Here is a 57,671-nt window from a genome sequence, read left to right as displayed (position 1 = left end):
GAATAATCAGGACGCCTTAACCTTATGGTAAAAAGAAATTCTATTTTAAAAATAATAACTCGCGGAATTTAGGTAGAGGCCAAACGCTGTCGTCAACAATTTGCTCTAATTTATCTACGTGGTAACGAATAGTATCGAAATAAACCTTAACATTTTCGTCGTAGCTAATTGCTTTATCGCGACTATCTTCAATGGTGTTAGTTTTCTTACGTTCTTCTAACATTGCATCGATATTTGTTTTAACGATGCCGATATGTTTAGATAGCGTTTCGATGATAGCCATTGGTGTAGCAATAGCTTCTTTACTTAGGCCAAGGTCTTTAAGGCCTTTTGCGTTTTCTATCAAAATATTTTGATAAGCAATTGCGGCAGGTAAAATCTGACTATTTGTTACATCGCCCATTACACGAGCTTCGATCTGTAATTTTCTAAAGAAGCTTTCTAATAGAATCTCGTGGCGAGCGTGTAATTCTCTTTTGCTGAAGATGTTGGTTTTGGTAAACAACTCAGTAGATTTTTCGCTAACGTAAGCATCAAGTGCTTTAGGCGTAGTTTTGATGTTCGATAAACCACGTGTTGCAGCTTCGTCCGCCCATTCTTGGCTATAACCGTTTCCTTCGAAACGAATAGCTTTAGATTCTTTAATGTATTTTTTGATAACCGTTAATAATGCCACATCTTTTTTGTCGCCTTTTTTAATCAATTTATCAACGTCTACTTTAAACTTGGTTAACTGATCTGCCACGATAGCGTTTAGCACTGTCATTGGTGCAGAAGAGTTAGCTGTAGAACCAACTGCTCTTAGCTCGAATTTGTTACCTGTAAATGCGAATGGCGATGTACGGTTACGATCTGTATTGTCTAAAATAATTTGCGGGATTTTAGGGATGCCTAACCACAAACCATTATCTTCTTTAATTTTTTTGCTGATACGAGAATGTTCTATTTCCTCTAAAATTTCATCTAACTGCTTACCTAAGAAAATTGAGATGATGGCAGGAGGAGCTTCGTTAGCACCTAAACGGTGATCGTTGCTTACAGAAGTAATACTAGCTCTTAACAAATCTGCATGTTCGTGTACAGCTTTAATCGTGTTTACAAAAAACGCTAAGAACATTAGGTTGTTTTTAGGTGTTTTGCCCGGAGCTAATAGGTTTTTACCTGTATCTGTAATTAAGCTCCAGTTGTTATGTTTACCAGAACCGTTAATACCAGCGTATGGTTTTTCGTGTAATAATACTTTAAAGTTATGACGGCGAGCAACTTTTTCCATCAAATCCATCAACAATTGATTGTGATCGATAGCTAAGTTGATTTCTTCGTAAATAGGAGCACACTCAAATTGAGATGGTGCAACCTCGTTATGGCGAGTTTTTAAAGGAATGCCTAATTTTAAAGCTTCGTTTTCGAAATCTACCATGTAAGCAAATACACGTTCAGGAATAGAACCGAAATAATGATCTTCTAACTGTTGGCCTTTAGCAGACATGTGTCCGAATAACGTACGGCCAGTCATTACTAAATCTGGGCGAGCGTTAAATAAAGCAAGATCTACTAAGAAATACTCTTGTTCGATACCTAACGAAGCAGTTACTTTGTTAATGCTTTTATCAAAATATTGACAAACATCTACTGCAGCTTTATCCATCGCAGCTAATGCTTTTAACAACGGTGCTTTATAATCTAAAGATTCGCCAGTATAAGAAATAAATACAGTAGGAATACAAAGTGTTTTACCTGCTTTGCTCTCCATAATAAATGCTGGAGAAGAAGGATCCCAAGCAGTGTAACCACGAGCTTCGAAAGTGTTACGAATACCACCATTAGGGAAGCTAGATGCATCTGGTTCTTGCTGAACTAATGCACTTCCGGCAAATTTCTCAATTGCTCCATCGCCGCTAGGCTCAAAAAACGAATCGTGTTTTTCTGCGGTAGAACCCGTTAATGGTTGAAACCAGTGCGTGTAATGAGTTGCACCCTTTCCCATTGCCCAAGTTTTCATGGCTGTAGCAATCTGGTTGGCATCTTCTTGGTTAATTAAAGAGCCTTGGTCAATTGTAGAAATTAATTTTTCATATACTTCTTTAGATAAGAAATCTTTCATCTTTTTCTTATCGAAAACGTTTGAACCGAAAAATTCAGAAATTTTATTAGAAGGTGATTTTACTTCAGGAGAAATTCTGTTTTGTGCTTCCTTTAGTGCAATAGTTCGTAGACTTTTCATTGATTTGATTAAATTTTCTGTAAAAGTATGGTATTTTATTATTTTTTGACTGAAATGATTAAAAAATGTTGATAAAATATTAATAATTGGAAAATTATTGACCTTATTTATTAATTGTTGCTTTGAATTGATGGTAAAAATTAAAATCTATCGAAATTGTAGTTAAAAATCTATGCGTATTTAATGGTTTCTGTATACGCTAAACTAGTCCGAATATTTTTTCTAAAGGCTTATGGAAATGAAATATAACTAACATCATAGTTAAAAATAAACTTAAAGCTATGTTAAACAATTCATCAAATTTATACGGAAGCGGGTGGCTCGCTCTTGTATTTAGCAACAGAAACCAAAATTATGGTGCTTACGTGTTAAGGATGCAGTCTGCAGGTATTTTGTTAAAATCTTTCCTTATTGCAGCCCCATTATTTATCATGGCTTTTGTTGGTCCTTCAATTTATGCGTATTTTAAACCGAAGCCTTCCGTGCAAACAGATGTAGTAATGCAGGTTCAGGATATTGAACCGATTCATGAGATGAAAAAAGAAGAGCCTAAAAAAGAGGAGATTAAAAAAGAACTTCCAAAAGCAGAACCAATTTTGGAAAAAGCTAAAACTGTAAATTTAAGTGCTAACATAAAGGTGGTTGATAAAGAATTTATTCCCGATCCGCCAACTACAGCAGATTTACAGGATGCGATTGTCGGTAGTACAACTAGTGAAGGTAAAGAGGGTTTAGGTAACGCAAAGCCGATTGACGAGAACTTAGGCAATGGCGGTGGGACAGGAAACGGTAAAGGCGAAGATAATACAGTTTATACTACAGCTGGCGTAGAAAAATTTCCTGAATTTCCTGGCGGGATGGCAGCTTGGTCAAAATTCATTCAGAAAAACCTACGCTATCCGTACGTTGCGCAAGAAAATGGCATACAAGGAAAGGTCTATGTAAGTTTTGTGGTGGAGAAAGATGGTTCGATAACTGATGTAACAGTAACCAGAGGTATTGGAGGCGGTTGCGATGAAGAAGCAATGCGAGTGATCAAAAAATCGCCTAGATGGTCTGCGGGAGAGCAAAATAACAATAAAGTTAGGGTTAGGTATAATATGCCAATTAACTATACCATTACACAATAAATTTTAATGAGTTTTATATAAGGGCTGTTTTTAAATATCAGATTGCTTCTGAGATTTACGATACAGCCCTTTTTACGTTGACTTATCTTTTGCCATCCATCTTTCATACCACATCTGAAATTGTAGCATCATCCACAATTTTTGAGCATTGGTCGGGTTGCTGTTTTGGTAAAATTTCTTTTTTATGTCTAGAGCTGCCTCAACATTAAATAATTGGTGTTCTCTCAGTTTTTCTTCAGACACATATTTTGTAACGAGTGGCTTAAATGAGGTTTTTAACCAAGACGCTAATGGTATCACAAATCCCTTTTTTGGTTTTTTTATAAACTCTGCCGGTACATATTTATGCGTAATTTGCTTTAGCAAGTATTTTTGTTCTCCATCTTTGATGAACCACTTTGCATCTAAAGTTGCCAAATAGGTGATTAGATCGGTACTTAGAATAGTATCTCTGCTTTCAATGGCAAAGTTCATAAAAGATTTGTCGCTTTTTACCAGTAAGTTATCTGGCAAATAGTTATGCAAATCATGTAGTAACAAATCTTTAATACCATTGGCCTTTGGTTTTCTGGCAGAAATGGCTTTGTCTTCAAAGCGGAGTAGGTTGTCGATTTCTTCGTTGCTAAAACAGGCGTTAATTTCAATGTATTTATTCAGCAAGCCATCTGTTTCTAAAACAGTACGAACTTTTTTATCGGTGGTTTTCCAGTAGTATAGTTTTAGCTTTTCCCAAAGAGTTGGTGACTTTTTTGATGACAGTTCTTCTAAATTAATAGCTCTGGCATAAGTCCTATGGCCACCAAATAGTTCGTCGCCACCTTCGGCACCTAATAAAATTTTAATGTCTTTGTTTAGGTTTTTACCAAGAAAAGATAAGGCGATTGCGCTACTATCGCCAACTGGCTCATCGAAAACGTTGGGTAAATCTTTTAATATATCCGCAGCCTGGTCTTGATCTATGTAAAAATCTTGGTGATTGGTTTTTAAATGTTCTGCAACTTTTTTGGCTTGTGTTGCTTCGTTAAATTTTTCGTCATTAAACCCAACCGTAAATGTTTTAATTCTTTTAGTTTGATTTTTTTGAAGGATGGCTGCAACCATGGAACTATCATAACCACCACTAAGCAAAACGGCTGTGGGTACGTCTGCCACGTTTCTCTTTAAAATTGATTCCGTAAGTAAATCTTCAATTTTTTTAAGTATTTGATCTTCGCTATCTGTATTTGTAACTTTTGGGCTGGTGTTTAGCCAAGTTAGTGGACTATCATAGCTATTTCCACTGTGTAAATCAATGGTAGTAAGTACGCCCTTTTTAAATTTGTAAATGTTTTGAAAAATCGTTTCGTCATCAGTAAAATACCCAAACCTGAAAAAGTTTCTGACTGCTACTTTATTAATCTCTTTTTTGATGTTTGAATAGCAGAGAAGTGCTTTTATTTCTGAACCAAACGCGTAAAAGCCTTTGCTTTTATAAAAATAAAGAGGTTTGCTGCCTAATTCGTCTCTTGCAACTAATAACTGGTTTAGTTTTCTATCTAATAATGCAAAAGCAAAAGATCCATCAAACATTTGAAAAGCTTTGTTTCCCCACTTTTTATAACTCTCAATTATTACTTCGGTATCTGAGAGTGTAGAGAATATTATGCCGTACTTAATTAAGGATTCTCTAAGCTCAAGATAGTTGTAAATAGTGCCATTAAAAGTAATGCAATAATTATTACAGATGCTGTTGAAAGGTTGGTTCGCTTTTTCGCTCAGATCTATTGTCGCTAAACGAACATTGGAAAGTGCCAAAGTGTAATGATCTTTTTTTTCAACTACGCTTTTACTTCCATCTGTACCTCTGTGAAGCAAGCTTTCTGATGCTAACTTAAGATCGTTGTCGTTAATGCTATGAGTATGGTCTAAAAAACCGGTGATACCGCTCATATTAGCTCAAGAAGAGTTTAGATATGTTAAACAATTTGATATTCGGTTAAATTTTAAACCTTAGGTTAATTTAAGGAGTATAAAAGTACAAATATTTAACGTATTACAATTTTTGCGACAAAAATTATTGGGCTTTAAAACTATAGGTTTTAAGAAATTGGCAAATAAAAAAGCCGTCTATTTTTAAGACGGCTTTTTTATTATGCTTTAGTTTTGCTATCAACCCAGTTTTTGGCATTAGTAAAAGCTTCCATCCAAGGGCTAACTTCATCTTTACGTCCCTTTGGATAATTTGCCCAATGCCATTGAAACAATGAACGCTCAATGTGCGGCATCATAACTAAATGTCTACCAGAATCATCACACATCATAGCTGTATTAAAATCAGAACCGTTAGGACTAGCCGGATAAGTTTCGTAAGCGTATTTTGCTACAATCTGATATTTGTCTTCTGTATAAGGTAATTGGAATCTTCCTTCGCCATGCGAAACCCAAACACCTAGAGTGCTACCAGCTAAGCTAGAAAGCATAATTGAATTGTTTTCTTGCAATGTTAACGAAGTGAAAATACTTTCGTGTTTACCACTTTTGTTATGAAGCATTTTTGGTTTTTCGCTATGCTGAGGATTGATTAAACCTAACTCTACAAACAATTGGCAACCGTTACAGATGCCAACAGAAAGTGTGTCATCGCGTTTAAAGAAGTTTTCTAAGGCAATACGAGCTTTCTCGTTATACATAAATGCGCCTGCCCAACCTTTTGCCGAACCTAAAACGTCAGAATTAGAAAATCCGCCCACCGCTGCAATAAAACTAATATCCTCTAAAGTTTCTCTGCCAGAAATTAAATCTGTCATGTGTACATCTTTAACATCAAAACCTGCTAAATACATTGCATTTGCAACCTCACGCTCAGAGTTACTTCCTTTCTCGCGAATAATAGCCGCCTTAGGTCGAGGTTTAGTTTCGTCAATTACTGGTTTTTTGCCCGTAAATTGAGTTGGGAATGTATAGTTTAAAACTTGGTTTTTATAATTATCATAGCGTTCTTTCGCTAAGCCATTTCCGGTTTGTTTGCTATCTAATAAGTAAGATGTTTTGAACCAAACATCACGTAGGTTGTCAACATCAAAACTTAACTTCTCATCGGCATTTTTAATTTCAAGCGTAGCTGAATTTACCACTTCGCCAATTTTATGGAATTCGATGTTTTGGCTTGCTAAGAATGTTTCAACACTTGCGTCGGCTTGGAAAACCAATGCGATGTTTTCTGCAAAAAGCAACTTGATGCTGTCGGCTTCGCCAAGTGCAGTTAAATCTAATTTTGCACCCAAATTACGGTCTGCAAAACACATTTCTAATAATGTTGTAATTAAGCCACCGCTACCAATGTCATGTCCGGCAACAATTTTTTCTTCCTTAATTAACTGTTGAATTGCATTAAAAGCAATGCTGAATTTTGCACTGTCTTTAACATCTGGTGTTTCGTTGCCAATTCTGTTTAAGATTTGGGCAAATGAAGAACCGCCAAGTTTATAGCTGTCATTAGATAGGTTGATATAATAAATTGACCCACCATCTTTTTGTAAAACTGGTTCAACAACTTTGGTAATATCATCGCAATTGCCACCTGCGGAAATAATCACCGTTCCCGGAGCAATCACATCACCATCTTTATATTTCTGTTTCATTGATAAGGAATCCTTACCTGTCGGGATGTTAATTCCCAAGTCGATTGCAAAGTCAGAACATGCTTTAACAGCTTCGTACAACCTAGCATCTTCGCCTTCGTTTTTACAAGCCCACATCCAGTTTGCAGATAGCGAAACAGATTTTAAGCCGTCTTTTAATGGAGCCCAAACAATGTTCGATAACGATTCGGCAATGGCAACACGGCTACCTGCAGCAGGATCTATTAATGCAGTTAAAGGAGCATGGCCTACAGATGTAGCAATACCTTCTTTTCCTTTAAAATCTAAGGCCATTACGCCACAGTTGTTTAATGGTAGCTGCAAAGGTCCAGCGCATTGTTGTTTAGCTACACGCCCACCAACACATCTATCAACTTTGTTGGTTAACCAATCTTTACTCGCAACGGCTTCTAATTGTAAAACTTGCTCTAAATAGGTATTAAGTTTTGTATTATCGTAAGTAACCGCTTCATATTTACGCGTTACTGTTTGGTCTTCCATAACAACCTTTGGCGAGCTGCCAAAGATGTCGCTTAATGCAACATCCATAGGTTTTTGCCCTGTCGTTGCAGATTCGAAAGTAAATCTGTGGTCGCCTGTTACCTTACCAACGGTGTACATTGGCGAGCGCTCGCGATCGGCAATTTTTTGTAAGGTTTCGATATGCTCATTTCCGATAACCAATCCCATTCTTTCCTGCGATTCGTTGCCGATAATTTCTTTGGCTGATAGGGTAGGGTCGCCAACTGGCAGTTTATCCAAATCAATTTTACCACCAGTTTCCTCAACCAGTTCAGATAAACAGTTTAAGTGTCCGCCTGCACCATGATCGTGGATAGAAATAATGCTGTTATGATCGCTTTCTACCATTCCACGCACTGCGTTGGCCGCTCTTTTTTGCATTTCCGGATTTGAACGTTGAATAGCGTTTAATTCAATTCCTGTTCCATGTTCGCCAGTGTCTGCAGAAGAAACTGCAGCGCCACCCATTCCAATTCTATAATTTTCGCCTCCAAGAATTACAATATTATCGCCTTCTTGTGGTTTTTTCTTTTGTGCCTGACTAGCTTTTCCATAACCTACACCGCCAGCAAGCATTATAACTTTGTCGAAACCTAATTTTCTAGGTGCAACCGCTAAATTATCGCTTTGCTCATCGTGCTCAAAAGTTAAAACCGAACCCGTAATTAATGGCTGGCCAAATTTGTTACCGAAATCTGTAGCACCGTTTGATGCTTTGATTAGAATATCCATTGGGGTCTGGTAAAGCCACTTACGCTCTTCAATACCCTTTTCCCAAGGTCTATTTTCTTCTAAACGAGAAAGCGCCGTCATGTAAACCGCTGTTCCGGCCAAAGGCAAAGAGCCTTGTCCACCAGCTAGCCTGTCTCTAATCTCGCCACCAGAACCCGTTGCAGCGCCGTTAAATGGTTCTACCGTAGTCGGGAAATTATGTGTTTCTGCTTTAATAGAAATTACAGATTCAAAATCGCTGGTAGCGTAATAGTCAGGAATATCGGCACGTTTTGGTGCAAATTGTTGTACAGTTGGGCCTTTTATAAACGCAACATTATCCTTGTAGGCAGAAACAATATCGTTAGGGTTCTGCTCAGAAGTTTTACGTATTAACTTAAATAACGATGTTTCCTTTTCTTCGCCATCAATTACAAACTTGCCATTAAATATCTTGTGTCGGCAATGCTCAGAGTTTACTTGCGAAAAGCCAAAAACTTCAGAATCTGTTAATGGTCTGCCTATTTTCTCCGCTAATTCTGTAAGGTATGCTACTTCTTCGTCGCTAAGCGATAAACCTTCTTGTTTGTTATAGCCGGCAATATCGGTAATTTCTAAAATTGGTTCAGGTTTAATGTTTATGGTAAAAACATCCTGACCAACATTTTCAAATTTTTGCGAAAGCATAGGGTCGTAGCCAGAAAAATCTTCCGCTACTTTTTTAAATTCTTCAATTCTAATAATGCCCGAAATACTCATGTTCTGTGTAATTTCTACGGCATTGGTGCTCCATGGAGTAATCATTGCAGCTCTTGGCCCCACAAAAAAACCAGTTAATTGTTGGTCGTTTTGTAGCGTTGCGCCACCAAATAACCACTCTAATTTTGTAATGTCTGCTGTAGATAAAGATTGTTCTGTTTGTAAAACAAAAACTGCTTCGGAAGGATTGGAGAAGAAATAAATCATGCTTTTATTTTGAAAGCGCAAATTTAGGTTTTTTTAATTTAATGAGGGAAGGAATGCAGGATTGAATTAGAGAATTTTGAACCACAAATTAACAATTGCGTATTTAATAGCTAATATTTACCATAGTACGCATCGTAGTCATTCTGTCGGCCTTGCTCTTTATATAAATTCAGTAATTTATTGTAAGAATTTATAGCGCCAGATTTGTGATCGTTAACCGCCGACTTCCATTGTTTCTCCGCATTTGCATAGTCTTTTTTGTCGTAATACGCTTGCCCTAATGGGTCTTTAATATAAACGCTTGATGAATCTAACCTCAAATATTTAATAGCATTATCGTATTGTTGCAATTTTAGGTAGGCAGAACCTAAAGCGTACAAGGTTTCTTTGTTTCCTTTGTCGGCGAGAGGTTTGGCGTATTTAATTACGTCATCGTATTTTTCGTCTCGCAAACTTAGGTTAGAAAGATATTGCGCAGCAAATACGTCGCCTTTTTCGAAAGATTTGATGTAAACCGCTTTCGCTTTTTCGGGTTGATGTTCGTTGGCGTACAGCAATGCTAACTTATTTGTTGCAGTTGTATCGCCTTCTGCAATAGCTAATTCATAATGTTTTATAGCTTCGGGCACATTGTCTTCTTTATAAAATTTATCGGCCTTGTCGGTATTGTTCGTTTTGCAGCTTTGTAAGGAAATCACTAAAAAGAAGAGAAGTAATAGCGATGTTTGTTTTAACTTTTTCATGATCATGTTTTTAGGTATTTGTTATTTAAAGATAGAAGATTTGTAGTAAATATTTAATTTGAAGCGCAAATTGGTTCAATTATTAACGTTAGTCCCGCTTTACACTATAGCCCTCGTTCCTCGGGGCTGTCGTTTCAATCGGGGCTATAAAAACAAAGACTGTAAAATTTTTAAAGCTTTGTATGCGTAATGCCAAAAGAGCCAAGCCTTAGTAACCTAAACCCCATTCCCCGGTCAATCTCATTAAGCGTTATTTATAACGTTGGCGGGGACGCCAACATAAGAATATTCCAGGGTTGGCGTCCCCGCCAACGCTTAACTTAATAACATTGTGCCTGTCCGGCAGGTAGGCGATTTTCAATCGGGGCTATAAAACCAAAGGCTGTATAGTCTCTAAGCACACTTAAGGCTACTCGTGTCTGCGGAGATTGATTTTCAAACTCTTTTTGATTTAAAAAAACCGGTATTATTAGCGGTACTTTTATATTTATTTCATCTTTGCAATTATATAATACATACAATAACATGTTCAATCGCATCCATCACATTGCAATTATCTGTAGCAATTACCAAGTTTCAAAAGACTTTTATGTAAATAAATTAGGCTTAAAGGTGTTGGCTGAGGTTTTTAGAGCAGAGAGAAATTCGTATAAGTTAGATTTAGCTGTAAACGAACTATATCAGATCGAGCTGTTTTCATTTCCAAATCCGCCAGCTCGTCCATCGAGGCCAGAAGCTTTAGGATTAAGACATTTAGCTTTTGAGGTTGATGATATTGTCTCAGTAGTTAATGATTTATCCTTAAAAGGAATACAAACGGAGCAAGTAAGGGTGGATGAATTTACAGGTAAGAAATTTACCTTTTTTACCGACCCAGATGGTTTGCCATTAGAATTGTATCAAAAATGAGCTCAATTTTCAAATTCAAACAATTCCACGTAGACCAAGCTGGTTGCGCCATGAAAATTAATACCGACGGCGTTTTACTAGCTGCTTTGGTGGAGAGTGAAAGCCCGAAAAGGATTTTGGATATTGGAACAGGTACAGGTGTTTTGGCTTTGATGATGGCCCAACGTTTCCCCTTGTCAAAAGTAGAAGCAGTTGAAATTGATGAGTCAGCTTCTGCTACTGCTGAAAGAAATTTTCGGTTTTCGGTTTTCAATGATAGATTATCTATTAACAATGTAGCAATTGAGCAATTTAGCACAGATAATAAATTCGATCTGGTTATTTCGAATCCGCCATTTTTTGTAAACGATTTAAAAAATACAGAAGAGAAAAAAGGTATTGCTAGGCATGCCAGCGAACGGTTTTTTAAAGATTTAATCGTTAAGGTGGCTTCTCTTTTAACTACTAATGGAAGTTTTTGGTTTGTACTGCCGGTAAAGCAGGCTGATGTACTGGTTGAAAATGCTAAACAATTGGATCTGTATCCAGAAAAAATAATAGATCTGCATTCTGATTCTGAGAAACCAGCATTCAGGAAAATTGTTGCGCTATCAAAGAGCAATCGACCAACTGAAACAACACATTTTTATATCTACGAAAGTGAAAAAATATATACTCAAGCCTATAAAACACTTTTAAAAGATTTCTTTTTAGGCTATTAATTTAAGCTAGCTATAATTTGTAATTTAGGCGATATTCTTAAACCAAATTACATGAAGTTTCCCATTCTGGTTACCGCCTTACTTACAGCAATTACTTTTTCCGCTAAAGCTCAAACCAAAACAAGCTCTGTAGAGCAGATTCCTGGAATTGATTCCCTGCTTAATCGTGTGCTAAAAGACCAAAATATTGCAGGTTTTGCCGTAGCTGTTGTAAAAGGCGATCAGGTTATTTATAGCAAGGGTTTTGGCTATCGCGATATAGAAAATAAAAAACCGGTTACACCAAATACACTTTTTGCCATTGGCTCCAGTACCAAAGCTTTTACTTCGGGTATTTTAGGCTTGCTAGAAAAAGATGGGAAGTTAAAACTGGATGATAAGGCAACCAGCCTTTTGCCTCAGTTGCAATTTTATAATAACGAAATGAATAACCAGGTTACCGTAAGAGATTTAATGGCGCACAGAACGGGGCTTTCCAGGTATGATTATTCTTGGTTGTTGTTCAATACAGCAAACAGAGATAGTATAATTAGTCGCGTTAAGTATATGCAGCCAACTTCTGGAGTACGTGAAAAATGGTTTTATAATAATTTTATGTTCTTAGCACAAGGTATGATAGCCGAAAAACTGACTGGTAAAACTTGGGAGCAGAACGTTAAAGAGAAGTTTTTTGAGCCTTTGGAAATGACTCGCTCAAATACCAGCATGGCTAGTTTTAAAGCAGATAATGATGCTTCTTTGCCTTATATGACGATAAAGGATAGTGTTATTAAAAAGATAGACTACTATGATATAAATGGCATGGGCCCAGCCGGAAGTATAAATAGTAGTGTAAACGATATGGCTAATTGGTTAAAGGTTTGGATTAGCGGAGGGAAATTTAAAGGAAAAGAAATTTTGCCACAAAGTTATATTAAAGAGGCTGCCAGCTCTCAAATGGTAATGAACGCTTCTCTGCCAGGTAAGCACGCTGATGTTTTTCTGGCTAATTATGGCTTAGGTTGGATGATTGGATCTTACAGAGGGCATTATGCAGTTGAGCATGGGGGTAATATTAATGGTTTTTCTGCCAATGTCACGTTTTATCCTACTGATGGGTTGGGTATAGTTGTACTAACTAATCAAAACGTATCGGCTGTGCCAGACATTGTAACCCAATCAATTGCCGATAGAATGTTTAAGCTGAAACCGATTGACTGGAATGGCGACGCGAAAAAAGCTGCCGATGCGGTACGTGAAAGTAATAAAGCTGAAAAGGCTAACGAAAAAAAGAGTTTAATTTTAAATACGACTCCATCTCATTCGCTAAATGCTTATGTAGGTTCTTTCGAAAATCCAGCCTATGGATTGCTGAAAATTGTTAATGAAAAAAATCAGCTTTACGCGAATGTAGCAGAAAATAAACTATTGCTAAAACACTTGCATTACGATGTTTTTGAACCTAAATCTGTAGATAAAAAAGGTGTTGTTGATACTGCCGAAAGCAAAACGCTGTTTAATTTTGCAAGTAATAATGCTGGGAAAATTAGCGGGGTTACTTTGCAGTTAGATCCGGATAAGGATCCTGTTTCATTTTCTTTTAAGCCAGAGAACCTAAGCGCTAAAGAATTACAAAATTTGGTGGGCGATTATTTGTTAGGACAAACTCCTGTTAAAGTTTATTTAAGAGGCGATGTATTGTATGTCGCTGTTCCTGGTCAGCCAGATTACGAAACTGTTTTTGTAGAAGGTTCTTCTTTTAACTTAAAAGCGCTAAAAGGTTACAGCGTTAAATTCGAAGTGGTGGTCGGGAAAAAAGCTACATCTGTTTTGTTTTTGCAACCTAATGGGAATTTTAAGGCGACTAGAAAAAATTAGCGGAAGTTTTTCTTGTTAAACATCGTTTTTTTAGTGTTTTGTTTGTTTACTGTTTGTAGATGCCTGTTTCTTGTATTGTTTGTTGTAAAATAAACGGGATTGAAGCGGCAGCCTCTTTATTTATGCTGAGCTTGCGAAAGGATAAATGAAGCGCTATAGCGTAAAGCCCGACTGACTTTAAAAACAACTTCTTAATTGCTTTTCTAATAATAATTTAATGAAAAAAATAGGTCTGATTTCTGATACGCACGGTTATTTAGATGATGCGGTTTTTAAGTATTTCGAGGAGTGCGATGAAATTTGGCATGCGGGAGATTTTGGTGCTGATGTAGCATCGCCTTTGGCGGCATTTAAACCCTTAAAAGGGGTTTATGGCAATATAGATGGTAAAACCATTAGGGCGGAGTTTCCGGAGCATTTAAGGTTTATGTGCGAGGAGGTGGATGTATGGATGACGCATATAGGTGGTTATCCGAATAAATATGCTACGCAGGTGAAGCCAGAAATTTACACTAAGCCTCCAAAATTATTTATATGTGGGCATTCGCATATTTTAAAGGTAATGTACGATGATAAAATTAATTGTTTGCATATAAACCCCGGTGCGGCGGGAAAACAAGGTTGGCACCAAAAAAGAACTTTAATTAGATTTAGTATTTCTGAAGAAAAAATACATACCTTAGAAGCCATAGAATTAGGTAGTAGATAACGTAAAAAGTACACTAAGTAAAAATGGCAGGCATTAAAACATTAGGTCAGTTTATTATAGAAAAACAGGCTGATTTCTCTTACGCCAAAGGCGAACTATCAAGGTTGTTAAGAGACATAGGTATTGCATCTAAAATTGTAAACCGCGAAGTAAATAAGGCAGGTTTGGTAGATATTTTAGGTGATGCCGGCACTACAAACATACAAGGCGAGGGACAAAAGAAATTAGATGTTTATGCTAACGAGCAGTTTATATCTGCCTTAACCAGTGGTGGCGAGTGTTGTATAGTTGCTACAGAAGAGGAAGATGAGTTTGTGCCGATTGATTCTCCGGTTTCAAAAAATGCTAAATATATTGTCTGTATAGATCCGTTAGATGGTTCATCAAACATAGATTGCAATGTGGCAGTGGGTACAATTTTTTCTATTTACAGACGAAAGTCTGTGGAGGGAGACGCTACATTGGCAGATGTTTTACAACGTGGTACCGATCAGGTTGCTGCGGGATATGTTATTTACGGTTCTTCTACTATGCTGGTTTACACCACGGGTAAGGGGGTTAACGGTTTTACGTTAGACCCATCTATCGGTGAGTTTTGCCTATCGCACCCGAACATGAAAATACCTGAGAATGGAACGATTTATTCTATTAACGAAGGGAATTATGTGCATTTTCCGGATGGCGTAAAACAGTATATAAAGTATGCCCAGGTAGAGGATTTGGCCACAAGTAGGCCTTACACTTCAAGATATATCGGTTCTATGGTGGCAGATATTCATCGGAATTTAATAAAAGGTGGTATCTATATTTATCCAACAACTGCTGCTTCGCCAAATGGCAAATTAAGGTTGTTGTACGAATGCAATCCGATGGCTTTTATTATTGAACAGGCCGGTGGAAAAGCGTCTGACGGATTTAAGCGGATTTTAGAAATAGAACCTACAGAATTACATCAACGTACCGCTATTTTTATAGGCTCGGCTGCTATGGTAGCTAATGCAGAGCGTTTTATGGTTGAACACTCGCAACCACAGGGTTTACCAAATATCGCGGAAGAAAAGTTGGAGCAATTGGGTGTAATAGGGGGGATTGATTAGTTTTCGGTTTACAGTTACTAGTCGAGAGTTCAAAGTCGAGAGTGTGGGGTTAAAAGTTAGGATGGTATAATTTAAAAGGTAGAGGAACGAGAAACGAACAGCGCCTGACGAACAACGAGAAACAATTAATTGCCGATCTGAATTGGATTATAGAATTGCTATTGTACCTTTGCAAAAAAAAATAATTTAATGAAGATGGCAGAAGAATATACCGCATTGGCTTATATTGTTAAAACTTTAACCAAAGCTATAGCTGATTCGAAAGTTGAGCAAGTATCGGCTAGTGAGTATGTTGTAAGAGATGGAAATGATGCGATATTTCTAAAACAAGATACAAGTAATAGCGAAGGAAACGATGTTATTTCGATAAAAGATGATAGGAAAATTATCTTTAGTGAGGATTTATTAGAAACCTTGCAGGATATTGAGGATAGCGTAAAAGGGAATGATGCACTTAAGGCTTCTTTAGCAGCTACAACCATTATAATTAACGGGTTAGATATTGAAACCGATTTTGTTTTTCAGGCGGTTAAAGATTTTCTTGATCAAGTTAGTAATAGCTACGAGTTTGTACAAACCGTTGAAACGGAAGTTACTAAAATTGGGGCCGGATTTAAGTTTGGTAAACACATTTTTAGGTTAAATATTACCAATGATGCAGAAAAGATTACACTTGAGCCTAGGTTTGTGGCAACTTTTGATGCAGGCATTAAAAAAACCGTTTCTGATGATATAATTAAAGTGCAACTTGCCGTAAACAAAATGTTTAAAGGCGCCTAAGCAGCTTACCTAAATATAAAAGCCCTACATTTTAATACGTTAAAAATGTAGGGCTTTTTAATTATAATGTTTTCTATAGCAAGTTGCTTTGCTTCTTTTCTTCTTCAAAAAAAACGTCGATAGCTAAAGCGCTTTTGTTTTGCGAAGCTGCTACAGCGAGGCGGTCGCAACGTTCGTTTTCTGGATGGTTATTATGTCCTTTTATCCAAATAAATTTAATTTGATGCAGTTTGTGCAAGTTTAGGTATTGAATCCAAAGATCTTTGTTTTTTTTATCTTTAAAGCCTTTTTTTACCCAGCCAAAAACCCAACCTTTTTCAATAGAATCTACCACATATTTTGAATCTGAATAAATAGTGATTTGCTGCCCGGGTTTTTTGATAGCTTTTAGACCTTCAATTACAGCTAGTAGTTCCATACGATTGTTGGTGGTTAACCTAAAGCCTCCACTCAATTCTTTGTAATGCGCCCCTGCACGTAAAATTGTACCGTAGCCGCCCGGACCGGGATTGCCACTTGCGGCGCCATCTGTATAAATCTCTATCATAAACCCTGCAAAGCTAAGTTTTTGCCCTTACATTGTTAAGTTTAAGTTTTTTTAATGATAAATGTAAAATTCAAATTATTGATATTTACCCTGTTAAGAAAATATTAAAAAACTTTGCAGAAAATATTTGCAAAAAGTATTTAAAGTCGTACTTTTGTGACACTAAAAAATACGGTGGCTGTAGCTCAGTTGGTTAGAGTATTGGTTTGTGGTGCCGAGGGTCGTGGGTTCGAGCCCCATCAGCCACCCGTTAGCCCTTTAAGTTATCTTAAAGGGCTTTTTCTTTTTTAATCATTTTTAAAATCGTTGAATAAAGACGATAAACGCCGATTTTCGGTTCGAGCACCATATGGGTACCGTGACGGGGCAAAAAAAATGTTATAGAATAGTATTAAGTTAATATTCTAACAATCAATTGCTTATATTTTTTTCTAAATGCTGTTTTGGTTCGATGTCCTTAATTTGTGGGGAAAATCGTATCTAAAATGGTCAGTTTATTTTGTTTAAAAAAGGTAAATTGCACTATTAAAATTCAGTTATGCATGATATTGACGATCTCATTGAATTTCACAACGAATGTGAGTTCCTAGACTTCAAACAAGAAGAATATAATGAGTTAAACAAACCACATTTGATCAAAGATGTACTAGCCTTTGCGAATGCGGCTATTATTGGCAACCGTTATATCATCATTGGTGTTAAGAAGAATGATGGCGTCACCGAACTTTTTAATATCGAAAGCAAGTTAGATTCTGCCAATATCCAACAGTATGTTCATACTAATATCACCCCTGAGCTTTCTGTTGATTACGCACCTTACCAATATAAAGGATTTAACTTAATGGTTATTACCATTCAGTCCCCGGAATCGCAACCCTACATGGTCGAAAAAGATGTATCTTATAAAAAGGGTGCAGTCTGTTTAAAAGCTAATGAATGCTGGGTTCGCAAGGGCAGTTACCAGATAGCGGCAACGAGAAAGGATTTTGACAGGATGTATGCACTTAGTGCCAGTAAGGAAAGCTTGAAAGGAAAACTCGAAATAACATTTGCTGGTACAAACTCAGATGTAATCACGCTAAAATCTTTGAAAGATCTGAAACTTCCATCAAGAGAGAATGCAAAAGAATTGGAAATGATAATTGCAAAAAAAGAGGATATGCAGAAAAACAACCCCTTTGGCTATAAATTATCGATAAGAAATCCAATGTTTCCCTGGGACGGGACTTCCTATGAGGAAAGGGATTTGGAAACTTTGCGCAAAAATCTCAAAAACGTAGCCAAGACTTATCAGGACGAAGATTATTACACTGTTTTCGAAAAACATTCCTTTAAGCTGAATCTTGAAATATTCAATTCGGGCAATACCTATTTGGAGGATGCAATGGTTGAACTTATCATCCCAAATCTTGATATAGTTTTGGTGGCGGATAGAATACATTATGTCCACAAAACAAATTCAAATCCACTTCAGCCATCAAGTCCGAGAACAATAGGCTTTGATGAACTAAACTATCCCTTGGTGAAAGAAAATAAGGAAAATTATATTGTGACCGAGACTATCGGTAACATTAAGCACAACATCAAACAAGAGGGATTTAAGGTTCCGATTAGATTGGCAATTGGCAAAATCGAACAGGACACAGAGCTTACGTTGCTATGCAAAATTTTCGGTAAAAATCTTGTTTCGCCAATCGAGAAAGAACTTATTATTTCAATTAAAACCTAGCGTATGACTAAAGAGGATGAAATAAGTCGGGTACATGGAAACGGAAGTCATGTAGTTATATTAGGTGCCGGAGCAAGTATCGCATCTACAATAAAGGATCCCGAAAAAAATGGTAAAGTGCTTCCAGGTATGAATAATATAATTCAGATCTTGGAAATGGATGATATCGTCGCTGCTTTACCAAAAGAACTCACTGATCTTTCAGCAGATTTTGAGAAATTTTACAGCAAATTAGTGCTTAGACCAGAATTTGTCAGGGAGCAGAAATTAATTGAAAGAAAGATATACAAATATTTCAGTGAGCTAGAACTTCCTGAAAAGCCAACCATATATGATTACCTAATACTTTCCTTGCGGCCAAAAGATGTTATCGCTACCTTCAACTGGGATCCTTTTCTTTACCAGGCATATGTGCGTTGTGGTAAGTTTACCCAAACCCCAGGCATATTATTCTTACATGGAACGGTTGCCTTAGGTTACGATAAAATCGATAAAAGGACTGGGCCAGCTGGCTATTACTCTAAAGCAACTATGGGACGATTTGAACCGACGGAATTATTATATCCTGTTGAACAGAAGGATTATAATTCAGATGAGTTTATCAGCGGCCAATGGGAAATGATAGCTGAAGAAATGAGGATAGCGCAACGTGTTACCATCTTTGGTTATCGAGCACCAGAATCTGACGTGGAAGCTATCTCTCTACTCCAAAAAGGATGGGGGACACCTGAACAGAGGGCAATGGAACAGTTTGAGTTGATTGATGTCCGGGCAGAAGACGAAGTGAAAAAGTCTTGGAATGGTTTTATCCATAGTCATCACTATAGTTACTCCACCGATTTTTTTGACTGTTCAATAGCTCGGCATCCAAGAAGGTCTGTAGAAAGTTATCGTCATTGGTCATCTCCATTTACCCCAGATGATGTCTTTCAAGATGGAAATTTAGTGCCTAATAATTTTGAAACCTTTGAGCAGATGTGGGAATGGTATAAACCTCTTGTGGCTGCAGAGGAAAAATTTGTAAAAAAAGTGATGGCTGAGAAGAATAAGTGACAAAACTCAATGTATATTGTTAACTTGATTAATTACCAATTAATGGTAAAAAAACAAAATAACTTCGCTATATTTGCGAACTAATATAAAATTATGCTAATCGAATTTAAATTCAGTAATCTGTTTTCTTTCAAAGATGAGGTGAATTTCTTGATGACTCCTGTCAAATCTTTTAAGGAGCTCGTGAAAAGTAATATCATTAAAACTAGTAAAGATTTAGATTTGCTAAAAGTTGCAGCTATTTATGGAGCTAATGGAAGCGGCAAAAGCAACTTTATCAAAGCCTTTGGTTATTTCAATAACTATGTTTATAATTCATTTCGTGATTCGATGAATAAAGATAACGAATTGAAAGCAAGAAATAATCATTTTAGGCTTAGTACGACCACCGAAGACGCTAATACTATGTTTGAAGTCTCGTTTATTAATGGTAAATATATTTATCGTTATGGATATGAATTATTAGGCCGAAAAATAAAAAAGGAGTGGTTATTTAGAAAGCTTGATAGGGAAATTCAACTTTTTGAACGAACTGACCAGGAATTTGAAATTAATCAAGAGTCCTTCGAAGAAGGTAAAAAATACTACAAAGAAGTTAATGAAAACGTTCTTTTTATCAGTCATTTAGCTCAATACAATCAGCCTGTGACCAAAGAAGTGTTGTCGTTCTTCGATCATGTTGCAGTTATTGATGGGATTGAACAAAACCATTATTCGGAGGTTACGACGGAACTTCTCAGGGATAATAAAAACTTTAAAGAATGGGCTGCTACAGTATTAAAATATTTAGAAATTGCTAACATTGAAGCAGGTGAAAAAGACGGCGAAATTATAACTTATCATAGAAAATATGATGAAAATAATTTCGTTGTTGATGCTGTCCCTTTTAGGAAATATATGGAGTCTGATGGCACAAGAAAGCTAATTCATATCTTGGGTCCTATTTATTATACTCTTCGTTCTGGCGGAGTACTTTTTATAGACGAATTCGACTGCAAATTACATCCGAATCTTACTAAGAAATTGCTAAGCCTATTTCAAAAATATAATAAACGAAATGCGCAATTAGTATTCTCTGCACAAGATACAACGTTATTAGATAAGAAAATCCTTAGGCGTGACCAAATTTGGTTTGTAAACAAAGATCAATTTGGTGGCTCATCAATTTATTCGCTTTCTGAATTCGGCGCAAAAACTGTCCGCAATACGTCTGACTTTGCAAAAAAATACTTAGACAATACATTTGGCGGTGCGGATACGTTAAAAATAACTGACAAGTTAACCGATTTATTGTATGGGGAATAAGGAAGTAAAAAAACAAGCAAACTATCTTCGTGAACAAGGTAGTCGACAAGCTCATAAACCAAAGAAAAGGAAACTAACATTCTCATTAAAAGATTTAATTGATATGTCGGAAGGTCAAAGCTCAAATGAATGGCAAGCATTAGGCTTGTTAGCACAAATGTTTGAAATGATGAGGCACCTTTGTCAATATACCTGTGAGGAAGCAATTCGTGATGGCAGTATAAAACAGTATGGAAAATTTCCTGCTAATTCGAAATTTTCAGAACCTAAACATATAAGTGGTGTTAACTGGGGAGTTATGCATATCACCAAAAAAAGTAAGGAGGTTGTTGCAGGATATTTTGAAGACGATATCTTTCACATAGTATTTTTAGATAAAGACCACCTTTTCTATCCAACTGCTGAAAGATAAAAATTGAAGTGAGATGAATTAACATTTTGAGAAAAATCAATATAATATTTTGTTTTTGCCGTTATTTTAATCCTCCAGATTTTTTGAAAAACCGCCTATTTCAATCAATTCGTCCACAAAATGGTTCGAATTACGCACCGGCACCGACCCATCGTTTTAAAGCAGTTCTGAAAAGAACTGCTTTTTTTGTGCCCTGTAAAAAATCTATCATTTTTACACCGTTATTTAGTCCGTACTTAGGCAACCCAAATTTTGCTCCTAAAAGCTGATTCCATTCTAGCAGTTAAATTATTCCTGGCATACGCTCAGTTAGAATTTTCCGCTGTGCTCAATTTGTTACTCGCTACTGTAGATTTTTGAAAACTTGTGCTGTTTTTGTTTACAATTGTATAAACCTATTCTATGACGAAACATCTTTAGCAGTTGCACACGCGACACGCGTGCGACAGCTAGGGATGACAGCCGGCCTGAAAGTAGCCAGTCTGTTTGCAAGGTCTCTGATATCTTTCAGGTTTTTTGAGTCTTTCTCATCAAAAGCTGTCGAACTTGCATCCGAGGTTTCGCCCATATGGAAAGTTGCCACATCGAGTACCGGAACTGCATCCTCAAATTTGTCTTGATAGATTTTTTTCTTGCTGTAACTGATTTTATCTGAACACGATACCAAGGTCAAAAGTAGAAAAATCGCAGTAATAGGAAAATCATTTTTCGTTGATGGAAATGTCCGTATTTTTTTGATCGTTGGTAGCTAGCTATTTTGACTTAATCTCGGCATCCAAAGATTTAAACCGTAAATAGATTGGAAGAAATCCTATAAAAACCGTAATGGAAGGGATAAATAACGCTATGCTATTTTTTTTGTAGTAAAAATAAAAAGCGGCCGCAATTATAAGAGGCCAAAGGATGCCGACGCCAATGAGTAGGCCTTTAAAAAAATCTCTCTGTTTGGTCAGTGTTTTTAGGTTTTGCGGGTCGGAAGGGTTATTGGTTATCATGTTTTTCGTTATTGGGTCTATTGGTTTGGAGATCACTATATATTATGTGCCATCGATGCTGGCAAGGCAAATCTATGAAATTTTATTTATATCACAAATATGTGATATATGTAAATAGACGTTTTTATAAACGGTAATCAGATTAGTATTACGTTATTTGTTTACTATGGGAAGGGGAGGTTTCGATCGATCAATCGCCAAAGCTTTATGTTTCTGTAAAGGAATTTTTGATGGTGGCGCAAAAAAATCGCAAATTGCATCAAAGTTGAATCACATGGCAAGGAAAGTTACAGACGGGCCGGTTAGAAATAAGGAACGTACGAAGTCGAACCTTGTCGCTGCGCTGGGGAAAATCCTAAAAAAAGATGGTTTTTCCGGTCTCAGTATCAGTAGGGTGGCTGAAGTTGCAAAGGTAGATAGGAGGCTGATTTATGACTATTTCGGTAGCCTGGAAGGACTGGTAAAGAAATACCTTGATACCAAGGACTATTGGAAGATCAGGTCGGATGAAATTGATGGAATAGTAGAGGCCAGTAAGGGGGATGCAGGAAAGAGGCTTGCCTACAGTGTGTTGGAGAACCAGTTTAACAGCCTTATCAGCAATGAAGAGATGCGCCGCATCATTACTTGGGGGCTGAGCGAGAAATTGCCGATTTTGAAAGAGCTTGACCTTAAACGGGAGGACATTGGCAACCAGGTGCTCCGTAAGGTATTTGATAGCCACTTTGAGGGAAGCGACAAAAACTTCAGGGCAATGTACGCTTTATTGATGGGAGGGGTATACTACCTTACCCTTCATGCAAAAATGCAGGAAAACCCTTTTTGTGGGATCGACCTGCAACAGCCTTCGGGACAGGAAGAAATCAAAAAAGCACTAAGACAATTTATTGACCTTGCCTATATCTAGTATTTGGTTTACTTGATGCTCCTTTAACATTATCCTATTTTTTCATTGGAATATCTTATCCCGTTCGGTTTAAAAAAGTGCTGGCCGATGTCGATCTGCGCCACAAGTTTTTCAAATTTTCCTCGCTTGATATTAAGGTAAAATAACATTTAAATTCTGTAGCAAATCAGTATTTCTATAAAATTACAACAATTGCTCCATCCACAATAAGTGTAGCGCCAATCAAAGTTCGGATTTCAATAGGTTCTTTTATGATCAGGAAAGCGAAATCTAGCGCAATGGCTACACTCAATTTATCTACCGAGAAACCTTGGCTACGTATCCATTTTCAAGTACCTAAAATAGAAAATCCATGAAAGAACAATTGCTATCCCGGATAGGATAAGGAATAGCGGGCTAACCTGTATTTCGCTTGTGAGATATTGAATTCTCAAAAATCCCAAGAACTTTATTTTGTATTTTCCGTAACGGTCATATCCTGAAGGATTCCATTCAGATAGACAGTGGAAGTCCCAAATTGCTGATAACTGCTACCTAACATGCGCAACATATTAGGTTTTCCATCTCTTTCCGTTAACACAGCAAATTCCATTTGAAACTTTCCCGCAACGTCGATAGCTCGTTGGATTTCCGCCATGAAACTTTGCCTATGGCCATCTTCCAAGTGCAAGCTTAGCAATTCTAGCGAACATTCCGCATCACAATCCATTCCCATTAAAGCTTTGAACTCCGCAGAACAGATCAGATCGCCTGTTTTAGTGTTTAGCGAGAACGTTCCGATGCCTGAGGCTCCAAGTGCCATATCAAGAAGTTTTGCGTTGATGTCAAGATCGTTCTGATGCCTTTTAAGTTCGGTCACGTCATAGAAGGTAATTATGGCCCCGTGTATATCCGGGCTCTCATTTTTTAGGTAAGGTCCGGTTATCACCTGATAAATCCTGCCCGTATTTCCTTCAATTTCTTTAATAACAATTTTACCATCCTTTAGCACCTTTTCGATATCCTTTATGATGGTTTCAAATTTCACATTGGTGGTGATATTGCTAAGCGGGCGTCCTATGTCAGAGCTCCTGATGTTTATATGGCTAACCGCACCCGGTGAGAACTTCTTGAGCAGGATGTCTCGATCGACGAAAAGTTGACCGTTTACATTGCTGGAAAAATAATTGTTAAGATCATCGTTGAGGTCACTTAACTCAGCAATGGTCTGCTTATGGGCGGCGTTAACTGTTTCAAGTTCTTCGTTGATAGAATGCAGTTCCTCGTTAGCACTTTGGAGCTCTTCATTGGCCGACAACAGTTCTTCATTATAAGACTGCATGGCTTCTTTGGTGGAGAAAAGACTTTCGTTGAGTTCCTCTATCTGTGTTTTAGAGCTCATCAGCTTTCGCTCTATATTGGCAATATAGTTTCTGGTTTGCGCTTCCATCACAAAGGTAACCCCTTTTTCCGGTATCGATCCAACTTGGTTTTTTTTGAAAAATACAATGATAGACAAAGCTCCGGTTTTTTTGTCGTCGAAAGGAGAGAGGATCATATCTGCCAGCACCGGTTCTCCGGTTTGAGGGGAAAGGTAGGCGATTCCGTCTAGCTTTTCCCGTTTATAGGATTCCAAAACCCTTTCAAAACTTGCACTAAAAGCCAAGCTTATTCCTTCGGGAAGAAGCTCGCGGATATCAAACTTAAAGCGCTCCTGCTTCAGATATGGCCCAAGGTCTCCGAAGGCATGCACCACCTTTCCATCCTTGTCTATTACCACTCCTGAAAATCCCGTTTCGGATAATATAACCTCTGCAAGCTCTACTGCTGCACCTGATTTCTTTTCCATATGTAAGCTAATGTCGTTTCTTTCGCCGGGCACCGGAACTGGCAGTACAAAAGGTACGGCTAACTGTCCATCCATATTTACCTTGCGATGCGAACTTTGACTTTGGTAGATTTTCCATTTGCTATCTATCTCTACAAAGCTATCGCCTACGCCTGACAGGTGTTCGCTTGAGCCGAGAAACAGAAAGCCTCTGCTGTTCAGCCCAAAGGCTAATTTGGAAATGATTTGTCTTTGAAGCAGTGGATTGATGTAAATCAACATGTTTCGGCAACTGATCAGGTCGACATAACAGTAGGGCGGATTTCTGGTCAGGTCATGGCGTGCGAATATCAGCATTTCCCGAATTTCGGTTTTTATCTTGTAGCCACCGCTAACTTGATCGAAGAACCGTTCAATACGTTCCGGGCTTACAAAAGAGGTGATAGTTTCCGGGTAAATACCTTTAGATGCCTGTTTGAGTGCATTTTCATTGATGTCTGTAGCGAAAATCTTAACTTCTATTTCGAGCTTGTTTGCTAAAATATACTCCTTAACCAAAATCGCAAGGGAATAGGCTTCTTCGCCACTGGCACAGCAGGTTACCCAAATTTTGAGCAGATCGCCTTTTTCCTTGTGGGAGAGTATTTCAGGAATGATTCTCTCCTCCATTACCTGAAAGGCGTCGGGATCCCTGAAAAATGAGGTAACACTAATAAGAAAATCGCTAATCAGTGGATGCATTTCCTCCGGATGTTGTTGCAAAAAAGCAAGGAACTCAGCTATTTCGGTAATTTTGTGAAAGGCCATTCGTCGCCTGATCCTACGCTCTAGTGTGCCGATTTTGTAATTACTGAAGTCGAACGGATAGTGGGATTTGATAAGTTCGGTAAATCCCAACAGTTCCAGTTCGGTCATTGCAGGGAAAGCTCGTTTATCTTCTGAGCTGACATAGCGCTGGATGGCGGCCGGCAGGTTTTGCGCACTGAAAATGTGCTTGGTTTCAACTGCCTCAATTGCCGAACGGGGCATGCCGTCGAACTTGGCCGTACTCGGGTCCTGTACCATGATTGCTCCACCGGCATTCTCTATTGCTACAGCTCCCCTTGATCCGTCGCTACCTACGCCTGAAAGTACAATCCCGATGGCCTTATCTCCCTGATCGATGGCCAGAGAGGTAAAGAAGGTGTCGATGGTCATGTGTGGCAGGGAGTGCGTATCTTTGTCGATCAGGTTTAGGCTTCCTGAACTGATAGTCATATACTTATCGTTTGGGATAAGGTAAACATTGTTTGCTAAAACCAGCATTCCTTGCTGAGCCTCCATAACCTGCAACCTGCTGTGCTTTGACAGAATTTCGGCCATTCGGCTTTTAAAATCTCTCGACAAGTGGGGTATGATGACGTAGGCTACTCCGTCAAGCGGGGTATGTTCGAAAAAAGATGATAATGCTTCAAGCCCACCTGCGGAAGCACCGATGGCAACGATATATGTTGGTTTTTTCATTTCAATCAATTAGGAGCATAATCTGAAGATGACCAATATTCGGAGATCTAAAGGAACCGAAAATGCAGTTCGGTACATAGCAGGATAAAGTTAGGGATATTATCGCAGCTAAAAAATTATTAAGGGCAATATATCCTAATAGCAATATCCGCGGATGTTTATCTCGTAAATTTAGAATCGATAGTTAAACCTTGTGTTCGTAGGAATATCGTGGGCCAACAGATTTTTTGAGTTATAGGATCATCAATCCATTAAGCAAATGCGTTAAATTGCTGGTTGAAGATCTAAAAGGTAACAAAGTAATGATGAAGTGCATCTGCTCGATATAGATAAAAATGAAGAATACAAAACAAAACATTTTCTATCTATACCGTTTAACATTCTGCTAGGGCTGAAAATGGGATATGAAAACATTAATTTCGAAACTATTCCTTGATTTGCTTACAAGCTTCGTGGATTTACATACATGGGCTATTTTTGCCTTGCCTAACTTTGGATTATGGAAATAAAACAAATAGCATTGGGCAACCAAGGTTTGGTTGTGCCACAGATTGGATTGGGATGTATGGGGATGACCGGCTTTGAAGAAGGAAATATGTATGGGCCTGCCGATGAAAAGGAAGCTATTGCAACTATTCATCGTTCGCTTGAGTTGGGTGGCAAGTTTTTGGATACTGCAGATCTTTACGGCCCCCTAAAAAACGAACAATTGATTGCTAAAGCCATAAGTGGCAAACGGAATGATTATATTTTAGCTACCAAGTTTGGTTGGGAGATTGATGACAATAATAAGGTTACTTGGACTATAAATGGCAAGAAGGATTACGTAAAGAAATCACTTGAACGCTCGCTCAAAAACCTAAATACTGATTATATTGATCTTTACTATCTGCACCGCTTAGATAAAAGTACGCCTATTGAGGAAACTGTGGAGGCAATGGCCAAATTGGTTAAAGAAGGTAAGGTGGGTTACATAGGACTGTCCGAAGTTTCATCCGAAACAGTTAGGCGGGCGAATGCTGTGCATCCAATCACTGCCGTACAGAGCGAATATTCTCTGTTTGAACGCACCGTAGAGGAACGTGGAGTTTTGGCGACATTAAAAGATTTGGGTGTTGGTTTTGTAGCTTACTCGCCGCTTGGCAGAGGATTTTTATCTGGACAAATTAATAGTATTGATGATCTGCCCGAGAATGATTTTCGCAGGGCTATCCCGCGTTTTCAGGGTGCGCAGTTTAAAAAGAATATTGAGTTAGTGCGAGCTATTGAAGCTATGGCCGACCTAAAGCAGGTCACTTCCTCGCAACTGGCATTGGCTTGGATAATGGCAAAAGGCATCCTACCAATTCCGGGAACCAAACGTAGAAAATACGTCGAACAAAATATTGCTGCAACAAGTATAGAACTGAGCTTAGAAGACCTTTCTCAACTAGAAAGTATTGTGCCTATAGGAACAGATACGGGTGCCGCTTACGATGAGTTTAGTATGGGCTTAATTGATTAGCTTTGTTTATGAATGCCATAAACTCCACAGCTGAATTTCATCGTCTGCTTTCCTTAGCCGAACCTCGCCATCCGCTGGTGAGTGTAATTAATCTGGCGGAAAGTGTTTTTTTGGAAGACGAAATTTGGAAAGGTTTCGTCAACCGCTTTTACTGTGTTGCGCTTAAACGTGACGCCAAAGGCAAGATTAGGTACGGACAGCAACATTATGATTACGACAAAGGAGTGCTAAGCTTTACGGCGCCCAATCAGGTGCAACAGTTAGATCTGCATAATATGGAATGTGGATCAGGCTATCTTTTGATCTTTCATCCCGATTTTCTGTTGCAACATAACTTGGCGAATAGCATTCGTAATTATGGCTTTTTTGATTATGCGGTTAACGAGGCGCTGCACCTGTCGGCTACTGAGGAGGAAGACCTGATTGAAATCCTCCATAAAATTGACAGAGAGTGCAGCCACATCGATAAGCACACACAGGAAATCATTTTGACACAGATTGAAAGTCTGCTAAAATACTCTGATCGATTCTACGAACGACAGTTTTTAACCAGAAAGAATAATAATTCGGCTTTGCTTACCCGGTTTGAACAATTGGTTGATGCGCACTTTAAGGGAGAAGCACAGGGTCTGCTTAGCGTACAGTACATTGCTGGGCAACTGAACCTTTCGCCTAACTATTTGAGCGACCTGCTTCGGGTTCATACTGGGCAAAATACCCAACAGCTTATTCACGAAAAACTTATAGAGAAAGCAAAAGAAAAACTTTCCACGACTAATCTTTCGGTAGGGGAGATTGCTTATGCACTTGGTTTTGAGCATGCGCAGTCCTTTAGCACACTTTTTAAAAAGAAGACTAATTTGTCGCCACTGGAGTTTCGTCAGACTTTCAACTAACTACGAATCGAATTCTGGGCTCGTAAGTGTTACGGATACTGAATAAATCCATCTGTTTTAAGTTTTCGCTTTTTCAGCGGTCAATAAATCCAGCTTGAAATCGAAGACTTTATATGGAAATAGCGTATTAACAAAGCCGCAAAAATATAACGCTAAAATTGGGAGTTCTTACACGTAATTTAATACAGAAAGCTATTTCGGTCGGGAGACCTTAGTTTAAAGAGAGACTTGATTAGCGATTCCAAGCTAATTCAAATTAATTAAAAAAGCCGGAGAATGATCTTTTCCGGCTTTTTAGTTTTTACATCTAAAACGTGCTAATTAAAACTTAATGCGTTCGTAATTTCTTAAACTAGAGCTCAAATCTTTGTTTATAAAGCTTGCTTCTAATTAGGCGAAGTTATTTCTTCTTAATCTTACTTACTTTTCCTTTACAAGAGCTTTCTTCGAGTACCAAATTTTTCTTATACTTACCATAAGAAACAACTGCTAGTAGCGCAACAAGAGATATAGTAAGGTAAACCCAATCTGGTATCGGTACAGGATCGCCCTGCGCATAAGAATGCAAGCCCGTAAGGTAGTAGTTTACCCCAAAATAAGTCATGATAACCGAAGCAAAACCAATTAGCGATAGCAGGTTGAAAAGGTATTGACTACGCAAGTCGGGAATTAACCTTATGTGCATCACAAAAGCATAAATAATTACCGAGATAAAGGCCCAAGTTTCTTTAGGGTCCCAGCTCCAGTAACGTCCCCAGCTTTCGTTTGCCCAAATACCGCCTAAAAACGTTCCGATAGTTAAGAGGAACAAGCCAATGGTTAGCGACATTTCATTAACCGTAGTTAGCTCAACTACCGATGAACGTACTTTGCTGGCGATGCTTTTTCTGTTAATTGTGTATAGAACAAGTGAAACTGTTCCAAGTAAAGCACTTAAACCAAAGAAACCATAACTGGCGGTAATAATTGCCACGTGAATCATCAGCCAGTACGATTTTAGTACAGGCACTAACGGTGTAATTTGCGGATTCATCTGCGAGCCTCCATGTGCAAAACCCATTAAAATTACCGCAACCAAACAACCCGCCGCCGGTATAAAAGCATTACTGTTTCTATACATCAGCAAGCCAGAAAGTACGCCAATCCAACTGATAAATAAGACCGCTTCGTAACCATTGCTCCAAGGTTCGTGGCCAGAAATGTACCATCGTACGCCTAAACCCATACATTGTAATGCGGCAGTTGTAGCAATTAAAATTAATACTACCGTAATAGTTCTATCTAATAATTTGCTTTGTTTAAAAAGTTTCCAGAAAGCTAATACTAAAATAACTGTGCCAAGTAGGGAATAGACAATCATCAACTTTAAAAAGATGTTCCAAGAGTTATATCTAATTTCCCAGTCTATTTTAGCTTCTGAAGGAACAATTTCTTTTCCATGTTTGAGTTGTAATTTACTGATATGATTTAGCTTGCTATCTACTCCAGACCAATCATTTGATTGTTGCGCAGCAAGGATACTAGCGAAATACATGGCTACCGGATTGCTTAACGCCTGATTGTTTACAGGGTTAAACGGCATGGCTACCCATTGGTTGTTGTCGTTTCCGGCCAATGGCAACACGCGGAGGTACTGCCCATCTAACAATTGTTGCATGGCGTACAACTTATCGTTTAATTCAAGAACAAATTTATCGTATGTGCCTTGATCGGCAGGTTTTTTAGCGAAAGCGGTTTTATAGTCGTTGGCAAGTATAAACTCGGCCGAACCATCAGCACCCATAGTTATCAGGTTAACCATAGATGTGTAGCCGTTTTCATCAGCCTTCAGCTTTGCTAAAATGTTTTTACCGCCTTTTGAGCCTATATTTATAAGAGGAACATTTACCCATTTTAAAGGATCGATAGAAACAGACAATAGAAATTGGTTGGCATCTAGGTTATAGAATTTTTCTTTTCCGTGTACTCTTCTTAAAATCTCCAGCGCCAGCGTGTTAGTAGGCTCTATTCTACCATCGATATTTTGAACCAACAATCTTCCAAAAAGTGCAGCGTGTTTTTGATCTATACGCACATTTGAGGCAAAGTCTTTTCCATTTACCTGAACGGCGTTTAGCATTTTCCGGGTTTGGTCGGCATGGTTATGATCGCTTTGCGGTAGTGCAATAGTAGGGTTAAGCTCCTCATGATCATGATCGTGTCCGTCATCGTGCGAATGGTCGTTATTTTGCTGTCCATCAGTTCCATGCATGTCTATCTTCTGTGCCTGTGCTGCATTGCCTACTAAAAGCATTCCCAGAAGTAAAAGTATTTTAGCTTTCTTCGACATGCTTTTCAGTTGCTCATTCAGTTTTTGAAAACGTGTTCCTTTCCAAAACAAAGTAACAAACATGCCCAAAAATAATAGGGTATACCCGATGTACGTGATGTTGGTTCCCCAATAGTCATGATTAACAGAAAGAACAGTCCCTTTTTCATCAGGATGGAAACTTGCTTGGAAAAAACGATATCCAGAATGATCCAATACATGGTTCATGTAAATTTTAAAAGGTGTCTCTTTTCCGTTGTCCTGGATCATCACATCAGAAGAGTAAGACGATGGGCTATTGCTGCCCGGATATTTTTCCATTTTAAAATCGGTTAATTTAAGCGTAAATGGCGATTTGTAGATTTTGGAACCGTAAGCCATAGACATTCTTAATCCGCCAACCTCTACCTGGTGCTGGAAATTGGTCATTCCTCTTCCGCCATAAAATGATACCGTATCGGTTATATTGTTAGTGCTAATAGCCAACTGTACCAAGTCGGGATCATTTTCGTGTTTAGTTTTATCACCTTCAAAATGAAGAATTTTACCATTTACTGGTGCTTCTGGAATAACAAACGCTAAAGCGCCAAAAGTATAAAGGCTTCTGAGCTTAAAATCCTGAATTTGATTTTCACCTTTTACATCTTTCTGCTCTTGGGTAGCCATAATCATATACTTGCCTTCAAAAGGTGAGGAGATTTGTAGTTGGCCATTAGTTTGCGAGATGTTTAGTGCTCCGGCGGTGGCTTTATTAAAACTAATAAGCAGGTTTTGTATCAGTTGAACTTTGCCAGAAGGGATGTATTTGTTTACACGTTTGCCTTCTTCTGTTACCACTAAATGTAGGGTTGCCGGCCCGCTTGCGTCAATAACTAACGAATCTTGGGCTCGAGCATAAAAACCCACTTGTGCTAATTTTATTCGTTGCCCATGGAAATCATATTCTTCTTTGAATTTTTTTCTGAACGGTTTTAGGTAAAAGGGTACTTTTTCTGGCAAAAGTGTTACCGGCAAGTCGTTATATGCTAAGGATTCATTGTCATTTCCCGCCTGAAACTTAAAAAAGGTTTTATCAGAGATGATTTCATCGCTCGATTCTCCTTCTCTAATAGACATAGAGCCTTCGAAACTAATGTATCTGGTAATAGCGCCCCCAATAAAAATAATGATAAAGGCTAAATGGAATACTAAAAGCGGTAATTTCTTTCTGTCGTACAGTCTATACCTGGCAATATTGCCGATAAAATTTAGTACCAGTATTGTCATTACCAACTCGAACCACCAAGCATTATAGATCAGTGCTTTAGCTACCGGAGTGCCGTAATCATTCTCTACAAAAGTGGCAACAGCCATTGATGCAGCAAAAATAACGAGCATAAGCCCCATAGTTCTTGTAGAAAAAAGAATGGAAAGTAATTTATTTATCATTATATGTGGTTTGCAACCGCCAAAAATATAACCTTGTTATGGTTCTGTTGCTATTTTGACTTAAATAAATGCATTTATGCCATAGGTATGACATAATTTAATCGAAGAATTGGAAAATCGAAGTTATTAGATAAAGCTATAGGGAATTAAGTGGCCTATAAGTTCTCTAGGTTGTATTATGATTTAATATATAAATTGTAAGATCCGCAGGAATTGCTGTCTTTATTATCGTTATATTAGTATTTGAAATTGACGAAGAAAGGTTTCGCGTAAAATAGTTTGATGTAAAATATTACTGAAAAAATAGTGTTTGTTGTTTATTTTTGATGTTTTCTGTTTAAATGGGTATTAATTGCTTGAATTTTTTTCTTGTCTATTTATTTTTTTACGATTAGGTTAAAATATTCGACCTAAAAATGTTTTTATTGTGGTTTTAAATTAGAATTAGATTAGAAATTATGGTTTTTTGTTTAAAAAAAAGATATTTTTTAATAATATTCTTGTGTTTTGTACATATTTTTAATAATTAACGATTAATTTCTTTGCTTATCTGTTAATAAGCTACTATATTCGGCAACTAAACAATTATTAACTCACCTAAATTTATTATTTTATGAAAAAACTTATACTAAGTTTATTCGTTTTCTTGGCTTTTGCATTTAATGCAGTAGCACAAGAACGTACAATAACTGGTACAGTTACCTCTCAGGAAAATGAACCCATTCCGGGAGTAAGTGTAAAAGTTGCTGGTTCGAAAACAGGGGCCATTACTAACGAAAACGGTAAGTATGCCATTCTAGTTGGCAGTTCGGCTACAACATTAACCTTTTCTTATCTAGGAATGGTTGAACAAGCTAAAACAATTGGTGGTTCAAGTACAATTGATGTGGTACTTGTATCAGATTCAAAAACACTTGGTGAGGTTATCGTAACCGGATATACCACCATTAAGAAAAGTGAATTTACTGGTGCTGCGTCTGTTATAGCATCAGATGCTATCGAAAACAGACCGGTAGGTTCGTTTACACAGCTTTTGCAAGGTAGAGCTCCAGGGCTACTTGCCAACTCTGGGTCTGGACAACCGGGAAGTAATGCAACCATTACAATTAGGGGTATTAAATCTATCTCTGGTGCAGGTGCTCAACCATTATACGTAATTGATGGTGTGCCAACAAGTTCAGGTGATTTTCAATCGCTAAATGCCAACGATTTTGAAACCATTACCGTTTTAAAAGACGCAAACGCAGCGTCTATCTATGGTTCACGTGCAGGTACTGGGGTAATTGTAATTACTACCAAACAAGGTAAAAGCGGCGCATCTCAAATAGGTGTAAGGGCGCAAACAGGTATTACTGCCCCGCCAGATTTTTCTAGATTAAATTTGATGAGCACAAGTGAGCTATTAGCGCATGAAGAACTTGTAGGACTTTTAACAGGATCTTCAAACGCTGCATTTAGCGTACCTGGTTGGGTTTGGAGTCGTAAAAATCCTGCAAATGCTACAAGAACCGAGGCGGAACTTTTAGTTTTTGATAGAAAATTGGATAGTGTAAGAAATATCAATACCGATATAACCGACTTGTTATTCCGTACTGGCGTATCTCAAACCTACGAGGTTGACGCTTCTGGTGGAACTGCAAACACGAGGTATTTCGCATCACTTGGTTATTTTGGTCAAGATGGTATCGAAAAAACATCAGGTTTGGAGAGATACTCAGCCAGACTAAACCTAACGCATGTAAAAAACAAATTCAAAATGCAATGGAATACAAGTTTAGGATATTCTATTAGCACTAGTGCAGTGGGTGATTTATATGGTAACAGTACCTTAAATCCTTTTCAAATGATTTATAGAGCTAAACCGTACGATAATCCATATCTGCCAGATGGCACCTTAAACTTTGGTGGTGGCGGTAGTAACTTGAGTCTAAAAACGCTCGCAAATTTAATTGAGAGTAATAACGCCACTCGCGACGTGCTAAAAAGATGGAAAGTTAACAGTGGTCTTACCTTAAGTTATGAGATTATCCCTAATTTAATTCTGAAAAATACTTCAGGCTTAGATGCGTCGAATGTTCTTAACACAACCTATATTAATCCAGACTCTTACCGTGGCTCTGTTCAAACTTATAACAGTGGTTTTGCAAGAGAAGGTAGTACAATCAACTCTCAGTTTATAAACACTACTGCCTTGAACTATTCTCATAGTTTCACAGATAAGCATAAGATAGCAGCTGGTGCATATTTCGAAGCAGTACGTGTATATAATAAAGGTATGGGCTTTTTACTTTACAATTTAAACAAAGCTTTGCCATGGACGGGTCAGGGTGCTGCTCCGCTACCAACTGCTGGTGCTGCAACTATGCCTCAAAATGCAAGTAGTGCTTCATCTGGTTACGGTATCAGATCGTTCTTCGGTTCGTTACAGTACACTTTTGATGATAAAGTTAGTGCGAATGTAAACGTACGTAGAGATGGAACTTCGAGAATTATCAACCCAGATAATAGAGAGATTATCAGTTGGTCGGCTGGTGCGGTTTGGAATGTAATCAACCATAGTTTTATGAAAACCAAACTTTCTTAAGCGACCTTAAGCTACGAGGAAGTTATGGTATAGTTCCAAATATTGGTAGTATTTCTAGCGGTAGTTACGGCATAAACAACAGTGGTGTTCCAAACTATGCAAGTGCTCAAATTCCAGCTTTCGGTACTACGTCTTATACAGGTTCTCCAATTGCAGGTTTAGTGCCAAGTACTCCTGGAAATGCTAACCTTAAGATTGAGAAAGTTGAAAAACTTAACATCGGCGTTGACGTTGCAGCAATTGACAATCGTGTTCGTTTATCGGTTGATGCATACCAAGAGAAAACTAAAGATCTATTCGTAAGTCAGCCTTTAAGTGCAACAACTGGTTTTGGTTCATTGGCAATCAATGCAGGGCAAATGAGTAACAAAGGTTTAGAATTTGATTTGAAAGTAGATGTGCTTAGACAAAATAAATTCAATGTTACCGTAGGTATGAACCACGCAATCAATGTTAACAATATTGATGATTTAGGTTTAGTTAACGAGTATTTCTTAGGAACATTTGTAATTCGCAAAGGCCTTCCTTACGGTTCTCACTACAATCCTGAATATTTAGGGGTAGATCCGGCAAATGGTAGACCAATCTATCGTACAAATACAGGAACAACAAACGATATCGCCCAAGCAGGATCTTATGCCGATTACGGAACCTACTTGCCAAAACATGTGGGTGGTTTAACTTTAGATGTAAATTACAAAGGATTCTACGTTAATGCATTATTCTCTTATCAATTTGACGTAGTACGTAGCAACAATACCAGAAACTGGACAACCGATGGAACCACTGGTTACGTTTCTGCTGTTAACCAATCTAGAGAGCTTATTGGTAACATTTGGACACAACCAGGTGATCAGGCTCGTTTCCCTTCTCCAAGATATGCTAAAGGTTTCACTTCTTCTGATTTGGAAGATGCTAAATTCCTACGTTTTAGAAGTCTTGATTTTGGATATATGATCCCAGAAATAAGAGCAAATGGAAAGGCAATTATTAAAAATGCTAGAGTTTATGCAAACTTCCAAAATTTAGCAATATGGAGTCCTTGGACTGGTGTAGATCCTGAGGATAACAATAATATTAGTTTGGTTGAGTATCCGAATCCTAAAATGGTGGTGTTTGGTGTAGACTTTAAATTTTAAGGAGAAATTAAGATGATCAATATGAAAAAATATATAATTTGGATTTTGATGTTGCCTATTTTGGCTATATCATCAATCTCTTGCAAAAAACTGGTAGAAATTAAAGAAACGGATTTTATCGGTGGCGATTTGGCTTTGCGAACAGTTAAGAATAACGAATCGTTGTTAATAGGTGCTTATGCAGGTTTTCAGACAGAGATGAGCATTAGGTTAAATGGTACTTTTTCTGATGAATTGAAGCCAGGCGATTTTTATGCTTCGCAAAGTACACATGAATGGCAGTTTGGCGTAGCCGATATCGGAATTAGAGACAACTATACAGCAATTACCTCTTATTATGCCGTAATTGATAGGGTAAACCGTGTTTTACAGGCTTTGCCAAATGCTGTTGTTGAAGTGCCAACTGATAATGCTTTGCGAGAGAAAGTTAGGGGTGAGGCTTTGTTTTTGAGAGCTTTTGCACATTTTGAACTATTCAGATATTATTCTAAAAACTATGCTCCAAATGAGCTAGGCATGTTTTATGCAGAAGTTCCCTCGTTAACTCCACAAGCACGTATACCAATGGGCGAGTATTTTACCAAAATACTAGCTGACTTAAATACCGCTAAACCTCTATTAGCAAATGATTTAACTGATGTTTTTAGAGCAAATAGATTGGCAGCTACTGGCTTACACGCTAGAATAGCTTTGTACATGGGTAATTGGAACGATGCTGAAACATACAGTACAGAGTTTATCAATGCAATTCCTTTGGCAACGCGTGCAGAATTCCCTGGAATTTGGACAGATGCTAACAGAAGAGAATCGGCCTTTAAATTAAACAGAACTACTGGTAGCAGAATTGGTAGTTTTTTTAGAGGTTTGTTCACTAAAAATACAGCAGGTGCAACTGTTCCTCCGGCTAGCATTTCGTGGGTTCCTTCTTCTAAATTATGGAATGCCTACGATAAGGTTAACGATATCCGTTTCAGCTCATATTTAATTGACGAACCGATTTTGGCTACCGTTGCAGGTAAACCTACTAAGATTGTTGCTAAATACGCGGGTACTGGTTACACTACAGTAAATGAGAACGTTGCTGATATTAAAGTGTTGCGTACAGGCGAAATGTACTTGATTCGTGCAGAAGCTCGTGCTGAAAAAAATGCTTTTACGGGAGCTAATTCTGCAGAGTCTGATTTAAACGCATTACGTGCTGCACGTATTACAGGTTATGTTAACGTTACACTTACTTCTAAAGAAAATGCTATTACCCAAATTTTAGGAGAAAGATTTAAAGAGTTAGCGTTCGAAGGTCACAGATTTTGGGATCTTAAGCGTAGAGGCTTACCAGTAGAAAGATTAGATGAAGATTCCCCTTCAGCTTTAGGTAAAACTCTTCCTGCAAACAATTTTAGATTTGTGTTGCCAATCCCTCAATCTGAAACGAATGCAAATCCAAACATTCAGCAAAATGAAGGATATACAAACTAATCGCTAACGTAAATAAATAATGTGCTTATAAATTTTAATGCACTTTATTTGAAAACGTGATTAGCGTTAGTAACAAAAAAGGTTGCCATATAAGGCAACCTTTTTTGTTTGAATTCAATTTGTTGATCGTCAACAAGCATCGAATCTCATTTCATCAAGAGGCTATATCGATTCAAAATCGTTTTTCAAGTCTCCATCGGCTATGCCTACAAAAGAATAATGCCTAGGTAAATACCAAGATAGGTTTCTCATAACAGCTCGGTAAACATCTTCGTTTTCGAAGTTCTCGGGCCCTATGTTAAAAGCCAAATCTTGAGAAAATTCTTGGCCATTTTTATCTTTTCTCATCATCAAAGCCATTTTTGGATCTTTAACGCCATTTAATCTCAAATAATCGCCCAGTAACTTTTTAGTGTAGTTGGGCAAAATGTTTTCATTCGGCTGTCCCACTAACACTTCTTCATCTTCAACAATAACCTCGTCGGTATTTTCTTTAGAAAATGCACTGTGCTCGGTATAGAATTCTTTATTTAGGTGCCAGTTTAAAATATCGCCGTAAGAAAGTACATAATCTGGCTCGCCATTTACTAGGTTAAAAACTACTCCGAAGCCACGATCTAACAAAAAATCATCTTTGATTCTATCTAATACGTAACATGTAAATGGTACATTGGGCTCAGGTAAAAATAATTGAAAATAGGGGAATCCATCCGGACCAGCTATTACTTGTGGATCGCCGCACCTAAAACTTGCAGTGGGTATGTTTGTTATAAAATCTCTAGTCCAACTTTCGTTTCTATCTTCTTTAGGTACTGAAAGTAGATTGGCAATGATATCGGTCTTTTCTAAATCACCGTAATAAGGTTCGGTTGTAGTGCTCATATTTTTTCTCGGCTATAATTTGTTATAAAATTACCAATTTGCTGATAAGTAGGTGCCCTTTGTTGGAATAAATTCGTAATAAGACTAGTATAGTGCTTAAATATTCTTATCGACAATTATTAATGCTCTTTTTAGTTTCCATTAAAACTTATGTTGCCATAAAAGTAACTTAACGCAATTTAATCCTCTTTTAACAGTCGTAATATTGATAATTGGTATCGTCTAAAATTTTATCAAAACGCTCTTTCTCCTTGGTTGTAATTGGTGCTTGTTCTGTAAATTTAACAGGCAATTGTTTAGTAGCATCAGGACTAATCCAAACACCAGAAAAGCCGCTGTTGGTTTCTTTTAAAACAAGAACACCAGTAAAACCAACCTCCGTTAAAGCGTAGTTTTTTTTCTCATTTCTTTGGATGTTTAGCAGGAGCCAATTACTTACCTTATCATATTTATAAATGCCATAAATGATATCGGTTCCGCCGCACTGGTTAGGTTCTACTTTTAAGTACATGGTTACCGCTCTGCCACCAACTGTGCCCTTATATAATTTTTTGGAACCTTCTTCTGCTTTACTGTATCCAACAGATAAAAATAGAAGTAACACGAATATTTTGATTGCTTTTTGCATAACTAAACATTAATAGGATGATATAATAATTAACTAATACCTAAAATAATGTATTTGTTTAGCAGAAAAACGACAGTTTATTATTTGCTTGGTTCTGTTGGTTATTCGATTACTTTTAGTTTTTATTTGCAACAACGTTTAATTGATTTTATGCTAAAAACTTTGAACAGGCAAACAATAATTTTTAATGTTCTACATAATAAGAAAAAAATATCTCATTTTTGAAAGATATTAACATTATGAGTATTACAGACCTAAGTAAAGATTTAGCTCCTATAATTTCTAACACCATGGCCGATGTGGTGGAAACTAAGCTAAGAGAATACCTGAAAAAAAAATCTTTTAAACCTGGCGATGCATTGCCTAAGGAATTAGAGCTTGCCGAAGCTCTTGGCGTAAGCAGAAATGTTTTACGCGAAGCGCTAAGTAGGTTACGGATGTTAGGAATGATTGAAACCAAGAAAAAGAGGGGTATGATATTGGCCCGCCCCGATATTTTAGGAACTTTTGAACGGGTACTAGATCCTCTAATTATAGATAACAGCACACTGCAGGATATTTTTGAACTAAGGTTGGTTTTAGAGATGGGATTAGCCGAACTATTGTACATCCGTAAAACGGATAAGGATATTAAAGAGCTTGAGAATATTGCCAAAAAAGAAATAAACAACGACAATTCATTTCGTATAAAAAACGAAATCGCTTTTCATGGTAAACTTTACGAAATGTCTGGCAATGATACGTTAAAACGTTTTCAGATTATGTTATTACCCATTTTTGATTACGTGGTAACGTTAGAGCAAAAACCCACTAGAGGTTCGGTTAGCCATTTAGATTTGGTAGAAATATTAAAAACCGGAACGGTAGAAGATTTTAAAAAAGGAATGCAGGCACATCTGCAACCTCATTTCGATAGATTAAAGTAAAATTCATTTAATCATTGTATTAAGTAATTGCCCGTAAACAATGTTTGCGGGCTTTTTTGTTCAATTTTGGCTTGATAATTAATTTGTTACAGAAATAGTATTTGCTTTTTAAGAAAATACTTCCCACATTTGATATGTCCTACATAAAGACTAAATACCAATTTATAAATAACTGTTATGAACAAAAAAATTACTTGCTGGCTTCTGGCCATGTTATGTCTTTTTGCGCTCGATTCACTTGCGCAGAATCCCGTAAAAGTTTCTGGAGTTGTAAAATCAGCGAAGGGCAATGAAACCCTTCCTGGAGTAGGCGTAAAGCTTAAAGGCACTTCCAATACGGTAATTACCGATGTAGACGGAAAATTCGTGATCAATGTTCCGGGCGGGAAAGGAACCTTAGTTTTTACCTACATTGGTACGCAACCTAAAGAGGTTGACGTAAACGGACAAACAAACTTAAATGTAGCCTTAGAAGATGATGTAAGTAGCCTAAGTGAAGTGGTTGTGGTTGGTTATGGTGAGCAATCCCGATCTACTGTTACCAATTCAATTAGTAGAGTTGGTGCAAAGGAATTTGAAAATGCACCTGCAGCAAATCCGCTTACGCAATTACAGGGTAAAGTTGCGGGTTTGTCTTTACAGGTATCAAGCGGTCAACCCGGTGCAAATCCGCAAATTTTTATTCGTGGTGGTGCTTCTACGTCTCCAGAGGGCGATTCTCCTTTGTTTATTGTGGATGGGATTGTAGGGAATATGCGAAACATCAGCGACATAAATTCTGATGATATCGAATCTATGCAAGTTCTAAAAGATGCAGCATCAACAGCAATTTACGGTGCAAGGGCAGCGAATGGTGTAATCATCATTAAAACTAAATCCGGAAAACAAAATGCAAAGCCAAGTATCACCTTTAAATACACTTCTGGTTTAGAGCGCCAAGGAAATGAATACGATTTCACCAGTGCAAGAGATTACATCTACATCAGTAGGTTAAATACGCAAAAGTTTAATACTTCTAACCCAGGACAATTTTTAAACAACGGAACTTACGGTATGTCTACCGGCAATGCCAGAAATACAAAAAATACATTGGAGTTTTTAGATACCTACATCACTAATTACGGTAAAGAATATGTAAGTAATCTAATTGATAACGAGGGCTGGACTACCATGTTTGATCCAGTTACCAATAGAAATTTAATTTTTAAGGAAACGAACTATCAAAATGAGACTTTTCAAAATGCTTTAAGAAATGAATACGATGTAAATATTAATGGCGGAACAGAAAAATCTACCTATTATATTAGCTTGGGCCATTTAAATCAACAAGGTATTGTTGCTGGCACCGATTATAAAAACTACAGCTTTTTAATAAACGGAACATATAAATTAAGTGATAGTTGGGAGTTAAATACCAATATCAATTATGTTCTTCGTCAGAGTAACGGAATTGGCAATATCCAAAATGTGCTTTCGAGATCTGTTACTATGCCATTTACTTATCGTTCTACGTACGAAAACGGTTTGCCAGCACCAGGAGAAGGGGTAACGTCGTTTAGAAATAGGCAGCATGAAATTTATTACAGGGATCAATATAGCGATAACAAGGTATATCGTTCTACATTTAACTTAGGAGCTACCTGGAAAATGGCGCCAGGCTTAACATTTAAACCAGCCGTTTATTGGTTTACTACCGAAGGAATTTCTAACGCATTTGAAGCTTACAACGAAGTAAATATCAACAGAAATGCTTCTGCAGAACATTCATTTATAAGGCAGGCACAAGTAGATGGGGTTTTTAATTACGTAAAGGATTTTGGCAGCAAACATCACACAAGTTCAATTTTAGGTGCCAGTTACATTAATAACTATAATTACAATATCGGTACTTCTGGTTATGGTGCGCCTACCGATAATATTAGAACGGTAAATGCAACCTCTATTTTAACCCAAAGGGGAACAACAACGATTGAAGCCGATATAATTATGAGTGCATTTGCCCGTGTAAATTACGATTATGATAGAAAATATCTTTTCTCGGCAAGTTTAAGGCAAGACGGCTCCTCAAAATTCTCTGAAGAAAATAAATGGGCATTGTTTCCAGGCGTTTCTGCAGGATGGAACATACATAACGAAGATTTTTTTAAACCAATAAATAAATACGTTTCCACCTTTAAAATTCGTTCAAGTTGGGGTCAGGCCGGCCAAAACGAACTCTCTATTTTCGATACCCAAGGTCAGTACGCCATAGGTAACAATTATTTGGGCGAGGTTGGGATTTTGAATACTCGTTTAGCCAATAAAAACCTAATTTGGGAAACCACTACATCTTTTGATGTAGGTACGGACATTGGTTTATTTAAAGATCGCGTTACGTTATTAATCGATTATTACAACAAAAGAACGTCTGATAGAATTTTCAACAAACCTTTGGATGCTACCTCGGGCTTTAGTTCAATCGTTAGTAACTTTGGTACTATCCAATCTGCAGGTTTCGATTTTGAAATTGCAGCAAGACCTATTAAAACCCAAAATTTCTCTTGGGATGTAAATCTTACCTTATCCTTTAATAAATCTATAGTTATCGATTTACCTGACAATGGTGAACTTAAAAATCGTATTGGTGGTAACATTGTATTTGATAAAAACCTTAATGATTACGTAAAAGTTGGTGGCACGGCAGAGGGCGAACGTTATGGTGGGAGATGGGCTTATAATATGATAGGTGTTTATGCTACCGACGCCGATGCGGCCAATGCACCAAAAGATGTGGAAGCGAATAATAGAGTTAAGAAAGGTGGCGATGCAATTTGGGAAGATGTAGATGGCAATGGAATTATTGATAGTAGAGATATGGTTTTTATGGGATACATCAGACCAGATAGAACCGGGGGTATGGTAAATACTTTCAGCTACAAAAATTTGTCTATGCGTGTAGTAGCCGATTTCGCAGTAGGTCATGTTATCGACAATTCTTTTAGAGGAAGGTCTTTAGGTAGTGCAAGAAACAACAATATGACGCTTAGCGATGTAATGGGAGGTAATATCTGGAATAACCAAGGTGATATTGCCACGATACCTAAATATACGGTACAGAGTGATGCGGATTATAACTACAGAAACCACTTGCGAAGCGGAAATGGCCTGGCTTCTTCATCAGGCTACATCACAGCTAATTCATTATATCATTCTAAAGGCGATTTTTTAGCATTAAGAGAGGTTTCTTTAAGTTACAGGTTACAAGCTAACTTTCTTAAAAAAGCACATATTTCGGCAGTTAACCTATATGCAGGTGTATATAACATAGGTTACCTTACCAAATATGATGGTTTAATGCCTGAGATTTTTACAGGTAACGATCAAGGTTCATACCCACGCCCTAGGCAGTATAATTTTGGCGCAAGTTTTACATTTTAATCATTCTATACCAACAAATATTATGAAAAAGCAACTTTATATATACACTATTATTAGCTGTTTAGCCATATTGGGCAGTTGTAAAAAAATATTAGATGCTCCTCCCGTTTCGAGTATTACCAACGAAAATTACTGGAAAGCTGAAGGGGATGTAACTGGTTACATGACGGGTATTAATGCCGACTTCAGAAACCTATTAAACACTACACTTTATTTCGAAGATAGATCTGACGTTTTTGTATTAGGCCTAGAAGGAGCAACAACTACGGCATGGGCTCAGAATCTAACGGCCTTAAATGCACCAAACTGGATAAACTTCTACAACCTTATCCATCATTGCAACTTGGTTATAAAGTATGCGCCGGGCATTACCACGGGTACTAAAGCTAATATAGATAGGGCTTTGGCACAAGCATACTTTGTTAGGGCACATACCTATTTTTCTCTAATTAGAATTTGGGGTAATGTACCCATCGTATTGCAACCTACAGAAAATGCAGAGCGAGATTTGACCGCTCGTGCACCTGCTAGCGAGGTAATGGCCTTAATTTTGGCCGATTTGGAAGAGTCCATTAAATTGTTTCCAGAAAACGGTTTTGTAAATAAAAATAGAATTTCTAAGCCGGCTTCGTATGCGTTAAAAGCTGATGCATTGTTGTGGAAAGCGAAAGTTTTAAATGGCGGAACAGCAGATTTAGAACAAGTAATTGCTTCGGCAGATTTAGCTTTAGGATCTGGTGTTACCTTACTGCCAGATTTTAGCAAAATACACGCCACCGATAATAGAAAAAATGCAGAAATCATCTTCTCGCTTTATTTCTTAAGGGATGAGAAGTCTGACCAATATGGAAGCCGATTGAAACCTCGGGATATTTTTGTAGCTGCTGCAACTAATGTTTCGCAGGTGCCTTTTGCCAGAAATGGAGCACGTAGCGTTTATGCGCCAAGCACGAAAATTCAGTCGATGTTTGCTAACAATGATGTAAGAAAAACAAACTCATTTATTACCGCAGTAGATGCTACAAATAATGTAATCGGCGTATTTGATAATAAATTTAAAGGCACAGTATATCCAGACGATAGATATTTTGAAAACGAGATTGTACTATATCGTGCTGCCGAGATGATTTTATTTAAAGCGGAAGCTTTAGCTGCATTAAATAGACTGCCAGAAGCAAAAACAGAATTAGATAAGGTGCGCTTAAGAGCGGGAATTGGAATTTACACAGGTTCATTAGACAAAACATTATTTGAAAAAGAATTGCTTAACGAGCGTGCAAGAGAATTTTGGATGGAATTAAAACGTTGGCCAGATTTGGTTCGGTTTCATTTCGGTGGAACCATCAGCGCTTACACAGAAGTACCAAATTTATTGGGCAAGAACATTCCATTATTTTCTCCAATTCCAAATACACAAATATTTCTCAATCCTAACTTAGTACAAACAGAAGGTTATGCTAACTAAAATAAAATCAACCCTAGCCAAAAATTTATACTGGAGCATTACAATAGTTGTGTTTAGTATATTTATTGGATGTGGAAAAGAAACTGGCCCAATTGCCGAGCCAAAGCCAGTTACAAACACTGACCCTGGTAACTCAGGTTACAATCACATTTTTAAATCTAACGAAGGCGGATATTTCTGCTTCCGGATACCAGCAATTGTTAAAACCAAAGCCGGAACCTTATTAGCTTTCGCAGAAGCAAGAAAGAATAATTGTGGAGACGAAGGTGACATAGATATGGTGGTTAAAAGATCGGCCGATAAGGGAAAAACCTGGAGTGCTTTAAGTGTAATTTGGAGCGATGCAGAAAATACTTGCGGTAATCCTGCACCTGTTGTAGATCAAATAACTGGTAAAATCCATCTGCTAATGACTTGGAATTTAGGTACTGATGATATTAGTACAATTAATAATGGCACAAGTAAAGATACCCGAAGGGTTTATAAAACATCATCTACAGATGACGGACAAACTTGGGCAAGTCCTAAAGAAATAACAACAGATGTAAAATTGGCGGCTTGGGGTTGGTATGCTACAGGACCGTGCCACGGTATTCAAATTAGTAAGGGAACATACAAAGGGCGTTTGGTAATACCATGCGATAACATTGAACGTGGGGCAGGGAGAAAAGGCTATTCGCACGTAATTTATTCTGATGATAATGGAGAAAATTGGAAACTGGGAGGGGTAACGCCACCAATAAGCGTTAACCCAAATGAGAGTACAGTAGCAGAATTGGCCGACGGTAGATTAATCTTAAACATGCGTGTTAGCAATAACAACAATTTAAGAATGAAAAGTATTAGTGCTGATGGAGGTTTAAGTTGGAGTATACCCGTAGATGCCATTTCCCTGGTAGATCCGGTTTGCCAAGGAAGTATTATTAACGCCACAATTGGAGGTCAGCCTACCCTGTTTTTTTCAAATCCATCGAGCATTACCCGAACAAACATGACTATTAAGATGAGCACCGATGACGGCGTAACATGGCCTAAGGCATATTCAGTTTATCTAGGAATGTCTGCTTATTCAGATTTGGTAATGGTGGAAGATAACCAAGTTGGAATTTTATACGAAGCAGGCGTTTCAAGATTTTCGGATGGTATTGCTTTTAAAACTATTAACGCATCAGAATTTAAATAAACTAGGATGAGAAAGATTAAAATACTAGCCTTTGTCTGTTTAAGCTTCTTTTTTTCTAAAGTTGTAGCACAGACAGCAACGCAACAAAAATATCAATTGCCGCTTTTAAAGGGGAAGAAAATAAATCCCGTTTTACGTTTAGCAATAGAAATTTCAAATTCCGGTAGTGAATTAAACGGAGTTACTGTTAATATTCCACAGAATGTAGAAGATGTAGAGAGCATTCAGCTTTTGGCACTAAATCAGGATAGCGCTTTTGTAACAGATGCTAAGCTCGAGAAAGCAACTGTTTTTTCATCGGCTATGCCTAAAAAAAATAAACAATTAAAGTTGACAGGGAAGCTTGCCTTAAAAGAAGGTAAAAACTATTTCTGGTTAGCCTTAAAACTAAAAGAAACAGCAGATTTGCAACATCATTTAAATTTAAGCATAGCTGATGTTAATGTTGGTGGAAAACAAGTTAAGCCGAATACACCTCAACCTATTAAACAAGCTATAGCAATCGCTTTGCGACAAAAAAATCAAGATAATGTTTTAAGCCACCGCATACCTGGATTGGCAACTGCGAAAGATGGTAGTTTGCTCGCAATTTACGATGCAAGATACACCGTTGCCAGAGATTTGCAAGGACATATTGATATTGGCTTATCAAGAAGTACAGATAAAGGAAAAACTTGGCTGCCAATGCAGGTGGTATTGGACATGGGCGAATGGGGCGGTTTGCCGCAAAAATTCAATGGTGTTTCTGATGCTTGTATTTTGGTCGACAAAAACTCGGGCGACATTTATGTGGCTGGGTTGTGGATGTACGGAGTAATTAACGAAAAGGGCGTTTGGGTAGAAGGTTTAACAGAAAAAAGCGAAGATTGGAACCATCAATGGAAAACCAAGGGTTCTCAACCCGGATTTGATGTTAAGCAAACAGCCCAGTTTTTAATTGTAAAAAGTACCGATAACGGAAAAACCTGGGGCAAACCTGTTAACCTAACCAAAATGGCTAAAAAGGAAGAATGGTGGCTTTGGGCACCTGCTCCTGGTCAAGGGATTACCCTTAAGGATGGAACCTTAGTTTTTCCAACGCAAGGTAGAGATGCAAAAGGAAAACCTTTTTCAAATATCACTTATAGTAAAGACAGTGGTAAAACTTGGCAAACTAGCAATGCTGCGGTAACTGAAGAAACAACAGAAAACATGGCTGTAGAATTAACAGATGGTAGCATTATGTTAAATATGCGAGCCAACGCTAATCGCACAGATACTAGTAGCAACAATGGGAGGGCAATAGCTGTAACAACAGATTTAGGCCAAACTTGGAAAGAACACGAAACTTCGCATAAAGCACTGCAAGAGCCAACCTGCATGGCAAGCATCATTAGGCATGACTATACATTAGCCGGAAAAAAGTCTTCTGTATTACTGTTTTGTAATCCAAACTCTAAAATAGCAAGAAACTTTATAACCGTTAAAGCTAGTAAAGATGATGGTAAAACTTGGCAGAGCAAAGTATTGCTGGATGAATGGAAAGGCAGAGGATATTCATGCATGACATCAATAGACAACGAAACAATAGGGGTGCTGTACGAAAGTAGTCAGGCAGATTTGGTTTTTCAAACCATTAAAATAAAAGACCTCGTTAACAACTAGAATTAAAGGAAATGAACAAAATAAAAGGATTAATTGCAGCAACTTTTGCTGCTTATCATAAAGACGGAAGCATCAATTTGGATATCATTCCGGCAATTGTAGAGAAAATGGTAAACGATGGTTTATCGGGCGTGTTTATCTGCGGCACAAATGGCGAAGGGCCGAACCTAACAATAGATGAACGCATGCAGATTGCAGAGGCTTATGTTAGCGCTGCCAATAAGAGAATATTGGTATTGGTACATGTTGGGCACAGTTCTATTGCAGAATGCAGAAAGTTGGCGAGTCATGCAGAAAAAATAGGTGCGGATGCGATCTCCTCTGTAGCAGCGTTTTATTTTAAACCTTCTTCTGTTAAGAATCTGGTACAAAGCATGGCGCAAATTGCATCCGCTGCGCCAAATACACCATTCTATTACTATAACATTCCAACTTTAACAGGTGTGGCTTTGGATATGATCGATTTTCTTTCGCAAGCAGAAGAAGCAATCCCAACACTTGCGGGAATTAAATACACTGCCTCAACATTGCACGAATATCAGGCATGCCTAAATTACAAGGGCGGAAAATTTGACATCTTGTTCGGTTTTGATGAAATGCTTTTGCCAGCATTATCGGTAGGTGCACAGGGCGCAATAGGGAGCACCTATACTTTTGCTGCGCCTATTTATTTAAAAGTGATGCAATTATTTGAGCAAGGCAAACATAAGGAGGCTGCAACTATGCAATTAAATTCTGTAAATATGGTGCGTGAGTTGGTTAAATATCCACCTATACCTGCGCAAAGAGCCATTATGAAAATGGAAGGTTTCGAATTGGGTACTTGTAGGTTACCGCTAGTAGCACTTACCAGCGATCAAGAACAACAATTCAAATCGTCTTTAGATGAAATAGGTTTTTTTAATATCATTAATAGTGTAGGTGTTTTAGAAAATTAAAATTATGAAACTTAAACTTTTACCAATATTTATCTTATTTGTAGCCTTAATGGGTTGCGAGAAAGAAGAGTTAACGGCAATTAAGCCAGAATTTACAGTTGCTTCGCAAAAGATTTTAGCTGGAGAAAGCGTTACTTTTGTAGACCAATCTTCTGGACAACCTTCATCTTGGAGCTGGGAGTTTGAAGGTGGCTCTCCGGCAAAATCAGACTTGTCTGGTCCAACAGTAATTTACAACCAACCCGGAACTTATGCAGTTACTTTAGAAATAAAAAATTCAAAAACATCCGCTATCGAGAGAAAAACTGGATTTATAACGGTTGATTATAGAGACGTTACTGCAGATTTTACGGTAAGTTCAACTGCTATAAAACAAGATGAAACCGTTACATTTACTGATGCTAGTGCGGGTATGCCAACGAAATGGGCTTGGGAATTTAAATCAGGTACTACCGTAATCAATTCTGATCAGCAAAATCCAGCAGTAAAATTTACAGTTCCGGGAGTTTATTCGGTTACTTTAGTGGCAAGCAATCCGAAAGGATCGGCCACGGTGATAAAAAATAATTTAATTAGCGTGTTAGATATTACATCTGTTGAGGCAGATTTTACCAGTGATTTTAATGCGACTTATACTGGCGGCAGCATTAAGTTTAGCGATAAATCGGTAGGTACAGCAACTGCTTGGAATTGGACATTCGAAGGCGCAACAACAAGTACTTCTACACAGCAAAACCCTACAGTTACCTATGCAAATGCCGGTAGGTATAAGATTAAGCTTGTGGCTTCAAATACTGCAAAATCATCAACTGTAGAGAGAAGCGGCTATATAGTAGTGGTTCCAGGCAGTGGTTTAACCGCATTTTATCCATTAGACGGGAGTATTAACGATGCAGGTCCATCGAAATTAATCTCAACGCCATTTGGTACAGTGGCGTTTGATAGTGCCGATAGAAACAATTTAGTAGGCAGAACAGGTGGTTTTGGCAGTACGGGAGGCTTTACGGTAGCAGATAATCCTGCCATGAATTTCGGAACGGGAGACTACTCGGTTTCTGTTTGGATAAAAACTGCAACTACAGCCAGTGCAATGGTGTGGCAAGAAAGTGGTGGTAAAGGTAGTGGTGATAATCAAACATGGGTTAGGATTAGAGGTACAGCTACTAATTTAACATCATTTTCTACTGAAGACGCGGCAGGAGGTTCAACGATAAACCTAACATCTGCAGCAAATGGTTCCGTAGCAGAAACTAATAACAATGCTTGGCACCATATTGTAACCACCAGGCAAGGGTTAATTACAACAATTTATATTGACGGAGTAAAAGTAACTGACAGAAGTTCTACCGTTGGTGTAAAAACAACCTCTAACGAAGGTCTTTTCAAAATCGGCATGCAAGAAACAGCAACTGGGTTTACAAACAGATTTAATGGCTTGATAGATGATTTGATTATCTACAAAAAAGCATTAACCCAAGCGGAGGTTACGGCGCTTAAAAATTTATAATGAAAAATATTATCCTGATTTTAATAATGAGTATATCGATAATTGGTTGTGTTGCGCCTGAAAAAAAAGATGGTTTGGAATGGAGTAAATTACCAAATCTTCCAGATAAAATTGGTTTCGCTGGCTCTTTTGCCGGCGTAGCCAATGGCGCTTTAATAGTTGCCGGGGGTGCCAATTTTCCAGATGGTGGTGCACCATGGACGGGTAGTAAAAAAGCGTGGACAGATCAGGTTTTTATACTTACAGCTGAAAATAGTAATTGGATTACATCAGAAAAATTACCGCTAAAACTGGGCTATGGCGCATCTGTAAACTGGAAAAATTCATTAATTATTTTAGGTGGAAGTAATGAGAATGGGCATCAGAAACAGGTTTATAAATTAAACTATAAAGAAGGAAAATTAGAATTAAAGAACTTGCCTGATTTGCCAAATATGATTGCAAATACATGTGCAATTTTGTTAAACGATGTTTTATATGTAATGGGCGGTATTACTACTGCTGACGCAAAAACTACGTCAAACAATTTTTGGGCTTTAGATTTATCAGACAAAAATGCAAATTGGCAAACCTTGCCTAGCTGGCCCGGAAAATCAAGAATGTTAAGTGTTGCCGGAACTGATGAAAAAGCAATTTACCTGTTGAGTGGTGTAGAACTAATAAATGGACAGCGCCATTATTTGAAAGACGGTTTTAAATACGTACCGCAAAAAGGATGGGAACAAATACCAGATTTGCCTAGCGCCGTAGCTGCAGCACCTTCTCCGGCATATTTCACTGCCAATAAATTAATGGTGTTTGGTGGCGATGATGGTGTACTAGCTCCGAAAGGTGCCGAATTGAAGGAAAACCATCCGGGTTTTTCTAAGCAAATTTTAGCTTACGACTTATCAAAAAATAATTGGAATAACGTTGAAGCTATTGCTACTAATAAAAAAGAAGATGCGGCTAAAAATCCTAATGCAAGTATTTGGGCACCAGTAACCACTACATTAACATTATGGAATGGTAATATTGTATTGCCGGGTGGAGAAGTTAGACCTGCTACCAGAACACCTAATGTTTTAATTGCAAAAACAGCTAAAAACTAAATTTTAAATGATAAAATCTAACTCCACTTCTAAATATGCTTGGCTAGTTGTTGCGCTACTCTGGATTGTTGCTTTTCTAAATTATCTAGATCGTATTCTTATTACCTCAATGAGAGATCCCATTGTCGCTGATTTTTCGTTAAATGATGCTCAATTTGGCTTGCTCACTGCTGTTTTTCTTTGGTCGTATGGCATATTCAGTCCTTTTGGAGGGTTTATTGCCGATAAATACAGCAGAAAAAAAACAATTGTTTTTAGTGTGATGGTTTGGTCGGTAGTAACACTATGGACTGGGTACACAAACTCATTCGAAGAAATGCTATTAACCAGATTTCTAATGGGTATTAGCGAGGCATGCTATATTCCTGCCGGTTTGGCTCTAATTACAGACTATCACCGGGGCAAAACCCGATCGTTAGCTACAGGTTTGCATATGAGCGGTCTGTATGCAGGTTTGGCGCTAGGCGGCGTTGGCGGTTATATCGCCGAAATGTGGGGGTGGCGTTCTGGTTTTCATATTTTTGGTGCATTTGGCGTTGCTTATGCTTTGCTATTACTTTTATTGTTGAAAGATTATAAAGCTCCAGTTACTGAAGAAGTAAAAAGTGAAATACCGACGACTGAAAAGATTACTGCTTTAGGTGCGCTAAAAGCTTTATTTAATGTTTCGTCATTTTATGTATTGCTATTTTACTTTGCCATATTAGGTATGGTAAATTGGTTGGTAAATGGCTGGCTGCCTACGTTTTTAAAAGATCACTTCAACCTAAACCTGGGTGAAGCAGGACTTTCTGCTACTGGATATATTCAAATAGGTTCATTTATAGGCGTTATCTTGGGTGGGATTTTGGCAGATAGATGGACAAGAAAGAATAATAAAGGTCGTTTGTACATGCTTATAATAGGCTTTACTTTGGGTGCTCCTTTTCTGTTTTTAATGGCATCAACAACAGTAATGACTATTGCCATTATAGCTATGATGGTTTTTGGATTAGCCCGTGGTTTTAACGACGCCAATTTAATGCCTATCCTACGTCAAGTTGCCGATGCAAGATATATTGCAACTGGTTATGGCGTGCTTAATTTTCTAAGTACCATTGTTGGTGGTATGATGGTTTATGCTGGCGGCGCCTTAAAAGATGCTGATGTAAGTTTATCTATTGTATATCAATTTGCTGCGGTAATTTTGTTAATTGCAACTTGGTGTTTGTTTGCCGTTAAAGTAAAAAAGAATTAAATATGTTTAAAGGATTAGCAGTTGCTTTTTTATTGTTTCTAGGTTTAAATCTGCAGGCAAAAGTTATATTACCGGCTGTTTTTAGCAGTGGTATGGTGTTGCAGCAAAAGCAACAAGTAAAGTTTTGGGGCATGGCAAACAGAAATGCCAGTTTAATAATTTCCACTTCGTGGGATAAAAAAAACTACACAATTAAAGTTGACGTAACTGGTAAATGGCAGGCTAAAATTGCTATGCCAAGTGCAGGCGGCCCATTTCAAGTAACTTTTAACGATGGCGCCAAGTCGGTTTTAACTGATGTGCTAGTAGGTGAGGTGTGGCTATGCTCTGGTCAATCGAACATGGAAATGCCTGTAAAAGGTTTTGCTAACCAACCTATTTTAAATTCTGCAGACATTTTATTAGATGCCGAGGTTCCCGGAGTTCGGCTTTTTAGAATTCCTAAAAACATGAGCAGAGAAAAATTGGATACACTGAATGCAAAATGGGAACATACAACAGCAAGCACAGTTAAAGAATTTAGTGCTATCGGTTATCAGTTTGCCAGGATGCTGCAACAAAAATTAGGTGTTCCGGTTGGCATTATACAGGCAGCTTACGGAGGTACTGATATCGAAGCTTGGATGACCAAAAGCAGTCTGGCGGATTTTAACGATTACAAAGTTCCTTCTGCAGTGGGTAAAATCACCAAAAACGATCCAGCTGTTTTATTTAACGCCATGGTAAATCCAATTATAGGTTACCAAATTAAAGGAGTGTTATGGTATCAAGGCGAAAACAACCGTTTTAATCCATTAACTTACGATAAGAAGATGGCTGCTATGGTTGCAGATTGGCGAAAACTATGGGGCATTGGAGAGTGGCCATTCTATTATGTTCAAATTGCGCCAAACAAATACAAAGATGTAAAAGAAAACATCCCTTTATTGTATGAAGCACAAGCTCGGGCCATGGCGATTATACCTAACTCTGGAATGGTAGTTAGCGTAGATGTTGGTAGCCATACTACTATACATCCGCCAGATAAAACAACTATTAGTAAACGTTTGGTTTATTGGGCACTGGCAAAAAATTATAACAAAGAAGGACTTGCAGTAGCTGGTCCAGAGTATAAATCTTTGAAAATCACTGGAGATAAAGCGGTTGTCAACTTTGATAATATCCCTTTGGGTTTAACTTCAAATAACCAAAAACTGATCTCTTTTGAGTTGGCAGGCGAAGATAAAATTTTTGTAGAAGCACAAGCAGTAATAGTTGGTAAAACAGTTGTGGTTACTAGTGAAAAAGTAAAAAATCCGGTTGCGGTGAGATATGCATTTAGAGATGAGTCGTTCGGAAATTTGTACAACGTTGAAGGTTTGCCAATAGGACCGTTTAGAACCGATAATTGGGAAGTTAAAGCCCCCTAATTCTTTTCAAGATCCAACTGAAGATTCAAACAGAAATGTATGAATATGCCATTGTTTCATCTTCGGTAATGTGAAAAGTTCTGTTTTTTTATAATTGCTGATAAATAATTTATCGCTTTGCGCAGAGGTTTTTATTTTAATATTTTCAAGCCGTTAAGGTTTTCTATAAAGTTTAACAGGCCTTTGTTTTTCTTTGCATTTTTGATGGAACGAATGTTCTTAAATAAAAAGCCTGAATAACTTACTTTTGCCTTACACGGTAAAAATAGAATGAAAAATAGAATTAGCGTAATTGCCTTTGATGCAGATGACACCTTATGGGTAAACGAACCTTTTTTTAGAGAAAGCGAACAAAAATTTAGCAGACTTTTAGCAGCTTATGAAAGCGAATCGCAGGTAATGACGATTTTGTTTGAAACAGAAATTAGAAATTTGGCGCTTTATGGTTACGGAATTAAAGGCTTTATGCTAAGCATGATTGAGACTATTTTAACCGTAACAGAACATAAAGCTACGCCAGAACTGTTTGAACGTGCCTTAGCTATCGGAAAAGAAATGTTTGATAAGCCAGTTGAGTTGCTACCAGGCGTAGAAGAAGTTTTAAAAAAATTATACGGTAAGTATAGGCTCGTTGTAGCCACCAAAGGTGATTTGCTTGATCAAGAAAGAAAGCTTAAGAAATCTGGATTACATCATTATTTTCATCACATTGAAATTATGAGCGACAAGCAGGAATCGGATTACGAAAAGTTGGTTAAACATTTAGATTGCCCTGTAAATGAGTTTTTAATGATTGGAAATTCGTTAAAATCTGATGTGTTGCCAGTTTTGGCAATTGGCGGAAATGCGATACACATACCTTTCCATACTACTTGGTTGCACGAACACGTGGAAGACGAAATTGTACATAACAATTTTTACCAAATGACTGCTTTGGCAGATATTTTACCAAAGTTAATTGGAGAATGAGAAAGAAACTTGATATAACTACTTGGAACAGGAGAGACCATTTCAATTTTTTTAATAGTTTCGAAGAGCCTTTTTTTGGAATTTGTGTCGATGTTGATTGTACTTTGGCCTACAAAAAAGCAAAAGAAATAGGAGCTTCTTTCTTTCTGTATTATTTGCATAAATCTCTTGTGGCAGCAAATGAAATTACCCCCTTTAAGTACCGAATTATTGATAATGAAGTTTGGGAATATGATCAGGTAGATGCATCTGCCGTCATAACCCGGGCAGATGGCACATTTGGTTTTAGTTACATAAACTACGATAAAGACTTTGCCAAATTTTCTGAAAATGCGCAGGAAGCCATCGCTAAAGTGCAAAAATCGAGTGGGTTGATTTTTGCTGGGGCAGGAGAGAATGTTATTCATTGTTCGGCATTGCCTTGGCTAAGCTTTACGTCGCTTTCTCATGCTCGTAATTATTCTTATAACGATAGTTGTCCGAAGTTCTCGTATGGTAAGGTTAAAGTAGATGGTATAAAAAAGTTATTGCCATTTTCCGTACACGTAAATCACGCTTTAATGGATGGCTTTCACGTTGGCCAACTTGTAGAACAATTTCAGGAGTTGTTAAATTCGAATTAATTTTCTGCGAAATTTGTGATTAAGCTTTAATTGGCAACTTAATAAACCTTAAAGTTTTAAATTTATAGCTACATGAAAATACTCATCTGGGTAAAATAATACCCATTATGGGTAAATATGAGATTTGGTTGTGGAAATATTTACTCGCTTTTAGTTGTTTAAGAATTTTACGTGTTTAGCATTAAATGTGTCATTATTGTTGAACTATCTACTAAGTACTCTTTTTATATGTTGAAACATCTAATTAGAAAAAATCTCGTAGTCCTAAAGGGCTACTAAGCTAAAAAAACAAGTATCGTGGAGTGTATTTTGTCTTTGGTGTGGAGAATAAGAATTTCTTCCATCGAATATGAATCTATTTTTACGTTCTACTTTTTTATCGCGAATTAGCAAACTAGGACTTGGTCTTACAGTTACATTGCTAGTTTTAGCTTCCAATTTAAAAGCTCAATCCTACACTAAGCATTATATCGCTCCCGCACCTTGGAACTACTTCACTAAAGCAAACGAATTAGTTGTTACTACGGCTAGTGTAACTCCGGTTACCGTTACCGTTAAAAAAAGCGATGGGACAAGTGCATTTACATTGACAACTAAAGCAGGAACTCCAGCCGTTCATCGTTTTACAGGTGTAATTACTGATTTTCCTCTTCATCCTTTAAATTCTGTAATAAGTGGTGCCGGTATAATAGTGGAAGCAAGTACGTCCATAAATGTTAATATCAGAAATATTGCATCAGATGATAATGATGTTCCTACAAGTTATTTTATTAAGGGAAATTCATCATTGTTCAGTTTCGGCGATGCTGCAGTGGGCAATGCATTTAGGGTTGGTTATTATAGAGATGGGGATATTTACAAAAATAGTTATAGTTACCCTGATGGCCCGTTAAAGCCGGTTTACAGTGTAATGGCTACCGAGAATAATACGGTAGTAAGTATAAATGGTGTGGCTACCGTAACGCTAAGTGCTGGTCAGAGCTACTTATTTCAGGCTAAAATGGGTTCATTGGTAGAGACCTCTGGGCCAGCTGTAATGAATACCAGTGCAACTTATGATGCGCCAGTAGTTGTAGAAAGCTGTTATGACGGTACATCAAATCCAGTTCCACCGGTTAATTCTTTAGGGAGCGAATATATTGTGGTAAGGGGTAATGGAAATAACATCGCCGAAAAAACGACGGTAATAGCGACCGAGCCTAATACAACCGTAACCATTCAGAATTTTACTCCAGCAGGCGTTTTACAAAGTTCTGAAACGTTTAATTTAATAGCAGCGGGCAGTTTTAAAACATTTGCCAACGGCATTCCAGAATTTGCTGCAGATGCAAATGGTCCTCAAGGACAACGTTACTCATCGACTAGAATTATTGCTTCGAAAAATGTAGTAGCATATTCTGGTACGGCGCAAGATTGTGAAGTAGATGTTGCAACACTTGCACCAATTTCTTCGTGTTCAGGCTCAAATAGAACAGAGACTGTTAAGTTTACGAAACTTCCAAGCGGAGATTTACCTTACTTTTCTTATATTTTATTGCAAAGTGCAACATCAAAAGTTTACTTAACTACTGATAACGGTTACACAAATAAAGATATTGAAACCATTGCTGGCGTAGGTATTAGACGTCAATTAGGTTCGTCAGGAACTTATATTATCGATTTTGATAATACAAATATAAATAGCCCCCGTTTTATTACGCTAACCAGCGATGCAAGATTAACCGTTAACATGGTACAACAAGGAGGTGGTTTTTCAATGTCGAATTTTATTTCTGCCTTTCCAGAAAAGGCAATTAAACCTACAGTTGCACAAAGCAATTGTGCTACCGCAACACTTAATGCATCTCCTAATAGTTCAGCTCCGTATCAATGGTATTTAGATGGTGTGGCGATTAGCGGTGCTACAAACTCATCTTTTGAAGCTTTAAAATCTGGTACTTACACGCTTACTACGAAATTGGATTGCGGCATCAGTGCACAATCACTTCCAGTAACGGTAGCTTTGTGTAACGTAGATATCTCAATTAACAAAACAGTTAATAACTTAAGTCCGGCGAAGGGCAGTACGGTAGTTTTCTCATTAACGGCAAATAATTCAAATGTTGCATCGGGAAGTGTAACCGGTACAGGTAATGCAATAGGTATTTCTGCTACAGATATATTACCTAGCGGTTATACTTTTGTTTCGAG

The 57,671-nt window shown here is 37.7% G+C and carries 40 protein-coding genes and 1 tRNA gene (1 of these 41 only partly in view); 31 read left to right on the top strand and 10 right to left on the bottom strand.

The window, feature by feature from the left end:
• Positions 1 to 40 precede the first annotated feature (40 nt).
• Positions 41 to 2,224 carry a glutamine synthetase III family protein gene (locus DUT69_RS12620; protein ID WP_113653612.1) on the bottom strand — a complete coding sequence of 728 codons (2,184 nt, stop codon included), beginning with the start codon at positions 2,222 to 2,224 and terminating at the stop codon, positions 41 to 43.
• Between the two features lie 281 nt (positions 2,225 to 2,505).
• On the opposite strand from DUT69_RS12620, the gene DUT69_RS12615 reads away from it, so the two are divergent.
• Positions 2,506 to 3,354, top strand: coding sequence for an energy transducer TonB (locus DUT69_RS12615; RefSeq protein WP_113653611.1), 849 nt, complete (start codon positions 2,506 to 2,508; stop codon positions 3,352 to 3,354).
• Between the two features lie 72 nt (positions 3,355 to 3,426).
• Here the strand turns inward: DUT69_RS12615 and asnB are convergent, their stop codons facing one another.
• The 3 genes from asnB to DUT69_RS12600 all read right to left on the bottom strand — a co-directional run bounded on the left by asnB (position 3,427) and on the right by DUT69_RS12600 (position 9,916).
• Positions 3,427 to 5,283: an asparagine synthase (glutamine-hydrolyzing) gene (gene asnB, locus DUT69_RS12610; protein WP_113653610.1), complete on the bottom strand. Its 1,857-nt coding sequence runs from the start codon at positions 5,281 to 5,283 to the stop codon at positions 3,427 to 3,429.
• Between the two features lie 200 nt (positions 5,284 to 5,483).
• Positions 5,484 to 9,173, bottom strand: a complete 3,690-nt coding sequence (gene purL / locus DUT69_RS12605; RefSeq protein WP_113653609.1) for a phosphoribosylformylglycinamidine synthase — start codon at positions 9,171 to 9,173, stop codon at positions 5,484 to 5,486.
• Between the two features lie 110 nt (positions 9,174 to 9,283).
• Positions 9,284 to 9,916 carry a tetratricopeptide repeat protein gene (locus DUT69_RS12600; RefSeq protein WP_162796309.1) on the bottom strand — a complete coding sequence of 211 codons (633 nt, stop codon included), beginning with the start codon at positions 9,914 to 9,916 and terminating at the stop codon, positions 9,284 to 9,286.
• Positions 9,917 to 10,441: 525 nt separating this feature from the next.
• Between DUT69_RS12600 and gloA2 the strand changes: the two genes are divergently transcribed.
• The 6 genes from gloA2 (at position 10,442) to DUT69_RS12565 (ending at position 15,969) form a co-directional block, all read left to right on the top strand.
• Complete coding sequence (gene gloA2 / locus DUT69_RS12590; protein WP_113653606.1) at positions 10,442 to 10,825, top strand: SMU1112c/YaeR family gloxylase I-like metalloprotein; 384 nt, start codon at positions 10,442 to 10,444, stop codon at positions 10,823 to 10,825.
• On the top strand, positions 10,822 to 11,526 hold the full coding sequence (locus tag DUT69_RS12585) for a tRNA1(Val) (adenine(37)-N6)-methyltransferase (protein WP_113653605.1): 705 nt from the start codon (positions 10,822 to 10,824) through the stop codon (positions 11,524 to 11,526). The genes gloA2 and DUT69_RS12585 overlap by 4 nt, the downstream gene beginning before the upstream one ends.
• Positions 11,527 to 11,577: 51 nt before the next feature.
• Positions 11,578 to 13,383: a serine hydrolase gene (locus DUT69_RS12580; RefSeq protein WP_113653604.1), complete on the top strand. Its 1,806-nt coding sequence runs from the start codon at positions 11,578 to 11,580 to the stop codon at positions 13,381 to 13,383.
• A gap of 217 nt (positions 13,384 to 13,600) precedes the next feature.
• Entirely contained in the window at positions 13,601 to 14,092 is a 492-nt protein-coding gene (locus tag DUT69_RS12575; protein ID WP_113653603.1) for a metallophosphoesterase family protein, read from the top strand.
• 23 nt (positions 14,093 to 14,115) lie between these two features.
• On the top strand, positions 14,116 to 15,189 hold the full coding sequence (fbp, locus tag DUT69_RS12570) for a class 1 fructose-bisphosphatase (RefSeq protein WP_240186721.1): 1,074 nt from the start codon (positions 14,116 to 14,118) through the stop codon (positions 15,187 to 15,189).
• 189 nt (positions 15,190 to 15,378) lie between these two features.
• Positions 15,379 to 15,969 carry a hypothetical protein gene (locus tag DUT69_RS12565; protein ID WP_162796308.1) on the top strand — a complete coding sequence of 197 codons (591 nt, stop codon included), beginning with the start codon at positions 15,379 to 15,381 and terminating at the stop codon, positions 15,967 to 15,969.
• A 73-nt stretch (positions 15,970 to 16,042) separates the two neighbouring features.
• Here DUT69_RS12565 and rnhA read toward each other — a convergent pair whose 3' ends face one another.
• Positions 16,043 to 16,516, bottom strand: a complete 474-nt coding sequence (gene rnhA / locus DUT69_RS12560; RefSeq protein ID WP_113653601.1) for a ribonuclease HI — start codon at positions 16,514 to 16,516, stop codon at positions 16,043 to 16,045.
• Between the two features lie 174 nt (positions 16,517 to 16,690).
• Here rnhA and DUT69_RS12555 point away from each other — a divergent pair.
• The 5 genes from DUT69_RS12555 to DUT69_RS12535 all read left to right on the top strand — a co-directional run bounded on the left by DUT69_RS12555 (position 16,691) and on the right by DUT69_RS12535 (position 21,015).
• A tRNA-His gene (locus DUT69_RS12555) sits at positions 16,691 to 16,764 on the top strand.
• A gap of 290 nt (positions 16,765 to 17,054) precedes the next feature.
• A complete protein-coding gene (locus tag DUT69_RS12550; protein WP_113653600.1) occupies positions 17,055 to 18,245 on the top strand; it encodes an AlbA family DNA-binding domain-containing protein in 1,191 nt (396 codons plus the stop codon).
• 3 nt (positions 18,246 to 18,248) lie between these two features.
• On the top strand, positions 18,249 to 19,298 hold the full coding sequence (locus tag DUT69_RS12545) for a hypothetical protein (protein WP_113653599.1): 1,050 nt from the start codon (positions 18,249 to 18,251) through the stop codon (positions 19,296 to 19,298).
• A 183-nt stretch (positions 19,299 to 19,481) separates the two neighbouring features.
• Positions 19,482 to 20,603, top strand: coding sequence for an AAA family ATPase (locus DUT69_RS12540; protein WP_205314269.1), 1,122 nt, complete (start codon positions 19,482 to 19,484; stop codon positions 20,601 to 20,603).
• Positions 20,593 to 21,015, top strand: coding sequence for a hypothetical protein (locus DUT69_RS12535; RefSeq protein ID WP_113653597.1), 423 nt, complete (start codon positions 20,593 to 20,595; stop codon positions 21,013 to 21,015). Before DUT69_RS12540 ends, DUT69_RS12535 begins: the two co-directional genes overlap by 11 nt.
• A gap of 400 nt (positions 21,016 to 21,415) precedes the next feature.
• On the opposite strand, the gene DUT69_RS12530 is transcribed toward DUT69_RS12535, so the two are convergent.
• Positions 21,416 to 21,682, bottom strand: a complete 267-nt coding sequence (locus DUT69_RS12530) for a hypothetical protein (protein WP_205314268.1) — start codon at positions 21,680 to 21,682, stop codon at positions 21,416 to 21,418.
• A gap of 602 nt (positions 21,683 to 22,284) precedes the next feature.
• Here DUT69_RS12530 and DUT69_RS12520 point away from each other — a divergent pair.
• A complete protein-coding gene (locus DUT69_RS12520) occupies positions 22,285 to 22,917 on the top strand; it encodes a TetR/AcrR family transcriptional regulator (RefSeq protein ID WP_113654179.1) in 633 nt (210 codons plus the stop codon).
• A 448-nt stretch (positions 22,918 to 23,365) separates the two neighbouring features.
• On the opposite strand, the gene DUT69_RS12515 is transcribed toward DUT69_RS12520, so the two are convergent.
• Positions 23,366 to 26,227 carry a CheR family methyltransferase gene (locus DUT69_RS12515; RefSeq protein ID WP_113653596.1) on the bottom strand — a complete coding sequence of 954 codons (2,862 nt, stop codon included), beginning with the start codon at positions 26,225 to 26,227 and terminating at the stop codon, positions 23,366 to 23,368.
• 499 nt (positions 26,228 to 26,726) lie between these two features.
• On the opposite strand from DUT69_RS12515, the gene DUT69_RS12510 reads away from it, so the two are divergent.
• Positions 26,727 to 27,731 (top strand): aldo/keto reductase, encoded by a 1,005-nt coding sequence (locus DUT69_RS12510; protein ID WP_113653595.1) that lies wholly within the window; start codon positions 26,727 to 26,729, stop codon positions 27,729 to 27,731.
• Positions 27,732 to 27,739: 8 nt separating this feature from the next.
• Positions 27,740 to 28,627, top strand: coding sequence for a helix-turn-helix domain-containing protein (locus DUT69_RS12505; RefSeq protein WP_113653594.1), 888 nt, complete (start codon positions 27,740 to 27,742; stop codon positions 28,625 to 28,627).
• A 400-nt stretch (positions 28,628 to 29,027) separates the two neighbouring features.
• Here the strand turns inward: DUT69_RS12505 and ccsB are convergent, their stop codons facing one another.
• Positions 29,028 to 32,363 (bottom strand): c-type cytochrome biogenesis protein CcsB, encoded by a 3,336-nt coding sequence (ccsB, locus tag DUT69_RS12500; protein WP_240186720.1) that lies wholly within the window; start codon positions 32,361 to 32,363, stop codon positions 29,028 to 29,030.
• 613 nt (positions 32,364 to 32,976) lie between these two features.
• Between ccsB and DUT69_RS12495 the strand changes: the two genes are divergently transcribed.
• The 3 genes from DUT69_RS12495 (at position 32,977) to DUT69_RS12485 (ending at position 37,562) form a co-directional block, all read left to right on the top strand.
• On the top strand, positions 32,977 to 34,947 hold the full coding sequence (locus tag DUT69_RS12495; protein WP_113653593.1) for a SusC/RagA family TonB-linked outer membrane protein: 1,971 nt from the start codon (positions 32,977 to 32,979) through the stop codon (positions 34,945 to 34,947).
• 161 nt (positions 34,948 to 35,108) lie between these two features.
• Positions 35,109 to 36,086 (top strand): SusC/RagA family TonB-linked outer membrane protein, encoded by a 978-nt coding sequence (locus DUT69_RS12490; protein ID WP_162796307.1) that lies wholly within the window; start codon positions 35,109 to 35,111, stop codon positions 36,084 to 36,086.
• 21 nt (positions 36,087 to 36,107) lie between these two features.
• Positions 36,108 to 37,562, top strand: coding sequence for a RagB/SusD family nutrient uptake outer membrane protein (locus tag DUT69_RS12485; RefSeq protein ID WP_162796306.1), 1,455 nt, complete (start codon positions 36,108 to 36,110; stop codon positions 37,560 to 37,562).
• A 162-nt stretch (positions 37,563 to 37,724) separates the two neighbouring features.
• On the opposite strand, the gene DUT69_RS12480 is transcribed toward DUT69_RS12485, so the two are convergent.
• Positions 37,725 to 38,444 carry a hypothetical protein gene (locus DUT69_RS12480; protein WP_113653590.1) on the bottom strand — a complete coding sequence of 240 codons (720 nt, stop codon included), beginning with the start codon at positions 38,442 to 38,444 and terminating at the stop codon, positions 37,725 to 37,727.
• Positions 38,445 to 38,634: 190 nt separating this feature from the next.
• Positions 38,635 to 39,072 carry a hypothetical protein gene (locus DUT69_RS12475; protein WP_113653589.1) on the bottom strand — a complete coding sequence of 146 codons (438 nt, stop codon included), beginning with the start codon at positions 39,070 to 39,072 and terminating at the stop codon, positions 38,635 to 38,637.
• 239 nt (positions 39,073 to 39,311) lie between these two features.
• Here DUT69_RS12475 and DUT69_RS12470 point away from each other — a divergent pair, with 239 nt between their 5' ends.
• The 13 genes from DUT69_RS12470 to DUT69_RS12410 all read left to right on the top strand — a co-directional run.
• A complete protein-coding gene (locus DUT69_RS12470) occupies positions 39,312 to 39,998 on the top strand; it encodes a FadR/GntR family transcriptional regulator (protein ID WP_113654177.1) in 687 nt (228 codons plus the stop codon).
• 177 nt (positions 39,999 to 40,175) lie between these two features.
• The gene (locus DUT69_RS12465; RefSeq protein ID WP_113653588.1) at positions 40,176 to 43,415 is read left to right on the top strand and encodes a SusC/RagA family TonB-linked outer membrane protein; all 3,240 of its coding nucleotides are present in this window, start codon (positions 40,176 to 40,178) and stop codon (positions 43,413 to 43,415) included.
• A gap of 22 nt (positions 43,416 to 43,437) precedes the next feature.
• The gene (locus DUT69_RS12460) at positions 43,438 to 44,880 is read left to right on the top strand and encodes a RagB/SusD family nutrient uptake outer membrane protein (RefSeq protein ID WP_113653587.1); all 1,443 of its coding nucleotides are present in this window, start codon (positions 43,438 to 43,440) and stop codon (positions 44,878 to 44,880) included.
• Positions 44,870 to 46,063: a sialidase family protein gene (locus DUT69_RS12455; protein WP_113653586.1), complete on the top strand. Its 1,194-nt coding sequence runs from the start codon at positions 44,870 to 44,872 to the stop codon at positions 46,061 to 46,063. The genes DUT69_RS12460 and DUT69_RS12455 overlap by 11 nt, the downstream gene beginning before the upstream one ends.
• 6 nt (positions 46,064 to 46,069) lie before the next feature.
• Positions 46,070 to 47,707: a sialidase family protein gene (locus tag DUT69_RS12450; protein WP_113653585.1), complete on the top strand. Its 1,638-nt coding sequence runs from the start codon at positions 46,070 to 46,072 to the stop codon at positions 47,705 to 47,707.
• 11 nt (positions 47,708 to 47,718) lie between these two features.
• Complete coding sequence (locus DUT69_RS12445; RefSeq protein ID WP_113653584.1) at positions 47,719 to 48,645, top strand: dihydrodipicolinate synthase family protein; 927 nt, start codon at positions 47,719 to 47,721, stop codon at positions 48,643 to 48,645.
• A 4-nt stretch (positions 48,646 to 48,649) separates the two neighbouring features.
• Positions 48,650 to 50,152, top strand: coding sequence for a LamG domain-containing protein (locus DUT69_RS12440; protein ID WP_113653583.1), 1,503 nt, complete (start codon positions 48,650 to 48,652; stop codon positions 50,150 to 50,152).
• Positions 50,152 to 51,243 (top strand): kelch repeat-containing protein, encoded by a 1,092-nt coding sequence (locus DUT69_RS12435; RefSeq protein ID WP_113653582.1) that lies wholly within the window; start codon positions 50,152 to 50,154, stop codon positions 51,241 to 51,243. Before DUT69_RS12440 ends, DUT69_RS12435 begins: the two co-directional genes overlap by 1 nt.
• 7 nt (positions 51,244 to 51,250) lie before the next feature.
• Entirely contained in the window at positions 51,251 to 52,480 is a 1,230-nt protein-coding gene (locus DUT69_RS12430; RefSeq protein WP_113653581.1) for an MFS transporter, read from the top strand.
• Positions 52,481 to 52,482: 2 nt separating this feature from the next.
• On the top strand, positions 52,483 to 53,889 hold the full coding sequence (locus DUT69_RS12425; protein WP_113653580.1) for a sialate O-acetylesterase: 1,407 nt from the start codon (positions 52,483 to 52,485) through the stop codon (positions 53,887 to 53,889).
• A 270-nt stretch (positions 53,890 to 54,159) separates the two neighbouring features.
• Entirely contained in the window at positions 54,160 to 54,858 is a 699-nt protein-coding gene (locus DUT69_RS12420; RefSeq protein WP_113653579.1) for an HAD family hydrolase, read from the top strand.
• Positions 54,855 to 55,481, top strand: coding sequence for a chloramphenicol acetyltransferase (locus DUT69_RS12415; RefSeq protein WP_113653578.1), 627 nt, complete (start codon positions 54,855 to 54,857; stop codon positions 55,479 to 55,481). The genes DUT69_RS12420 and DUT69_RS12415 overlap by 4 nt, the downstream gene beginning before the upstream one ends.
• A gap of 349 nt (positions 55,482 to 55,830) precedes the next feature.
• Positions 55,831 to 57,671 carry the 5' end (the start) of a DUF7507 domain-containing protein gene (locus DUT69_RS12410; protein WP_113653577.1) on the top strand. The gene runs 6,985 nt beyond the window's last position, so the window shows 1,841 of its 8,826 coding nt (coding positions 1-1,841); the start codon lies at positions 55,831 to 55,833; its stop codon lies off the right edge, out of view.

The organism is Pedobacter namyangjuensis, assembly GCF_003313325.1.
In the GTDB taxonomy this organism is placed as follows: domain Bacteria; phylum Bacteroidota; class Bacteroidia; order Sphingobacteriales; family Sphingobacteriaceae; genus Pedobacter; species Pedobacter namyangjuensis.
Note: the sequence above shows the minus strand (reverse complement) of the source record. Positions and strands in the feature narration are given on the sequence as shown.

Excerpts from the sequence above, each read along its gene's own strand:
- DUT69_RS12600 (WP_162796309.1), bottom strand. The coding sequence starts at position 9,916 with ATGAAAAAGTTAAAACAAACATCGCTATTACTTCTCTTCTTTTTAGTG.
- DUT69_RS12535 (WP_113653597.1), top strand. The coding sequence starts at position 20,593 with ATGGGGAATAAGGAAGTAAAAAAACAAGCAAACTATCTTCGTGAACAA.
- DUT69_RS12420 (WP_113653579.1), top strand. The coding sequence starts at position 54,160 with ATGAAAAATAGAATTAGCGTAATTGCCTTTGATGCAGATGACACCTTA.
- DUT69_RS12435 (WP_113653582.1), top strand. The coding sequence starts at position 50,152 with ATGAAAAATATTATCCTGATTTTAATAATGAGTATATCGATAATTGGT.
- ccsB (WP_240186720.1), bottom strand. The coding sequence starts at position 32,363 with ATGATAAATAAATTACTTTCCATTCTTTTTTCTACAAGAACTATGGGG.
- DUT69_RS12545 (WP_113653599.1), top strand. The coding sequence starts at position 18,249 with ATGACTAAAGAGGATGAAATAAGTCGGGTACATGGAAACGGAAGTCAT.
- DUT69_RS12465 (WP_113653588.1), top strand. The coding sequence starts at position 40,176 with ATGAACAAAAAAATTACTTGCTGGCTTCTGGCCATGTTATGTCTTTTT.
- DUT69_RS12415 (WP_113653578.1), top strand. The coding sequence starts at position 54,855 with ATGAGAAAGAAACTTGATATAACTACTTGGAACAGGAGAGACCATTTC.
- DUT69_RS12455 (WP_113653586.1), top strand. The coding sequence starts at position 44,870 with ATGCTAACTAAAATAAAATCAACCCTAGCCAAAAATTTATACTGGAGC.
- gloA2 (WP_113653606.1), top strand. The coding sequence starts at position 10,442 with ATGTTCAATCGCATCCATCACATTGCAATTATCTGTAGCAATTACCAA.
- DUT69_RS12460 (WP_113653587.1), top strand. The coding sequence starts at position 43,438 with ATGAAAAAGCAACTTTATATATACACTATTATTAGCTGTTTAGCCATA.
- DUT69_RS12470 (WP_113654177.1), top strand. The coding sequence starts at position 39,312 with ATGAGTATTACAGACCTAAGTAAAGATTTAGCTCCTATAATTTCTAAC.
- purL (WP_113653609.1), bottom strand. The coding sequence starts at position 9,173 with ATGATTTATTTCTTCTCCAATCCTTCCGAAGCAGTTTTTGTTTTACAA.
- DUT69_RS12505 (WP_113653594.1), top strand. The coding sequence starts at position 27,740 with ATGAATGCCATAAACTCCACAGCTGAATTTCATCGTCTGCTTTCCTTA.
- asnB (WP_113653610.1), bottom strand. The coding sequence starts at position 5,283 with ATGAGCGGTATCACCGGTTTTTTAGACCATACTCATAGCATTAACGAC.
- DUT69_RS12510 (WP_113653595.1), top strand. The coding sequence starts at position 26,727 with ATGGAAATAAAACAAATAGCATTGGGCAACCAAGGTTTGGTTGTGCCA.
- DUT69_RS12475 (WP_113653589.1), bottom strand. The coding sequence starts at position 39,072 with ATGCAAAAAGCAATCAAAATATTCGTGTTACTTCTATTTTTATCTGTT.
- DUT69_RS12620 (WP_113653612.1), bottom strand. The coding sequence starts at position 2,224 with ATGAAAAGTCTACGAACTATTGCACTAAAGGAAGCACAAAACAGAATT.
- DUT69_RS12575 (WP_113653603.1), top strand. The coding sequence starts at position 13,601 with ATGAAAAAAATAGGTCTGATTTCTGATACGCACGGTTATTTAGATGAT.
- DUT69_RS12515 (WP_113653596.1), bottom strand. The coding sequence starts at position 26,227 with ATGAAAAAACCAACATATATCGTTGCCATCGGTGCTTCCGCAGGTGGG.
- DUT69_RS12550 (WP_113653600.1), top strand. The coding sequence starts at position 17,055 with ATGCATGATATTGACGATCTCATTGAATTTCACAACGAATGTGAGTTC.
- DUT69_RS12440 (WP_113653583.1), top strand. The coding sequence starts at position 48,650 with ATGAAACTTAAACTTTTACCAATATTTATCTTATTTGTAGCCTTAATG.
- DUT69_RS12485 (WP_162796306.1), top strand. The coding sequence starts at position 36,108 with ATGAAAAAATATATAATTTGGATTTTGATGTTGCCTATTTTGGCTATA.
- DUT69_RS12445 (WP_113653584.1), top strand. The coding sequence starts at position 47,719 with ATGAACAAAATAAAAGGATTAATTGCAGCAACTTTTGCTGCTTATCAT.
- DUT69_RS12450 (WP_113653585.1), top strand. The coding sequence starts at position 46,070 with ATGAGAAAGATTAAAATACTAGCCTTTGTCTGTTTAAGCTTCTTTTTT.
- DUT69_RS12520 (WP_113654179.1), top strand. The coding sequence starts at position 22,285 with ATGGCAAGGAAAGTTACAGACGGGCCGGTTAGAAATAAGGAACGTACG.
- DUT69_RS12430 (WP_113653581.1), top strand. The coding sequence starts at position 51,251 with ATGATAAAATCTAACTCCACTTCTAAATATGCTTGGCTAGTTGTTGCG.
- DUT69_RS12480 (WP_113653590.1), bottom strand. The coding sequence starts at position 38,444 with ATGAGCACTACAACCGAACCTTATTACGGTGATTTAGAAAAGACCGAT.
- DUT69_RS12565 (WP_162796308.1), top strand. The coding sequence starts at position 15,379 with ATGAAGATGGCAGAAGAATATACCGCATTGGCTTATATTGTTAAAACT.
- fbp (WP_240186721.1), top strand. The coding sequence starts at position 14,116 with ATGGCAGGCATTAAAACATTAGGTCAGTTTATTATAGAAAAACAGGCT.
- DUT69_RS12615 (WP_113653611.1), top strand. The coding sequence starts at position 2,506 with ATGTTAAACAATTCATCAAATTTATACGGAAGCGGGTGGCTCGCTCTT.
- rnhA (WP_113653601.1), bottom strand. The coding sequence starts at position 16,516 with ATGATAGAGATTTATACAGATGGCGCCGCAAGTGGCAATCCCGGTCCG.
- DUT69_RS12585 (WP_113653605.1), top strand. The coding sequence starts at position 10,822 with ATGAGCTCAATTTTCAAATTCAAACAATTCCACGTAGACCAAGCTGGT.
- DUT69_RS12580 (WP_113653604.1), top strand. The coding sequence starts at position 11,578 with ATGAAGTTTCCCATTCTGGTTACCGCCTTACTTACAGCAATTACTTTT.
- DUT69_RS12425 (WP_113653580.1), top strand. The coding sequence starts at position 52,483 with ATGTTTAAAGGATTAGCAGTTGCTTTTTTATTGTTTCTAGGTTTAAAT.
- DUT69_RS12495 (WP_113653593.1), top strand. The coding sequence starts at position 32,977 with ATGAAAAAACTTATACTAAGTTTATTCGTTTTCTTGGCTTTTGCATTT.